Consider the following 57671-nt stretch of genomic DNA (forward strand, 5'->3'; position numbering starts at 1 on the left):
GATCTGATATAATCGCAAGCAGGTCTTCCTTTGTCAATTACTTCATGATGACAGCCTCCTCCGCATAAATAACGAGCCCAGCATTGCGAACATGGTTCTTGTTTGTTAACATGTCTGTTAGCCAACCAGTTGTTTTGCAGATCAGATTGTACACCATCAGTTAAATTACCCATTTTACCTGCTTCTTCGTTTACAAAACGATGACAGGCAAATAGTTCTTCATCTGCAGATACTCCCATATATCCGGCACCGGCACCACAAGGATAAGGTCTGTGAGTTCCTTTTGAAATTTCTTTTAATGCATTTACCATATTCAAAAAAGGATAACGTTTTCCTTCTAATACATTTTTTTCAAAATTAAGTCCACAGGCAATCATATTTTCCAACATGACAGACAGCTGTTCTTTATTCATTTCATTTTGTCCATTACTGGATTTCAACAAAGGAGAAAAGCCTACACCATGAAATCCCATACGAACAAACTCATCTAAAATCTCTGGAAGGTTCGTAATTTCAGGTGTTACGGTCACTCTTGCCGAAACCTGCATTTTTTTCTGCATAGCCAATAATGGCTGAATATTTTTTATGATTCTGTCGTAGCTCCCGTTTCCACCTTTCATTGGTCGGTTCAGATCATGATCTTTGCCAATTCCGTCTAAACTTATCGTGACTGAGAAGCCATATTCTTCAAAAAATACGGCATCACTTTCTGTTACTAAAGTACCATTTGTTGTAATCGAATAGCTAACCTGAATGTTTTTCTTCTTTGCAGCCGTTTCGGCATAAAGAGTCGCTTCTCTAATTGCTTTTCTGTTAATCAGAGGTTCACCGCCTAAAAAGGTAAGTTGAGCTTTTCCTCCTTGGGGACAATCTTTTAACAATAGATCTATGGCCTTAAAAGCAGTTTCTAAAGACATACTCTTTGTAGGGCCTCCAAAATCACCCTGATCGGCATAACAATAGGTGCATCCCATATTACATTTCTGAGCTATTGCTAATGATAAAGCATGCAAAGGCGGACTTTGCAAAGGTTCATCTGTAATATATTCCGGAGCATCAATGCCTAAAAGTGCCAGCTCGTTTTGCAGGGCATTTTCATCCTTTTCATTCATTAAAAAAGCAATTTTTTGTTCTATTTCGGGAGAAATAGTATAAAGCCTGCTTCCATTTGGAATAAAGATCTGAGTCGTCTGTCCGCCTTTTACCAAATGTGCTTTGGCCGAGCGCGGTCTGGACTGCGGAACAATAACCTGTGCCAGCTTGGTGGCAATCAGGTTATTTCGTTTCTCCTGAGAAAATCTTTCAATAGCGCCTATCATTTCTTGTCTCCTGGTTTAGGTTTTACTATACTGCTTTCTATCGCATCTTTACCTTCAATAATGAAATTAAGTTCTCCCTGCCAGTTTTCAAAAAGATCCTGATACGAGATTAATCTTGTATTTTTCCAGTCATCCGGAATATAAGATCCTGTTCGCTTTTTTGACATCCATAAATCACCTGTACTTAAACCGTTTTCGTCCGGAACAATATTTACAAAATCAGGTCTGCTGGCTGCCCAGTAGTAACAAGAACATTCGCGATAATCATTTTGCCAGGGAGCACAAAGGCCTTGTGTTAATTCTCCGGGTTTTAAAACAGTATCTGAAAATGCTGCGCTGTTACCATCAAATATTTTATTTACAACCAGTTTTATCTTAATATATTTTTTAGGATCATTCAATTGGCTTAAATCTACCACCACTTCTTCTAATGACGGTTCTGCTGTAAAATGACAAATAACTTCCTGTCCTTGTTTTTGTAAAACCTCAACCATAGAATTTGACCATTCCATAAACGAAACCCCGTTAGGATTGGCGTTTGTTTTTAAAGGAACATTGTCGCCATCAGGAAATACAGGTCCAAAAGTTTGCACCATTGTAGCTTTTCCTTCTATGGCTACCAGTCTGTGCCCAATTAAATTTGAATCTGTTGCTTCGAGTACATAGTTATTATTTTCCATAAGAACGATGCCGCTAAAAGCTCTTCTCCAAAGGTTTCTGAAATCAAATTCAAGTCCCGGATAGCAATTTGAGATGGCTGTTCTTGGCAAAACTGCAATAGGATTCCCGACTCCTCTGTAGTGCAATTGTGCAGTTAAATTTGAAGCTTTAAGCGGCGAACCATATGATACCGGCAAAGTATCAGGATTACTGTCGTTAAACATAGATTTAGTTGCAGCTTTTATAATTGTATTGATTTGTCGGTACGTAAAAGTTAGTGATCGGCCATCTGCACCACGCATCAGAGCAGGCATTTTTCGAAGTGCTGTGCTTGATAAATCACCAATTTCTGTAGGTCTTCGTAATACATCTCCAAACCATGGAGAGGCTCCGGAGCTTAATCCGTTGAATACTCTTTCATGTAATAGCTGCAAAGCAAGATTATCAACAAGTGAAGTAGCCATAATAGGTTCAAAAAGACGTCCGAAATCACTTGTATTCTGGCGCACCATTGTACTGGCAACATTTTGTTTCCCTTCGTAACTATTACCATTCATAATCGTTGTATTCATCAGACGAATGGTTTCAAAAGCCCTGCGAATAATTTCTTCGGCTTCTTCTATACTTACTTCTCCCTCTATATCGGTTCCTTCGATAATTTGTTCAAGCTCATCTGAAACTACACGAATTGGTAAAGTATCCGGCGCAAAAGAAGGAGGTCCGGCACTAATATGGGCCTTGGCAGTTAAGGTCTTATCATCTGAAACTTTTAGTTTAACCGTAACAAAACCATCACATTCATCATCAATATATCCCCAGCTTACCTGCCAGCTTTCGTTTTTATCATCTGTATAAGGATATCCCGCAAAAATTTGAGCCGGAACGGTATAGAATATATTTGGATTACTGCCTTCTTTATAACCACGCCAGGTTCCTTTTCCTTTACTGATATCGTACAATATTCTATCTTTATCACCTTCTCCATTTTCCTTTTTAAAAGTAGGATCTATTTCTGTATCGTCAACACCAGACGCTGTATTTCTATATAAACTGGAACCATAAACTTTTCCTCCGGCTGGTGTATAACGCAGTCTTAACTCTGGAAAATCTTTTGTTGGTTTTACATACTGAACAGAGCCTAATGGCAGTTTTTTGTTTGGGAGAAAGTTGTTGCAGTCCGCTAATAATGGTTTAAGTTCGTGTGAACTAATATTACTTAATTTGGCCGTCATCTTATCGTTTACATCACCCGTTCTTCTGAATATTTTTATGTTTGCCACATCAACATCCCAGGAAATGTCTTTCAGGCTTAATCCTGACTGCTTAAGTAATTCCTCTGTAAGAGGTACTAACTCGTCTGGTTTTTGATCTGTTATAGCAAAAACCTCCAGAAAAGGAGAAACCGGATGAATCTTTCCTTTTCTGTCTTCCAGATCCAGAACTTCTTTAAATTTTATCTTTAAGGGTTTATGAGCAGTAATTTCTCCTGTATCCGGATCAACTGATAATGTTGTTTTTGGAATAATTTCTCTATAATCAAGCGGTTTTTCTTTTGATAATTGAAGATCGTATGCATCCATTGGTTTCTTTGATTCTCCAAGTCTGCCAATTGCAATTGGTGGAAGAATTCTTAATTCAATAATTTTCATATCGTGGTATTTTTAATAATTAATGGGAGTAAAAATGATCTGAAGCTATACCAGATTCTCTTCGGTTAAACTTGCAATTGTCTGAAGCAATTTTTGATCTGCCTCTTGCAGTCCGTTCAAATATTGAATGTGCGGCTGGGTTTTGAAGTTTTTTAACTGCACAATAATGTTATTTGAGGCTTCCAGAAGATCTCTGTGCAATCTCCATCGATTGTGTTCTCCAAAAGGTAAATCAAATGTATAAGGCAATGTAAATGGAGGTCCCGCTACTTTGGTACTATTTTTTGAGATGGGGGTCTGAACCAGAATAGTAGCCAGGCTTCTTAAATTATACATTTCTCCAAATGCCGAATTGATAATCATACCGCGAGGAGAAGAATTTCCTGAATTATTAAAACCGTTATCTAATAAAAAACTGTGATTTAAAAAGTTAAGCAATAATCGATAACGAATATCACACAAGTTGGCCCAAAGTATCGCTTCCGGACTTGTAATTTCATCACTTTCTTTTTCCTCTGCCGAACTAGCTGCATCTGATTCTTCTTTTAAATTAGATGCTGAACCTACATAAGGATTTGTAGCCACATTTCTGGAAGGATCAAACTTGTTATTAGTTTCTTCTAATATTGCCTTGTACTCTTTGTAGATATGCAAAAAACGTTCAAAATGAGATGGCAGACTTTCATCTGTTTCTAAACCCTCACCTTGTTCTGCTATCTCGGACAATGCATTGTAGGCATCGTCACGGGATAACAACGGAGCTACCAATACATCAGGACTTTTGGCATAAATATTTTGTCCGTCACTTCCTCTGCTTCCTCCCACATATCCACGTCCCCATTCATCAATCTTTGCCTGATAATTGTAAGTTGCAGCCTGAAAAGTCTCATCTGATATTACTTTAGGATCCTTAATTAATTGTAGTAATACCACAAATAATGCTCCAACAGTATGAGGATCTGATATCGTCGAATCTACAGAAGTTCTAATTTCTATTGCCAGTTCATCATCACCTGCAAGCCAGTCGCAAGGCGCCTCAGCATATACATATTTAGCAAGTGATTTAAGAGAGAATTTTTCCAGCGTAAAAGGAAAAGGATAAAAAGGGCTGTCCCACGGGTAACTTTCTCTTCCAAAATTTAAAGGTGCTCCAATTACTTTTAACACATTCTGAACCGAAATAAAATGCCCCATTTCTTCCTTGGCTATACCCAGAATAATATTTTGCCAGGTATGTACTTTTTCCTGATATTTTTCCGGAACATTTGCTCCTCCCATACTATAGGCTGAGTACAGGTATTGTAACATAAGTCCCTGCTCAATTTCGGCATCGATTTGTAACAGCATCGTAATATAATCTTTGCCGTTAAACTGGGAGGGTACCTTAAAAGGTTCTCCGTCTTTTAAACGATCACAATTGCTTTTGGCATCACCAATAGCCATAACCAGGCCTTTGGCAACATTTTGCTGTGGGGCGCTGGCTTTTGCCCATTCTAAAATTGGAGAGATAAAATGATCTCTTTTCTCGTTGTAATTCATGGTATCTTTAGTTAGTTAATCTTTGTTTTTTAATGAAAAGAATCACAGTATTTCAATAGAAAAATACTGTGATTCCGGTATAATTTTAAGATTTATGATAAGGACATTCTGATGCTGATGCTGAAGAAGTAATGATACTTGAACTTGGAAATTGTTTTTCGATTAAACTTCTTTGCTCAGGCGAAACATCGTCTATCTTGCGAAGTGTATTAACTTGTATATGCGGCCAGCTTGTTGTGCCCCCGTTATCTCCAAAATCAAATTCGAAAAAGATAATCTGTTCGTATTGCAGCTGCAGAATTTCTACTCCGTTTTCTTCGACTGTTTCAATCCACATTCTCATGTTCATTTCGACAGTCGGAACAAAACGATTTACAAACGGCACATTTAATATCCCACCTTGCGCTCCTGTTTTATTTTTGGATGACAAATCAATACGTACGTGATTTTTAATCACTTTTCCTTTGTTATTATCACGCAAACGTAAATCTGGTCGTACAGAGTAAGGATATAGATGATGAGCAAGTATACGCTGTGTATAAATTCTGTTTTCTTGCGGGTCATTTTTGTGATCCAACTTTTCAAATACCCAGGCTGGTGGCGGTGCATCAAGATTTATAGGGTCAGTCTCACTTGCTCCTGCGCCTCCCATGGTTTGGGATATAGAAAGATGATCATACTTCCAGGCTGCATCTCCGCTTGGAAATGCCGGAGCACCCTGTATTAAAAAACTACTTCCCTTTGGTTTTAAATCACCTAATAAAGTTACCGTACTTCCATGAGGAATAACGCCACTTCTGGATATAGAGTAATCCGGAATAAAATAAGTTCCTGTCTGACCCGCTCCCGGTTTAAGTTCTTTGGCTGCTATAATATTGTAATACTCACGTCCGTTTAGATTTTCCAGCGTTACATATTCTTTTACTCCTTTATCGTTTATAACCAAAAAAAGAGTTTCGTCCTGATAACCACTCTTATACAAATGTCTATTCGGATCATCTGGTGCTACTGCATGAATACCACGGTCTTCTTCAATTGTTTTTTTGGTAGCGGCATAATTAAATATTTGACTCAGCCATAAATACATTCCGTTTTCTTCGTGAATTGGAGTATATTCCAAATTAGACTTACCCGGAATTCTATTTACACTTTTTATACTTTGATCATATTTTACAGCTCCGCAAAATTGCTCGTTTGCTCCTCCACGATTACGAACTCCTCCGGGAACCAGATTAAAAGTTAGTTTTTCTATATACTCTTCGCATTCAAAACTATATTTTCCCGGAATTGTTCCTGCATTTGTTCCCGGAGACGGCATAATAGTAGTATGTATACCGCTTCCTACCAAATTACCCTGGTTATCATTATAACTAACCCAGGTGCCTTCCAGCATACTTAAAACTCCATAATCTACGTTTTTAACAATTTCCTGTAGATTCTCTTCGCGAAAAGGATTAATAGGAGTTTCAATCAGAAGTTGTTTATATTCTGACATCAATTTTTCTAATCTACCCTGATCACCAGGAGTAGCTTTCAATAAGGATTCATTTCCCTGGTCAACTAAATTTGCGGCAAATTGAGATTCGTTTAAATCATCCGCAAGGTTTTTACGTTGTAACATAATATCGTTTTTTAAGGTTAATAATTTATGGATTTAATACTGTAACCAACATTCGGTTGATAAACTAAATTGGTACTTCATCAACAATCATGTATTCTTACAATAGATTCGGGGTTATACTTGATTTTTTAATTCTCTTACATTCTTTTATGTTTAGTTTTAGTGTTTTAAAACAATCATCCTTATTATAGAAGCTTTTAACCAACAAAACCATAACCATCTAAAAATAAAACAATAACACAAATAAAACATTACTAAAACAACAACAATTAATTAAAAAAAAGAGACAACTTCTTTTTTGTTACCTCAATTTCACATAACAGAACATCTAGATTCTTTCAAAATTTATTCCTACAATATTAAAGCAAAATTTCAGAAGCGAACTAAGTGTTTTTACCTGTTTTTTCTTACGTCAAAAACAAATAGGAGATAATCAATTAGTAAATCGTTTCATTTATATGCAAAAAAAAAAGTTTACACTTTTTGAGTGTAAACTTTTTTATTTTGGCTCAGTCTCAAAAGCCTGTTCGTTCTGTGTTTGATTTAGTTTACCAGAACTTTTAACTGAATGTATTTTTGCAGATCCTTAAAATCATGCCCTTTTCCTTTCATCGATTTAATAAAAGAAGGCGTAGTGCCCGTAGCTTTAGCTCCAACAATATCTTCAATATCCAGATTGGTAAAACCAAGGTCTCTATATTGCTGAATTAAATCTGATGTTATATTTTGTGATTTTAAAGCAAACAGATCTTCTGCTCTGATATCTTTAAATCCCGATTTTTTAAAACTGTTTACATATTCCGGTGTAATATTTAATGACTTTAAAGCCATTAAATCACTATTAGAAAGATCATTATACCCTAGTTTTTTAAAGGAATCAATAAATGCCTGATCAATATTTAATGATTTAAAGGCAATAATATCATCGTTAGAATCTTTTTCATCATTGTTATCCTCAGTACTCTTAACTTTATTCTTTTTGCCTTCGTTAGTAGCATTATGGAAATCAGCTATATATTTCCCATCAATGCCCTGAGATTTTAAGGCAATAATTTTATCAGGACTAACATCCTTATAGCCTGCTTTGCGAATTTCATCAATATAAGCTTTATCAATTCCCAATGCTTTAAAAGGAATCAGATTATCTAAACTAATATCTGTCATGGCCTGTTTAATCGATGTGATATAAGCCTCATTAATATCTAGTGCTGCAAGAGGAATAAGTTGATCTTTATCCAGATTAGTATACCCTTGCTTTTTAAGCATTTGTACATAAGATTGTTTAATATTTATCATATAAAAAACAACAAGGTCGCTTTTTTCTGAAAGGACAATGCCTTCTTTTTGCATCGCAGCGCTGTACTCTTTATTACCAGTAAACTTGTAGGTTCCCATGCCCTTGTCTCCTTCAAATTTACCTGTAAAAGACATTGTTCCTGCCTCACGTGTTGCAGTAAATTCACCTTGCTTTTCTCTTGGAAGACTGGAAAATTCGCTTAACTGAAAAGTATTTGAAGAAGTACTGTTCTCATCGCTTTTGAATTGGATGTTTACAGCAGTACCTTTAATAGTAGCAAACCAATTGCCTTCTGTTTTCATTTCGCTGTGAATTTCAGCGTGCTGTTCCGGTTTTTCTTTAGAACTAAGCGTTTGACTTTGTGCTGCCGGTTGATTAAAAAGGCACACAAATAACACCATAATCGGTAACAGGAAAAAATATTTCCAGGTGGTGTTTACATTTGATTTTTTTGAGTTCATCATGATGATTCGTTTTTTTAAAAGTGATTGATTATAATTGGTAGTGAGACTCAAAGGAAATTGGGGTGCTGCTACTTTAAGCAGGCTAAACTGGTAACTTTCTCTTTCAACAGTATGTTGCTGCAGCATTTTGTCATCTGTCAAAAATTCCAGATTAATTTCCAAGGCTTTTCTCCATTGCCATGCAAAAGGATTAAACCACTGAAAGATAAGAACTAACTCGGCAAGCAAAAGATCAACCGTATGTTTTTGCTCAATATGAATTTTCTCATGCTGCAAAATCTGGTCGTAGGTTTCCCATTCGTATTTTTCAGGATTAATGAAAATATTATTAGCAAAAGAACATGGTGCTTTGTCTCCCGTTATCTCAACAATACGGAATTTTCCATCCTGAATAACAGAACCTGAATATGCTCTGTAAACCAAGATTACAATTTGCATTAAAAAGTTGAGCCCAAAAATTAGCACACCAAACCAATACAAATAAACCAAGAACTGACTAACTGTTTCAATATTGACAATCTGTTTGGTCTCTTCGGTAAATACAGGCTCAACGGTCTGTTCCTTCGATTGTATTGCTGTAGTTTTTTCAATTGGTGTTTTAGAAATTTCAATGTGCTTTTTCTCAGAAACTTCTCTTAATGAAAATTGCTGAGGAACCGGAACCAAAGGCAAAATAAAAGCCAGCACCATACAGAAAAGCAATACAAATCTGTTTAGGTGAAAAAAAGTTTCTTTTTGCAACAACAGCTTGTAAAACACAAGACAGGCAGAAAGAACCAAAGCTGTATACAAAATATAAGGTATCATATTTTCTCTTTTTTAATAATATTTACTATTTCGTCCAGTTCTTTCTCAGACAGCTTTTGCTCTTTTGCAAAAAAAGCAAGCATTCTCGGATACGAATTATCAAAATACTGGCTCACAACATCTTTCAATGCAAACTGCTGGTATTCTTCTTTACTGACTACAGGAAAATAACAATTCATATTTCCGGCAGTTTCATGATTCAGAAAACCTTTCTCTTCTAATATCTTTACGATTGTCGCCACACTATTATAATGCGGTTTAGGATCTGGCAATAATGGAATAATATCTCTAATAAAAGCTTTGTTTAAATCCCAGAACACCTGCATAATTTGTTCTTCTCTTTTTGCTAACTTAATCATAGTTTGAAAATTTTAGTGCAAGATACTACTAATTAATTAGTAGACAAACTAATTTGTTAGTAATTTAACTAACGTATTAGTTTGTCTGTAAAGTTTTAATACCATTATTTTCACCATCAAAAAACACAAACAACTAAAAACCAACACATTAAACACAAATCTTAATCATCAAGCAAAGTCAAAATTTATACCTTTTAAAACCTAACATTTATCATGTTTTTTGTTCCTGCAAATGCATTTCTTTGGTGCGAAATTTAAAATATGCTCTTTTTCATAACAGAAAACAGCTCAATTTTAATCCAAAAACAAATCTTTTTAATGTATTAGTTGTTTACAAAAATGCATATTGATACTGATTTACTTTATACCTGGGGTGCAGTTGCAAAAAAACTCCCTAAAAACACGATCATCTTTTACGAGAATGATTCGCCTCTCTATTTCTATCAAATTCTGGAAGGTTCGGTAAAGATGATTTACACCAATGAAGACGGTAAAGATTTAACACTTGGAATTTTTTCAGCAGGAAACAGTTTTGGTGAACCTCCGCTTTTTATTGGTCAGCCCTACCCTGCCTCAGCAATAGCTCAGACAGATTGCGTGATATTAAAACTCTCTAAATCTAATTTTTTTTCCTGCCTGGCAGAAAATCCGGAAATACAAACAAGTGTGCTAAAGCTGTTTGCCTGGAAAATTTACAATAAAATTATTTTTTCTAAAAATATCATAAACCATAAACCCGAATATCGCATTCAGTCTTTTCTCGATAACCTAAAAAAACAACACAATATAAATGCTACTGCAAAAATGAAAATTCCGTACACAAGACAGGAGATTGCAGATTTTACAGGTTTACGTGTCGAAACCGTTATTCGAACACTTTCTCTTATGTGCAAGAATAAAAAAATTGAAATTATTGATCATAAATTATTCTACTAATCTGCAAACATTATGATTTTGGTCATACTTTATAAAATACTTTTACGTTTACCTTTGACAAGGTTAAAAAGTAAATTATTAATTCAGTTCTAATAGTTTTAAATTAAAAACGGGAACCATTTGAGTTCCCGTTTTATTTAACTGATTACTTTGTTCATCATTAGTTTTGAAATGTTGGTTGCCCTCACCTTTACTTCGTTTGCTTTCTCTCCTTCAAACAAATCATCAACCGTTTTTTTCCACAATTTTGTCCAGTGCTTAAAATGCGTTTCTGTCAAAGTACTTTTCTGATTTAAGATTCTGTGTTTCATCATAGGATTTCCATCAAAATTTCCGGCATGAAAAAGAATATTATCCCAGAAATCATACATTATCGGTAAATGTTTTTCCCAGTTTACACTCGCTGTTTCTGTAAATAAATACCCAATAATGGGATCAGCCTTAACTTTTAAATAAAAAGCATCAACCAATAGTGCTATGTCCTTTTTATTTTTGATATCTGTTTTCATAATAAACTACATTATTAACAAAGCAGCAAGATGTTTTTTATCGTATTTCTAACCAGAATGATAATTCAAATCACAATCTGCCAAAGTCAATAAACTAGCGTATCTTTGCTAAACAACAGAACAAAATTCCAGAAGTTATATTTCTTAAAGTATGATCAAAATCATATAGTAAAATAAAAATTCAAGGTATCTTCGTACCCTCAAAATACAGGTAATGAAATTTTGTGTTCACATATTCCTTTTCTCTTTGGTATTCAGACCAGCGTTTCCGTTTTTGGATTACGTTCTGAATTATCAATATATCGCAACGGAATTATGTGAAAACAAAACTAAGCCGCAACTTGGCTGTAACGGTAAATGTCACTTAAAGAAAGAATTGATTAAAGCGTATAAAAATGAAACGCCTTCTTCTAATGATAAAAAAAGTGAAACAACAGAAACCGTGGTGCTTTTTATGGTAAAAATTCCCGTTTTTACTTTTGAAAAAAATCCGGAATCAATTCTGCAGATCAATTCTGTATACCAAAATCTATACTCCCATTTAGATACCGCATCTGTATTTCGTCCGCCTATTTTCAGCTGTTAATTTTTCTATTTTTTTAATTCTCTGTTATCCGAAAATATTCGGCAGAGACTCTATTACCATTATTTAAATTAAAACTTCATGAAAATTTTAAAATATACAGCACTGCTATTGGCAGCAATTACATTCTATTCTTGTTCTTCTGATAACGACTCATCATCTGAAATTCCGGCAGATGAAACCATCGGGCTTCAAAAAATTCAGGAAATCGCAAACGACACTCATACTATCGAATTGTATTCTGCAACTGGCGCTTTGGTTCAGGGCTATAACCACATCTCATTAAGAATAAAAGACAAAAAAAACAATACTTATGTTACAGATGCTAAAGTAGACTGGACACCCCTGATGCATATGACTATGATGCAGCATTCTTGTCCAAAAACAGCAGTAAATAAAGCATCTAATAAAAAAACGATATACGAAGGTGATATCATTTTTCAGATGGCACAGAATGAAAAAGAGTATTGGGATCTCACTTTTACTTATACCATCAATAACGTTTCTTACACAGCAGTAGATAAAATAGTAGTTCCGGCTTTTGCAAAACGTACTGTAAGTTCATTTAGCGATACAGCAGGCAACCGCTATGTAATTGCTTACATTGCCCCTGCTACGCCAAAAGTGGCTATAAATGATATGACTGTTGCAATTTATAAAATGCAGGATATGATGACATTTAATGTCGTTAATAATTTTAAAGTAAAAATTGATCCAAGAATGCCAAGTATGGGAAATCACGGTTCCCCAAATAATACCGATTTACTACAATCTGAAGCTGGCGGACTATATAAGGGAAAACTTTCTTTGACCATGACCGGATATTGGAAAATAAATCTTCAGGTTCTAAATGCAACTAATGAAGTTCTTAAAGGAGAAGCTGTAACTACAGAAAACACAGCCAGCAGTCTTTATTTTGAGATTGAATTTTAAGTACTAAAATAGTAATGAGAAAGAGACGGCTTCCACTGCTACCGTGTGGACATAAATATTATAAATCAAATTTGAACACGAATTTCACAAATTTTAATAGCTTAACCTTGTTTGTGAAATTAATTTCACAAACAAATTAGTGACAATTAATGTTATTAGTGTTATTTTTTATACTTATGCCCACACTGTAGCTTCGCTGTCTCTTTCTTCTAATTTATCTGATGATGAAAAATATAACAACAGTTTTTTTGGCTGTGTTTTCAGTAATTTGCTGGGCACAGGAGAAAGAAACCGATAGTCTTGGCTCTGTAAAACTGGATGAGATAATAGTAATCGGGAAAAAAACTTCTTTACATCAAAAACAAGTTAAATCATTGACTACAGTAGAGGATTATTTATCTCAGTCTTCAAAAGTAAATATGATCAAAAGGGGTGCTTATGCCTGGGAACCGGTGCTCAATAATATGGCAACAGAGCGCACCGTAATTACTATAGATGGCATGCGCATTTTTGGTGCCTGTACAGACAAAATGGACCCAATTACCTCTTATGTCGAAGTTTCAAATTTAGCCGAAGCCACCGTTGCATCCGGTCAGCAGGCAAGTTGCCACGGATCGACCATTGGTGGTTCTGTCGATTTAAAACGAAACAAATTTGATCAGAATAAAACAGGCTGGAATGGCAGTTTAAACTCAGGATTTGAAAGTAATAATCTGCAGAAAATTATTGGCGGATCATTGGGTTATAACGATACTCGTTTTTATGCGCATATTGATTTTATGCATCGTGATGCGGAAAACTACAAAGCCGGAGGCGACAAAGAAATAGCCTTTTCTCAATTTACAAAGTATAATATTTCTGCCAATGCGGGCTATTTTATCAATAAGAAAAACTTACTTGAAGCATCGGCAATTTACGATAAAGCCAATAATGTAGGTTATCCGGCACTCCCAATGGATGTTTCTTTGGCAGAAGCCCAAATCATGTCTTTGAGTTATAAATATTTACCCGATTCTGGTGTTATTTCAAACTGGGAAACAAAAGTATACTTTAATACCATTACCCATAAAATGGATGATACCAAAAGACCCAACGTACCTATTCATATGGATATGCCCGGCTGGTCTGATACCTATGGCTTTTACTCTAAAATTAAAGGGAGATTTGAAAATCATAACTTCCTGGCTGATTTGAATTCTTTCTACAATAAATCAATTGCAGAGATGACCATGTATCCTAAGGATCCAAACGAGAATCTGATGTTTATGTACACCTGGCCGGATGTTCGCACCTTTTATAACGGATTAGCCTTAGAGGACAACATTGCAATTTCTGAAACAGATCAGTTAAGAATCAGTACCAATTTGGGTTTTCATTCTAATACGGTTGCAAATGATTTTGGCTTACAGAGTTTACAGATTTTTTATCCCGATATGAAAGCTACAAAGAATAGGTTTTTAAAAAGTTTTTCCGGAAATTATACTAAAAACATTTCACCATTTGAGTTTGGTTTTGGATTGGCTTATGCCGAAAGAGCTCCATCTGTTTCAGAAGGTTACGGCTTTTATTTGTACAACAGTAATGATTTTTACGATTATATAGGAAATCCTGATTTAAAGAATGAAAAAGCACTTGAAGGGAACTTTTCTGTTGGTTTCAAAAAAAACAAACTGACTTCTAAAATTACTGGTTCATATTTCTATTTTTCGGACTATATTATCGGGAAAATCGATCCCAATGCGCTGCCAATGACCATTGGTGCATCGGGCGTAAAAATTTATGAAGCGATAGACCACGCCGTGATTTTTAATACCGATTTTAATCTGGAATATGCCTTTTTAGAACACTGGCAATTAAAATCTCAGCTAACCTATAGTCTTGGTAAGGATAATGACGGAAATAATCTTCCTTTTATAAGTCCCTTTAAATATAGTGCGGGTATCAATTTTCAGAAAGAAAAATTTAATGCCGGAATTTCTGCTTTAGGAAATCTGGCTCAAAATGAATTTGCCTCCACATACGGACAAACAAGAACACCTGATTATTTAATTTTTAATATCAATGCAGGATACGCATTCAACTGGGATAAAAATATACTAAAAGTACAATCCGGAGTCGAAAATATTTTCGACAAATATTACACTACATACGCTGACTGGAATAAAATTCCGCGTATGGGAAGAAATGTTTTTGTAAATCTTGCCTTTAGTTTTAACTAATTATTGATCGTTTATGGGTAACCTGTAAAAATAAATTTAATACGGTATGATTATAATCATAGTTTAAAAAATATGATGATAATATATTTACCCTATTAATATTATATACTTAACAGTAGCCAAATAAACGATCAATAAGACTAGAATTTTTTCTCTGCTTTATCATTTTTATGGAGCAGAGAAAATTTAAGACTAAAACCATGGATAAAAACGTATTAGTACAGGAAATAATCCGCTTAAAAAAAGAAAAAAATGCCATTATCCTGGCTCATTATTATCAAAATGAAGACATTCAGGAAATTGCAGATTTTATTGGAGACAGTCTCGAATTATCCAAAAAAGCACAAACTACAAGTGCTGATATTATTGTATTTGCCGGAGTTCACTTCATGGCAGAAACAGCCAAAATTTTAAACCCGAACAAAAAAGTTCTGGTTCCGGATTGGGAAGCGGGCTGCTCACTGGCAGATGGCTGCGATCCCAAAGATTTTAAAATCTTCAAAAATCAATATCCCGATCATGTCATAGTCACCTATATTAATTGCTCTGCCGAAATTAAAGCAATGAGCGATTTGGTCTGCACATCGGCAAATGCAAAAAAAATAATCGGATCAATACCTTTAGATCAGAAAATTATTTTTGCTCCCGATCAAAATTTAGGCAATTATCTTCAAAAAGAAACCAATCGCGAATTTGTTTTGTGGAAAGGTTCCTGTGTTGTACATGAAGCTTTTTCGCTGGATAAGCTCATTGACCTTTATAAAAAAAATCCAACGGCAAAAATTGCCGCACATCCCGAGTCTGAAAGCCATATATTAAAAATTGCCCATTATATTGGTTCGACTTCCGGGATCATTAACTTTATCAAAACGGATCCTACTGCCGTTTTTATTGTGGCTACAGAAGCCGGTATCCTGCATGAGCTTGCAAAAGCTGTACCTGACAAAATCCTGATCCCGGCTCCTACCACAGAAGACAATACCTGCGCCTGCAGTGAATGTGCCTTTATGAAAATGAACACGCTGGAAAAATTGTATTGGTGTCTTAAAAACGAAAGTCCGGAAATCCTGATACAGGAACAACTTAGAATTGATGCCCTGAAACCTATAGAGAAGATGCTCCAGTTATCTTAAAACCATCATAACCAAAAATCAAAATAACATGCTTAAAACAGATATACTTATTATTGGTTCTGGTATTTCGGGATTATTTTTTGCCATGAAAATTGCTAAAAAACGTCCTGATTTATCTCTTGTTATCATGACTAAAGAAACGGCTAAAAATACCAATACACGATTTGCTCAGGGTGGAATTGCGGTGGTAACCGAAAATCTTACGGATAGTTTTGCCCAACATATTAATGATACACTGCAAGCCGGAGACGGTCATTGTGATGAGAATATTGTAAAAATGGTAATCGAACAAGCTCCCGCAAGACTCAGAGAACTTCTTGAAATTGGAACTTTATTTGATAAAAATGAAAAAGGACAATGGGATTTAGGTCTGGAAGGAGGACATTCTCAGCATCGTATTCTACATCATAAAGACAGTTCCGGATTAGAAATTGAGGAAAAACTGCTAAAAATCATCAAAAAAACACCCAATGTTGAAATCTGGGAAAATCATCAGGTTATAGATCTGAATACCGAAACAAAAAAAGACAAAACGACTTGTACCGGTGCTTTCTTTTATGATAAAAAACACAATCGGATAAAATATATCAGAACCCGAACTGTCATTTTAAGTACAGGAGGCTGCGGTCAGCTTTTTGAAAATACAACAAACCCTAAAATTGCAACCGGAGACGGAATTGCAATGGCGGCACATGCCGGTGTTGCCATCGAAGACATGCAATATATTCAGTTTCATCCAACCGCTTTATATGCGGGAAAAGAAAATCCGCTGTTTCTAATATCTGAAGCTGTGAGAGGCTTTGGAGCTCATATTGTAAACGAAGATCAAAAAAGGTTTCTTTTTAAATATGATTTGCGAGGTGAACTGGCCACGCGTGATATTATTTCAAGGGCAATTAGCAAAGAAATACAAAACAGCTCAAAAAACCATGTTTATTTAGATTGCCGACATCTTGATGCTGATTCTTTTCATGCTCATTTTCCTGTAATTACATCACATTGTAAGAGCGTTGGAATAGATCCCGAAAAAGATTTAATTCCCATTGTACCGGCAGCTCATTATCAGTGCGGAGGTATAAAAGTCGATCAAAACGGATCGACCACAATTCCTAATCTTTATGCTATTGGCGAATGTGCCAGAACAGGTTTACATGGAAAAAATCGTCTGGCTTCAAATTCATTGCTCGAAGCATTGGTTTTTGCACATCAGGCGGCTGCGAATGTAGACAAAACGATTTCAAAATTTATTTTTTCTACCAAAATACTGATTCCAAAGTTTCCGAAAGTACAGCAAACAAATGATTATTATGCCTTTGCAATTCTTAAACAGGAACTACAAAATGTAATTACTGCTTTTTACACCAGCAATGACCGAGACGCTGATTTGGCATTCGAAAAAATTAAAATGCTAAACAACACTGCCATTTCTCAAATTGAAGCGCATGAAATTACCATCCCTTTTATAGAGTTTTCAAATATGCTTGCCACAGCCTTAATCATTATAAAACAATGCAAAGAGGAAAATAACAATCGTACCAGATCCAGAGCTAACATTTAATTCAATATAACCTACCAACATGAAACTAACTAATAAAACAACCATTGGCGAAATTGTAGCAGATGATTTTAGAACTGCCGTAATATTTACAAAATACCACATTGATTTTTGCTGTAAAGGACACCGGACTATCGAAGAAGTCTGTAAAAAACGAGATATCGATGAGGCTATTCTTATTAAGCATATTGAAACTGCAAAAAATGGAGCCGAAAATCAATCGTTTGATTATAAATCGTGGCCCGTAGATTTACTGACCGATTATATTATAAAAACACATCATCGATATATTAAAGAAAAAGTGCCTGTTCTCGAAGAATATCTGAATAAATTATGTGCCGCTCATGGTGATAATCACACCGAACTCTATGAGATAAAAGCATTATTTCTGGATGCAGTATCCGATTTAGAAATTCATATGGATAAAGAAGAGCGCACCTTGTTTCCTTTTATCATACAAATAAAAAGGGCACACAGCAAAGGATTATTTCTTGAAACGCCTCCTTTTGGATCCCTCGAAAATCAAATCATCCTGATGAAAGAAGAACACAATACAGAAGGACAACGTTTTAAACGAATTGCCGCATTATCCAATAATTATACACCTCCTACTGATGCTTGTGCTACTTATAAAGTAACATTTGGAATGCTGGATGAATTTGAAAAAAATCTTCATAAGCACATCCATATGGAGAACAATATTCTGTTCCCTAAAGCACTCAGTCTTGAAAAAAACGTTGAGCAAGTCTCATAAAAAATAAAAACATGGAAAAATATGTTATCAAACGTAATGGAGATTATAAACCTTTTGAGGCTTATAAAATTCAGGATGCCATTCAAAAAGCTTTTCAAAGTGTAAATCTGCCTTTTGACAAAAGAATTTTTAAAACAGTGCTCTCCGGACTTGACGCAAAATATTCCTGGCCTGTAGAAGAAATTCAGGATATTATTGAAAGAGTGCTTTTTGAAAATGGTTATTTTAAAACCATGCGCTCTTTTATTATCTACCGTCATACCAGAAAATTACAAAGAGAACATGTTAATGGCCTGAATGATGACACTACTTATGTAGACAGTACACAAACTGTTGACGAATATATTAACCAATCAGATTGGCGAATCAATGCCAACGCAAATATCTCTTATTCTAATGCTGGATTGGTAAGCAATACTGCAGGTAAGATAATCGCCAATTATTGGTTGGATAAAATTTATAATAAAGAAGAAGGTTCTGCGCATCGTAATGGAGACATACACATTCACGATCTCGACTGCCTGACGGGATACTGCGCCGGATGGAGTTTGCGTGTACTGTTAAATGACGGATTTAACGGCGTGCGCGGACGCGTCGAGAGCAGACCTCCTTCTCATTTTAGAGAAGCTCTGGGACAAATGGCTAATTTTCTGGGAATTCTTCAGAGCGAATGGGCCGGCGCTCAGGCTTTCAGTTCTTTTGATACTTATTTGGCTCCTTATGTTTTTAAGGATCAGCTTTCTTACGAAGAAGTTTTAAAAGGAATCAGAAGTTTTGTATATAATCTGAATGTTCCTGCCCGCTGGGGTCAATCGCCCTTTACCAATATCACTTTGGACTGGAATGTTCCTGAGGATTTAAGAGAACAAATCCCGACCCGAAAAAACGAACATTTATTTTTGCATACAGAAAATCAGGAGCTGCTTAGAGAAGCACAAAAAAGAGGTGTTGATAATCTGACGAACTTAAAATATACCCATTTTCAAAAGGAAATGAATCTTATTAATAAAGCCTATTATACGATCATGACAGAAGGCGATGCAAATGGCCAGCCTTTTACTTTTCCGATTCCAACAGTCAATATCACAGAAGATTTTGACTGGCAAGGTGAAAATGTCGACTTGTTATTTGAAAATACAGCTAAAATAGGTTCTTCTTATTTTCAGAATTTTATTGGCAGCCAGTATATTCTGGATGATAAAGGAAACAGGGTCGAGAATCCTGATGCCTACAAACCCAATGCAGTACGAAGTATGTGCTGCAGATTGCAATTGGATTTAAGGGAATTGCTTAAACGCGGAAATGGTCTTTTTGGCAGCGCCGAAATGACGGGAAGCATTGGTGTTGTAACCATCAATATGGCACGTTTAGGTTATCTGCATCATGGAAACATCATTAACTTGTTTATGCATCTGGATGAACTGCTTAAAATAGCCAAATCGACATTGGAGAAAAAAAGAATCTTTATTCAAAAAATGTACGATCAGGGACTTTATCCTTATACACAGCGCTATTTAAAACATTTCAGAAATCATTTCTCTACGATTGGCGTAAACGGAATGAACGAAATGGTCATTAATTTTTCAAAAGGGAAACACAATATTACAGACAACTCGGGAATTAGTTTTGCTACAGAAATTCTGGATCACATTCGATTAAGAATGAAGGAATTCCAGGAAGAAACCGGAAACTTATATAATCTTGAAGCCACTCCGGCCGAAGGAACAACGTATAGATTTGCAAAGGAAGATAAAAAACGTTTTCCTAAAATTTTTCAGGCCGGATTAAACGAAAATATCTATTATACCAATAGTTCACAAATTCCGGTTGATCACACAGATGATCCTTTTGAGGCTTTATTGCTTCAGGATGAACTGCAATGCAAATATACCGGCGGTACCGTTTTGCATTTGTATATGAGAGAAAAAATCAGCAGTCCTGAAGCCTGCAAAAACTTTGTAAAAAAGGTTTTAACCAACTTTAAACTGCCTTACATTACTGTAACACCCATTTTTAGCATTTGTCCGGTTCATGGGTATCTTAACGGAGAACATGAATATTGCCCAAAATGCGATGATCTTATATTAACAGAAAACAATCAAAAAAATCTCGCTTATGAAAACAAAAACGCTTAAAGTTTTAGCCCAAAACCAAACCAAAAGAAGCAAATGTTTGGTGTACACAAGAGTAATGGGATATCACAGACCTGTAGAAAGTTTTAATATTGGAAAAAAAGGCGAACACCAGCAACGAACTCATTTTGAAGAAGCCGTTAACTGCTAAAGCAATTTACAGCATTACTCCTTTTACATTACTGGATTATCCAGGTAAAACAGCCTGCATTATTTGGTTTGCAGGCTGTAATATGAAATGCCTATATTGCTATAATCCTGATATTGTTTTGGGAAAAGGAAAAATAGATTTCGAAAATGTTCTTTCTTTTCTCAAGTCACGAAAAGGGTTGTTAGACGGTGTTGTTCTAAGTGGTGGCGAATGTACTATGCATAAAAATATCATTCCTTTTATAGAAAAAATCAAAGCATTGGGCTTTATGGTCAAGATTGATACAAACGGTTCAAAGCCTTTAGTATTAAAAGAATTGATTCAGAAGAAGCTCATCGATTATGCAGCACTGGATTTTAAAAGTCTTCCTGAAACCTTTGAGCATATAACTCAATCAGATTGGTTTTCGGAGTTTGAACAAAGTTTTTCTTTACTGATGGATTCAGTAATTCCTTTTGAAATTCGGACAACTTATCATTCCTCATTAATCAGTGAATCAGAGTTTATAAAAATGATTGCTTATCTGGAAACCAGAAATTATGAAGGAAATTATTATGTACAGCACTTTATGAATAATGTACCAACACTCTCTAAATTAGAAAATTCAGATAAAAAAATAAGACTTAAAGACTTCTCAACCACTAAAATAAAAGTCATTTTTAGAGAATGATTGATACGGAATTTTAATCCTTTTTACGAATTAGTAAAATTAAAAAACAATGGTATTATGACACTTCATCATTTTGTACTAGTAATTCATCTTCTCGCTGCAACAGTTTGGGTTGGAGGTCATTTACTGCTTAGTATTTGCTATTTGCCATTAGCATTAAAGAAAAAAGATCCCCAGATTATTTTAAATTTTGAAAGAAGATTTGAAGCTCTCGGAATGTCTTCCCTCATTTTACTGATTATTACCGGAATCTGGATGGCCTACGATTTTGGAGTAACATCTGAAACCTGGTTTAGTTTCTCCGGCGGGTTTGAAAAAGTGATCTCGATAAAACTTTTATTACTACTCCTCACATTTATATGTGCAATTTGTGCACAATTTTTTGTGTTGCCCAATCTTAACCAAAACAATATCAAAAAAATGGCTGTTATCATTCTTTCCGTTACAACAATTGCGGTGACCATGCTTATTCTGGGATCAACACTACGATACGGCGGAATTTAATAAACGTGTGTAATTGTTTTAAACACCTAGTCCCGATAGCTATCGGGACTAGGTGTTTAAAATTAAATTCCGCTCAATAAATATTTAAACAAAAAGATCGCTTAATCAGGATTGGCAAGGATTTTATACAATTCGGCATTTGAAATGTAAAACTGATTCTCGATACTAATTTGAGATAGCTTTGCGCTTACCAGATTATTTTCTCTTGAATTGAGCAGGAAAATAGAGCTTTCGCCAAAAGAGAACAACTTCTCCTCAGAGTTGAGCATCGTGGTATAATCTTTAACCAAATTATCAATAACGCTTTTTTGTTTTTTTAAAGATGCAATTTCGGTTTGCTGCGCTTTAATCTTATTTTTAAGTTCCAGTCTTTGCTGTTCGATATCAAACTGCAAATCCTGAATTTTAAGTTTGGCTATTTTAAGGCTTCCTCGCTCCTTTCTCAGGAAAATCGGAATACTGAAATCAACATTAAACTTATAATCATCAGCATTAAAAGAGCTAAAATACGAAGGCTCCGAAATATAATTATAGCCCACATTTAACTTAGGAAGCAATGAATTTGCTTTTAGTTTTCTGCCAATTTCCAGCATATCCATTTTGGTTTCCAGTGCCTGAATTTTAGGATGCGATTCCAGCGTTTCTACATTTACCATCATGGCATCTGTTTTAAGCGTTTCTTCAACCGTCTGTACCAGTTTTTCTTCCGGTCTCACAAGATCATCCAATTCAACCGGAACGTTTTCAATCCAAAGATAATTGGACAAATAGAGTTTTGCTTTTGCTAATTTCAAATTTCCGTTTTCAACATTCAGTTCTCTGTTTCTTACTGTAATTCCAGCTTCTACACTATCAATTGCAGGAGAATCTCCAAGTGCGATTAGTTTTTTTACACCCTCAAAGCGTGTGCTGGCAAAACCTAAATATTTCTTATAAAGTTCAGCTTCATTATAGCTTTTTCTCCATTCAAAATAAGCTTCACTCGCTTTATACAAAACTTCTATTGCTCTTAGTTTTCGCTGAGCATCACTTAACTTTACCTGCAATTTACCTTCACGAACATCGGCCATTCTTTGGTTTATAAACATTCCCTGTCCCAATGCCACACTAACACCAAGAGAGGTTAATCCGGCCTCAGGAGTACGATTCTGCGGATTATAATATTGTCCGTCTGTTTCATCAAATCCGGCTTTAATTTCCACACCATACCAGGTCGGGATTTTAAAACTGCTGTTTAAAAGCGAATAATACTCTGTTCCTTTAAATTCTTTTTTACTGTAATCTACTTCTATTTTAGGATCAAAACCTCCACGCGCCTGCATAAGAGCAGCCTGAGCCTGACTTACTTCAAGATTAGCCTGCTTTACCAGTGGATGGTATTTTTTTACGTATCCTAAAAACTCGCTGTAACTAAGTTCTTCTTTATTAAAATTCTGACTGTATGAGGTCGAAAAACAGCATAAAAATAAAAGAGAAAGCAATCTTACAGCATTATTCAGTTTATTTTTTATCCTTACCATCTTTACTATCCTTTTCGTCTGACTTATAATAATTTGGCGGAAAACCATTTAGGTTTCGCCATACTTCATACCCCACAGAAACCGTTTCCAACAAAGCAATACTTTGTGCTCCGGCTCCAATGCTTAGTTCTTTTGGCCATTTATTATCGTGACCATCCGGAGAGATAAGTACTCTGTACTTTCCGTTGGCGCTTATAAAATTTTCTATAGCCACCACTTTTCCTCCATAAGTTCCATAAGACAATCCCGGCCATCCCGAAAATACGATTCTTGGCCATCCGTCAAACCAGACACGCACTTTTGCGCCACGATGTACCAACGGAAGATCGATAGGATCAACATAAGTTTCTACTGCAATATCATAGCTTGCAGGCATAATGCTCACAATTGGAGTTCCCTCCTTAATAGTTTCACCAAGCCCCGTAAGCAATGCACGATTTACATAACCACTCTGAGGTGCTGTGATATAATACAAACCATTTCTAAGTCTGTAATTTTCGTATTGATTCTCTAGTTTATTCACCTGAGCTTTTGTGTCATATTGTGTACTCAGAGCCGTAAACTTATCACTTCTTGATTTCGAAATTTTTTCAGCATACTCAGCCGTAATTCTGCTTATTTCTACTCTGGCATTAATCAGTTCATTTTTACTGCTTAAAAGCTTGTTTTGCTGCGTAATAATATAAGCTTCAGATTCCTGAAGTTTTAATCTTTTTTGCTCCACATCTGTAAGCGGCTTTAAACCTTCTTTATTAAGTGCTGTCGAACGATCAAATTGTGTTTTAGCGATTCTTAACTGGGTTTTAATCGCCACAAGATCCATGCTGTCACTTTTGATTTTTAATTGTGCCTGCTTGATTTTATTCTGCGCCTGCTGCAATTTTAATTCTCGTTCCGTATTTAACGATTTTGCCTGAACATCCAGAGAGCTTACTTTATCGCCATACGATTCTACAGCCATTTTTTTAGCCTCAACCTGTTCTTTGGTATTGCCAACAAGATTAGGATCCAGATAGTCTTCTTTTATTTCAGAAATAAAAACAATCGTATCTCCTTTTTTTACAAAATCACCCTCTTGTACATACCATTTCTCGATTCTTCCGGCTATGGTATTATGAACCGTTTGTGGTCTCTGATCTGGTTTTAATGTGGTGACAGAACCTGTTCCCGAAATATTTTGTGTCCACGGAAGCAATAAACAAGCCAGGCAAAACAATAAAAATCCAACGATAACTCTGTTCAGAATTTTATAATGCGGTCTGCGGGCAACACTGGTAATAGACTTGTATTTACCCTCTGTTATAAGTATATTTTCTTTAGATATATTGAGCATGGTTAAAGCTTTATGTCGTTACTAATTTTCCCGTCATCGATCGTGATCATGCGCTCGCATTTATTCTTCCAAATATCATTTTTAGAAGTTACGACCACTGTCCAGTTGTTTTCTTCGGTAAGTAAAAAATCAACAATTTTAGCTGAAGTTACTTCATCCATTTTATCAACAGGATCTTCCAGAAATAATATATTAGGTTTATGAACAATGCTTCGTGCTAAAAGAATCTTTTGAACATCTGAAGCCGAAAGTTCCAGTCCGCCCGGATGAATCTGGTGATCGAGTCCGTTTGGAAATGTTTTAATATACGGTGTAAGACAAACATTATCCAGAGCCCACTTTAAATCATCATTAGTAATGGTTTCGTTTCCAAAAAGTATATTTTCTTTAATAGTACCTGCAAAAAGTGTATCGCCTTGCAAAAATGTACCGGATTGCGCTCTGTAACTCTCTTCGTCCAGACGGTTCATAAAATTATCGGTTACATACATAGTACCACTTTCGGGCTCCAAAAAGCCGGAAAGCAATCGCAGTAAAGTACTTTTACCAGCGCCATTTACTCCTCTTAATAGTATTTTTTCGCCCTGATTTATTTTCAGATTAATATTTTTAAGTGACTTTTTATTGTGCTGTGGATAATTGTACGCAATACTTTCGGTTTCAATTGTAATTCCTGTTTCACTAACAGATGAGGTTTTCGGAATAGATGAAATCTCCATATCGGTAAACTGTCCGATCTTTTCTACAGAAGTCAGTACATCATAAAATGATTCCAAGCCAAAGATTATTTTCTCTACAGAATTAATTAAAAGTACAATTACAATTTCGGCTGCTACAAACTGCCCGATGTTCATTTGATGATGAATTACCAGAAAACCACCAATAGACAATAAGGCAGCAGTAACAATGATTTTAAATATTACAAGCTGAATGTATTGTTTTTGCATTACCTGAAAGTGCTTTTCGCGGTAATTTACATATTCTGTTACGTAACCATCATTTCTTTCAAGAGCATAATCAAACCCTCCTTTTTGGCGAAAACTCTGGCGATTGCGCGCAATTTCCTGAATCCATGCCGCTACTTTATATTTGAATTTTGATTCGTAAAGACTCGTTTCAAGACCATCTTTGTATGAAAACTTAAAAATAATGTACAAAATGGCAATAAATAAAAGTCCGATTACCATAAAGAAGGAATGGTATAAAACCAATAATATAATCCCAAAACTAACCTGAACAAAGGCTGTACAAAAATCCAGTAACAGTTTGGCTGTTCCTTTTTGTACTGTCAGCGTATCAAAAAAGCGGTTGGCCTTTTCCGGCGCATATTCTGAATACATTTCTTTAAACTTAATTAAAGGCATTCTGTAGGCAAATTCAAAAGAAGAACGAACAAAAATTCGCTGTTGCAGGTTTTCTACAATTCGCAGCTGCAAAATATTCAGAACCCCGCCAAACCCAACTCCAATGGTAACCAGAATGACCAGAACAATCCAGGAAACGCTAAGTTGTCCGCTTTGAATAAAATTAATAATAGCCTGAATTCCTAAAGGCAAAGAAAGGTTTACCAAACCGGCAAAAGCAGCGTAAAATATAATTTGATATACATCGCGCTTATCCAGCTTAAGTAAATTTATAAAACGTTTGAAAGGTGTCATAAATTTATATATAAATACAAGATTAATAGATAGATATTAATATACGGTAAATACCGTATTAAGGATGTAAGAGTTTATCCCAATACAAACAAAATTAAGCATTTATACCATAAGTTGCGGAGGTCGCAAATGAATTTTACCATGAAACCCAAATAAGAAGACTGGGTTATCAATATAATTTTTACCCTTAGATCCTATTTTAAAATACAATCCGGGAACTGAAGCGCCTAATGGCACCAGATATTCTAATAGCAAAATTCCTTTTGCCAGTTTAGTAGTTTTAGTTTCCTTGGTTTCGTAATCATCACGTTCTTCAGTGATACCATCACACTTGAAGATTTTTTTCAAGAAATTACACGTGATCCCTTTAACAGAGTCCTGCTCGGTATTATGATTTATAATTTGGGAAAAAGTGCCGGACAGGTTGATACTGCTCATTAAAAAATAGCCGATTAGTAATGCGTGCAGGCATTTACATAAGATACTATTTTTAATTCTGTTCAGCATTTTTTGTCTTTAAAGGGCGCAAATTTAGAACGAAATTATCGGTGCTACATTAAAATAACATTAGAATTGAATTTGGTTCTGTTATATTTTTCTTAAAGAAATAAATTAAAACAACAGACTCTGCATACTATTAATCAAGGGATCGTAAATTTTTAGCGTCTTAAGAATATAATAAATGACCTTATCTGCAAACCTTAAATTACTGTTACTTTTAATAATTCAGTAAGAAAAATAGATTTAAAGTTTTTACATTTGAGTATAATTTAAATATCTAAAAAAAAATGGCCTTAATAGAAGCACTAAAGTGGCGTTATGCTACAAAAAAAATGAACGGACAAATTGTGCCGCAGGAAAAACTGGATTATATTCTTGAAGCGGCAAAACTGGCTCCTTCTTCATCTGGATTACAGCCTTACAAAGTTTTTGTAATTACAAACAAGGAAGTAAAAGAAAAATTAAGAGCAGTAAGTTTTGATCAAAGTCAGGTTACAGATGCTTCTCACGTTTTAGTTTGGGCAGCCTGGGACGGTTATACTTTGGATAAAATTTCTGCTGTATTTGACAAAACAATTGCAGAAAGAGGTATTCCTGCTAATGCAATGGACGATTATAAAAAAAATCTTTGGGGAATGTATGAGCCGCTAGGTCAGGAATGGCACGCTAATCACTCTGCAAAACAAGCTTATATTTCGTTTGGCTTAGCAATCGCTGCTGCTGCAGAACAAAAGGTTGACACAACACCTATGGAAGGTTTTATTCCTGCCGAAGTAGATAAATTATTAGGTTTAAGCGAACTTGGTCTGAAAAGTGTTTTATTATTACCTCTTGGTTATAGAGATGAAGCAAACGACTGGCTGGTAAACATGAAGAAAGTAAGAACTTCAAAAGATGAATTTATTATTGAAATTAAGTAAATCATACAAGCAATAATTTGCAAATATTTGTTTTAAGAGGGGCTTTTAGTCCCTCTTTTTGTTGCTCTAAAATTTTGGTATAAATTGAAAATCGTCATTTGTTTTGCGTTTTTTAAATTATATTTGTTTGGAATAATACCAAAATCAAGAACGCTTTGTAATGAATAATCATAAGTTTTTTGAATCTAATTATAAGAAACTGGGCTTTTTTGTTCTAAGTCCAAATTCTATTGATGAAATTAATGGTGATTATTACAAACCGTATATTAAAGTTCTTTATTTACCTGAAAATTATTCGGTAACAATCGATTTCAAGCATTACACCACCCAAAGTCCTTCTTTGTTTTTTATCAATAGCAATCAATACCTGCAAATTGAAAATGGAGGAAAAGACGCAGGGTATTTTATGTATTACAATCGTGATTTTTATTGTGTACAGATTCACGATGCCGAAGTTGCCTGCGATGGTTTATTGTTTAATAATATTTTCGAAATGCCTATGACAACTTTACCAAATAAAGAAGTTGTATTTATTGAAGGCATTTACAACCAAATCCGGGAAGAATTTGATTCTCCTGATTCTTCGCAGGAGGAAATGATTCGAACATATTTGAAACAACTTATTATAAAAGCAACCCGGATCTGGAAAATTCAGCAATTGGGCGTTCTTAATGATGAACCTTCTAAAGAAATGGACTTCTTTAGAGATTTTAGCCGTTTGGTCGAAATTCATTTCAGAACCAAACATACCGTAGCCGATTATGCTGACATTTTGGGTGTGGCTCCAAAGACGCTTTCAAACAAATTCAACCGATTAGAGCTTTCACAGCCTAACGATATTATTAAAGACCGAATTATTCTGGAAGCAAAAAGGCTTTTGGGATATTCATCCTTAAGTGTAAAAGAGATTGCATATCAACTTGGATATGAAGATCCTGCTTATTTTAACCGTCTTTTTACCAACAAGGTTGGTGACACTCCTTCAAATTTCAAGAAAAAATACCTTCAAGGGAAAAATGTACAATTAGAATAGACTTTTATCTATTTTTAGAGCTTTACTACCGCCATATCTTTGTCCTATCAAATTAACTGATAAACATTTAAAGATATGAAACGTAAAGCACAAACCGTTTGGAGCGGTACCACTCAAAAGAAAAACGGGGTTCTTTCTGTAAAAACTTCCACATTAAAAAAACACGCAAAATTCTAATTACTCTGTCAGGGCTTTTCTATCGAAATTCTCCTTAAAAAAATCATTACCACTTAATTATCAATATTTTAAACTAAAAATATAACATCATGAAAACTATAAAATCAATACAAAAAAGTATATTTATAATCGCATTATTAACTTTAAATACATTAGCCATGGCACAAGAAAGACCTTTTAAAGGACAAAATGACCCGCAAATCTTTACAGAAGTTCGTAATTTTTTAAATGCATTAAACTCTGGTGACGGAAAACCATTAGAACAATTAAGTGTTTCAGATGCACGTGGTGTATTAGTTGGAGCTCAAAAATCTGTAGAAGTTGACTACTCAGGTATTGAAGAATCTGAAAAAGTAATAACTCAAAATAATCTAAAAGTAAAAATTCACATTACAAAGCCTAAAGGTGTTAAAGCAAATGCTCCGGTATTTATTTTTATTCATGGTGGCGGATGGGTTTTGGGCGATTATCCTACGCATAGACGATTGGTAAGAGATTTGGTTGTAGCAAGCGGAGCTGTAGCAGTTTTTCCTGATTATACTCCTTCTCCCGAAGCCCAGTATCCGGTAGCGATTAATGAAATTTATGCCGCAACACAATGGGTAGCTGAAAACGGAAAGGAAATTGGCGTAGATGGTAAAAATCTTGCTGTAGTTGGAAATAGTGTGGGTGGAAATATGACAGCAGCAATTACTTTGATGGCTAAAGACAAAAAAGGTCCACATATTAAATTGCAGGTTCTATTATGGCCAGTAACGGATGCTAATTTTGAAACTGAATCTTATAATTTGTATGCCAATGGACGTTTCCTGACTAAAAACATGATGAAATGGTTCTGGGACAATTATTTACCTGATGCTTCTAAAAGAAATGAAAAATATGCTGCACCATTACAAGCTAGTTTAGAAGAACTTAAAGACTTACCTCCTGCTCTGGTTCAAACTGCAGAAAATGATGTTTTAAGAGATGAAGGTGAAGCTTATGCAAGAAAATTAAATGAAGCTGGAGTTTCGGTTACTTTAACAAGATACGCAGGATTGATTCACGATTATGGACTTTTAAATCCAATTGCAACTGTGCCATCAGTGCAAACTGCGATTGAGCAAGCTGCGATTGTTATTAAATCGACATTGAAATAATAATATAAAATGTATTAAACTTAAAAGAGGGAATGATTTCTACTATCATTCCCTCTTTAGCCTTTTAGTAAAGTATATTTTGAATTCACAAATCCAACAATTATATACTTTTATTCAAATTAAGAATAGTTCCGTAAACTGCCGCGGCTTTGTGAACCTGTACCAGCCAATCTTCGGCAGCATTATCATCGGCTCCGTCTGAGATATATTTTAGACATAAAAAGGGTATTTTCTCTTTCATAGCGATCATAGCCAATACGTAAGATTCCATATCAACCACATTGTATAAAACAGTCGAATGTCCCATTTCAAAACTGTCACCGGTTCCGCAAATACCCTCTTTTAAACCTTCTAATTTTAAACCATATTCCAGAACTGGAGGCAAACCCGATAAAGGTGTTTCATATTGTGCATATCCCAGCGCCTGAACATCCATGTCTCTTTGTATAAAACGGGTGCAGCAGATTACATCCCCTTTTTGAAAAAAATTACTTCCGGCAGATCCAAGATTAACAATTAAGGAAGGTTTTTTAAATCGTATAGCCTTAGAAAGTTCATAAGCGGCATTTACTTTTCCTATTCCGGTTATTAAAGTATTGCAATTTTCAAAAACATCTGCGGCTTCAGATTCTAAAGCAAAAGAGAATAATACATTTTCTAATGGAAATGAAAGTTCCTGGTTTATCTTAATCATGAGTTTATTTTAATTCTTAAGATGCAAAAATAGGATATATTAAACATAGTATACAGCCCCAAAACAATCAATTTTAAATACATTTTCAGGAAGTTTTTTAGTTTAAATTTCTGACAACACAATTGTTTCAAAATACAATTTGATGTTTCATTTTTTAAAATGAAACATCAAAAGAAAGAAACCAAAGCTTTGTTTTTATAACTTTGAGATACCCTCCCCCGCATCCAATCAACAAACCTGCAAATTAAATGTACATCGTAATTATTAATTAAAGGTGGCGATTTAATTTTTTGACCCGCCTTTCATATCCTGATTGCTTATGGTCCAAGTTTACCTTTCTTCGCCGATTCATAATTTTGCTAAAAAACTGTTCGTTCTTATTTTTATATTCTTTTTAACTACTACGAAGTTAAATGCACAGAACTGTACAGTAAATGCGGGAGTACTAAACGTTACAATTTGTGAAACGGATGCTTTAGTACTAACAGGAAATAATCCCTCCCCAATTATAGGTACGGTCTTATGGACGCAAATCTCGGGTCCGGCCGTTACAATTAACTCTCCTAATAGCTCTAGTACCACAATATCTGGTTACACAGGCGGAAATACCTATATTTTTAGATATAGTGCCACATGTGGTGATGGTATTGCATCTTATCAGGATAAAGTAGTCAATGTAAAACCAATTACTCAGGCTAATGCAGGTGGAAATATAGCCAGTTGCCCTAACAACAACGGAACTTTGACTATAACAGGAAATGCACCTCAAAATACAGGTGAAACTGCTTATTGGGAAATTGTTGGAAATAATGATGCAGGAGTTATAATTAATTTTCCAAACTTACCTACCTCAACCATAACTCTTCCTGCAATTAAATGTGGCGTCAGTACTTTACAATGGGTTATCGAAGGCCCTGAATTTGCGCCGGGACAACGTTGCAGAACAACTTCACAGATTACTGTAACTAATTATGGCGGTGTTAAACCGGTTTCTGCAGGGCCAGATCAAACATTAAGTAATTGTTATACCACAACTCAAAGTACTAATCTACAGGCGACCTACGGAGGTTGTGGCTTAAACGGACAAAATGGACAATGGACTTTTGTAAGTGGTCCTAATACACCAACAATTGGGAACCCAAATTCAAATACTACAAGTGTCTCCAATTTAGTTGAAGGTACTTATACTTTCAGATGGACCGTTACAGGGCCTTGTGCTTCAGGAAATGATTCTGTAACCATTATTGTTCCCCCTGCAACACAAGATGTTACAAGCTTACCTGGTGGTGATGAATTTATAAATTTTTGTGATAATACAATCACTCAGGTTACTCTCGTGGCGCAAACACCATTGTATGCCGGCGAGACTGTACAATGGTCGCAAATATCAGGAGATCCGACGGCTAATATTGTTTCTCCTACAAATCCGACCACTTTAGTAACTAATATTTCTGATGCCGGAGATCCTTATCGATTTCGTTATACTTTAACAAACAACAATACAGGTTGTGTATTTACCAAAGATTATGTTGTACAATATAATGGCCCAACGCGAACCATTGTAGCCAATAATGGAAATGATATCACAGGAAGTTGTAATGCAACCGTATTTACAATTCCGCTGGCCGTAACAGGAACAGGGATAAATCAGTATAGAATTGTAAGTGGGCCTGACAGCTCACCTTTGGCTCCTTTTCCTACTGCTTTACAAAATATTGGAGACTCGGTTACCTTAACACTTACAGCTCCGGGAGATTATACGGTAGAATTTATAAGAAGTCAAAACGGAAATCTTACTGTAGCCTGCGATTATGGCTATGATACGATAAATATTCTCGTTTCTGGTGAGCCTACACCATCCAACGCAGGAACAGATGTAAGTTTGCCTTGCGGAGATACGACTACTATATTATCGGGTGTTAGCACAGATGACGGTATGCATTTCTGGAGTCAGCTAAGCGGACCAAATGATGCTGTAATTGTAGATGTTTTTGCCGTAGATACACAGGTTACAGGGCTTATATCCGGAACTTATGTTTTTCAGTATATAACAAAAGGTGGTGGTGCTACCTGCGGTTTTTCAGTTTCCACAGTAACTGTATATGTTTCAAACAGTTCATTAGGCACTGTAGATGCAGGGCAAGATCAGCTTGTTTGTATAAACTCACAAGTGGCACTTAATGCCGCTACTCCAATAAGCAGTGAAATAGGAGAATGGAGTCAGGTTTCAGGCCCCAGCACTATTACTTTTTCAAATGTAAATGACCCGAAGGCAACTGCCACAGGATTTACGTCTGCTGCATCTTCTTATGAATTGCGATGGACTGTTTCTTACTTACATCCCGGACCTTCGTGCGGAGGATCTTCTTCTGATAGCGTATTTATCCTTACAAACAATATCGTTGCGCCTTCAAACTCTGATGCCGGACCAGATGCTTGTTACTCATCAGGCACAAATACCTTTAACCTAAGTGGTAATACACCTAAATTGGAAGAAAATGGCTTGTGGAGTGTTCAGCCCTCTGCCGGAGTCGTTTTTGCAGATGTAAGTGACCCAAATACTCTTGTAACTGTTCCCGGAAATGGAACCTATATTTTTACCTGGACAATTGATACAAGGATAAGATCTTGTGTGGGCAGCTCCAGTAGCGTTTCAATTACAGTAGCAGATACACCTCCAACCGCCAATGCAGGTCCTGATCAGCAAACATGTGGTAATACTATAACGATGGCAGCTACAAAAAGTGGTGGGGCAACAGGAACATGGACAAGAATATCAGGAGTTGGAAGTTACACAATAAGTGATGAACACGACCCAAACGCAGTTTTTACTTTTTCATATAGTGGTTACTACATTTTTAGATGGACAGTAGATGCAAAAATTTGTGGTCAGGCATTTGACGATATTGAATTAACCATAGGAATTCCTCCAAATCCTGCTTCGGCTGGTCCTGATCAAAATGTCTGCAATAATTCCAGTGTTACTATGGCCGGAAATTCTTATGACAGTTTTTTCGAACTTGGACAATGGTCTGTTTTGACTGGAGCTCCAAATCAGCCTACAATTGTTGATCCATTAAATCCAAACACCCAAATTACAGGATTAGTTGCCGGTACATATACGTTTAGATGGACAATGACCGCAAAAAGTATCTTTTTATGTCCGGGAAGTTTTGATGATATGGTTGTTGTGGTTGACCCTGCTGCCAATGCAGGAGCTGATCAGACTACTTGTGATGTTACCAGTGTTCAGCTTATGGCAAATGCCAATTCAACCGGAACATGGTCACTAACAAGCACTACAGGAAATACTGCTGATGTAGTCATTACACAATCACCATCCAACAGTTACATTGCAAATGCAACAGTCGTTCCCGGAAATAGCTATGTGTTTACTTTCACAACTAGTACAATAACATTTCCAGACGGCAGTTCTTGTCCCGGAACATCAGATTCTGTAAATGTTACCATTTACAAGGGTGCCAGTATCGATCCAAATGCCGGAGCAGATCAAACTTTATGTATTAGCGATGTTGCGGGAGCAACAACTATGAATGGAAATGCTAAACCAGCTGATGTCACTACCGCAGAATGGCGTTTTGTTTATCAGCCAGCTGGAAGTGTTGCTGTTATTACTACTCCATCAAACCCATTAACTTCTGTTACCGGGCTCACCGTTCCGGGTCTTTATATTTTAGAGTGGGTTTTTGAAAGTGATAATTGCAGACCCCTTTCTGATGTCGTTCGTATAGAAATGAATGCCCCTCCAAGTGGTGCAAATGCAGGTCCTGATAATACTGTAGCTTGTCAGACCAGTTATAAAACTGCCGCTGTACCTCCGACAGTAGGTATCGGAACATGGACATTTGCCTCTCAGCCTCCCGGAGGAGCCGCCGTAATTGATAATCCAAACAGTCCTGTAACCACTTTATCTAATATAAATGTTTTAGGCACATACATTTTAACTTGGACCGTTACAAATGGTCCATTTACAAGTCCTTCTTTATGCCAGCCATCTTCTGATAATGTCGAAATAACATTTAATGATACTCCGCCATCTACAGCAAATGCTGGGCCGGATCAGGAATTATGTGATGTTGATACTGTTACAATGAATGCTGTACAAGTAACTTCAGGTTTAGGAACATGGACTCAGGACTCAGGTCCAAATAATTCCATCATTGCCTCACCCAATCTTGAAAACTCTTTAATACTTGGTCTTATACCTGGTACATACATATTTCGCTGGACAGTAACAACATTAAATCTTAATGGATGTACTTCTGAAGATACTGTAACTGTAACCATATACGATCAGCCATCTACAGCAAATGCAGGTCCTAATCAGATTGTTCCGCAGTTTATGCCAGTTAATATGAATGCCGTAGTTCCAACAGTTGGTACTGGAATCTGGACACAAGTTTCCGGACCGAGTACTGTAGGATTTACTGACGAAACAAGTCCTGCTACGGCCGTAACAGGAACTATTCCCGGTATATATACTTTACAATGGACGGTAAGCAACGGAAATTGTGCCGTTTCATCAGACACTATGAATCTTACTATCCTTTCTGTTGCCGATCTTGAATTAACAAAATCTGTAACACCAATGACAGGAAGCGCGGGTGATGTGGTGACTTTTAATATTCACGTTTTTAATAATAACTCACAAGGCGGATCTGTTACTGCTACTGGCGTAGGAATACGTGATTATATCCCAGCCGGATTTGCTCTGGTTGCCGGATCTGTTACCTCAGCCGGACAGTACAATGTAGGTGATAACACTATTACATGGTCAGACTTAACAATTCCAATTGGCGCAACTTTAAATTTATCATTCAAAGCCACAATCAGACCTGTAGGGCCATATGTAAATGTTGCAGAAATTATTGCATCCAATCAATTTGATCCCGATAGTACTCCAAATAACCAAAATGCTTCCGAAGATGACCAGGACGATGCTTCTCTTGTTCTTGACGTAGCTGATTTGTCACTTCAAAAATCAGTTTCTCCATCAACAGTAAGTATCAATGATAATGTAATTTTTACCATTTCTGTTACCAACAGCGGACCAAATAATGCCACTGGTATTTCGGTTATAGATCAATTACCTCCCGGTTATACTTATGTAAGTGATAATGGTGGTGGTAAGTATAATAAAACTACAGGTTTATGGACTGTTGGAAATTTAAACAATGGTAATACTATTTCGCTTCAGATTACAGCGAAAGTTAATGTAGCTACAGCAGCAAATTATGTCAATATAGCCGAAATACAGACTGCAAATCAATTGGATCCTGACAGTACTCCTGGCAATGGACTTCCCGAAGATGATCGTGACGATGCTGTTGTAAATCTAAAATCAGCCGATTTGGAACTCACAAAAACGGTTTCTCCTACCACAGCTGCAGCAGGAGAACAAGTGCAATTTACACTTCATCTCGAAAACAAAGGCCCGGGAAATGCAACAGGAATTGGCGTTCAGGATGTTATCCCTGAAGGCTTCACCCTGATTCCCGGATCAGTATCAAATGGAGGATTTTATAATATTGCAAATGCCAATCTCACCTGGCAAAATCTGGCTTTGGCAAATGGTACCACTTTGGACCTGACATTTAGAGCTATTGTAAATCCATTAGGAGCTTATCTCAATATAGCCCAAATAACTGCCAGTGATCTTCCGGATCCTGATAGTACACCAAATAATGATGATGGTGATCAAAGTGAAGATGACGAAAGCAATGCTCCTTTTACCTTTATTGGTCCAACTGCAGATCTTTCGTTAATTAAAAGAGTGGTAACAGGAAATACCTTTCCGGTAATTGGAAGTCAAATTTCATTCGAACTTATTATTACCAACAGTGGTCCTAATAACACCGATAATGTTTTGGTGAAAGATCTTTTACCATCCGGTTATGAATTTGTAAATTACAGTTCATCAGCTGGTCTTTATGAAAATACTTTCGGTATATGGAATGTTGGTACAATTAATTCAGGAGTTTCAGAATCGCTTATTATTGATGTAAAAGTACTTCCTACAGGCGATTACCTCAATACAGCTCAGGTCACAGCAAGTAGTCTGCCGGATCCAGACAGTACGCCAAATAATGATGACGGAGATCAAAGTGAAGATGATGAAGACCGTGCTATTACGACTCCTGTTCAGCCTTCTGCGGATTTATCGCTGACTAAAAAAGTTAGTAATCCGACTCCTCTTGTTGGCTCTTTTGTAACTTTTGAAATTATTACTACAAACAGTGGCCCACAGGATGCTGCGAGTGTTACTGTAACAGATTTACTTCCTTCCGGTTATACTTTCAGCAGTTTTAATGCTACAAGTGGTACCTACGATAGCACAACCGGTTTATGGTCATTAGATATTTTAAAAAGTACTGAATCAGAGACGTTACAAATCATTGCAATTGTAAACCCAACTGGAGACTATACTAACATTGCTGAAGTTACCAATAGCGACACACCAGATCCGGACTCGACACCTAATAACGCTGTAACAACGGAAGATGATTATGGTACTGCCACAACAGTACCAATACCACAGTCATCAGATTTATCATTAACCAAAAAAGTAAATAATGCAACACCATTAGTAGGTTCTCTAGTTACTTTTGAAATTGTAGTAACAAACAATGGTCCACAAGATAATAATGGCATTCAGGTAACAGACATACTTCCATCCGGATATACTTTTACAGGATTTACTGTTTCTACAGGAACTTACGATACTGCTACAGGAATATGGACCGTTGGAAATTTGGTGACTGGCGATGCCGAAACGCTTCAAATTGTGGCAAAAGTTAATCCAGGCGGTATTTATCTTAATAAAGCCGAAATAACCGCAGCAAATCTTCCTGATCCCGATTCAACACCAAACAACGGCGCAACTACAGAAGACGATTATGCCGAAGCTACAACCGTGCCCGTGCCTGAATCAGCAGATTTATCACTTACAAAAACAGTTAGTAATGCAACTCCATTAGTTGGTTCACAAGTAACCTTTAGTATAGAGGTTAGTAATGCAGGACCTCAGGAGGCAAATTCTGTTGCTGTAACTGATTTGATCCCTTCCGGATATACCTATGTATCTTACAGTGCAACTACAGGAACTTACGATTCATCAACAGGAATCTGGACTATTGGTAATATCCCAATTACAGATTCTTATACATTACAAATAACAGCTGTAGTTAATGCTACCGGCACTTATTTAAATACAGCTGAAGTGACTGCAAGTAGTCTGCCAGATCCGGATTCAACTCCAGCTAATGGTAGCACAACAGAAGATGATTATGCAGAAGTTGCTACAACTCCTGTACCTCAATCAGCAGATTTATCACTTACAAAAATTGTCAGCAACGCTGCACCTTTAATTGGCTCACAAGTAACCTTTAGTCTTGAAGTTAGTAATACCGGACCACAAGATACAAATGGTGTAACGGTAACCGATTTATTACCTTCCGGATATACCTATGTTTCTTATAGTGCAACCGCTGGTAATTATAATCCTGCAACCGGACTTTGGACAATAGGAACTTTATTAAATGGATCTTCTCATACTTTACAACTTACAGCAACCGTAAATCCAACAGGAGATTATATTAATACCACAGAAGTAACCGCAAGTAATCTTCCTGATCCGGATTCAACTCCAAATAACGGGGTTACCACAGAAGACGATTATGCCACTGCTACCATTACACCAACAACTCAGGCATCAGATTTATCCTTAACCAAAACAGTAAACAATGCGACACCATTAGTAGGTTCTCAGGTTACTTTTGAAGTTATTGTAACAAACAATGGTCCTCAAAATAATACGGGTGTTCAGGTAACAGATTTACTTCCATCCGGATATACATTTAATGGATTTACCATTTCAACCGGAACTTATAATCCAACAACCGGAATCTGGACAGTAGGTAATTTAATTAATGGAAAATCTGAAACGTTACAAATTACAGGAACTGTTAATCTAACCGGAGATTATCTTAATATTGCAGAAGTGACAGCAGCTGATCTTCCAGATCCTGATTCAACTCCAAATAATGGAGTCACAACAGAAGATGATTATGCAACCGCAACGACAACACCAATAACTCAGGCTGCCAATTTATCTTTGACCAAAACAGTCAGTAATGCAACTCCATTAATTGGTTCTCAGGTAACATTTGAAGTCGTTATTACCAATAGTGGCCCACAAAATGTAACGGGTGCCGAAGTGACAGATTTATTGCCTTCCGGCTATACTTTTAGCAGTTATAGTGCCACTAAAGGAACCTATAATAAAACTACGGGTAAATGGAATATTGGTTCTTTAATTAATGGTGATTCACAAACCTTACAATTAACAGCAACTGTTAATTCTACTGGCAATTATACCAACATTGCAGAGGTTACAGCTAGTAGTCTTCCTGATCCAAATTCAACTCCAAATAATGGAGTTACGACCGAAGATGATTATGCAACTGCTACAACTACTCCAGTACCTCCAATGGCAGATTTGTCACTGGTTAAAGGTATTATTGGAGGCAATAACAGTCCTATATTTGGTGCAACAGTTACTTTTGAAATAATAGTAACCAATAGCGGTCCGCAAGATGCTACAGGAGTAACCGTTTTAGATATACTCCCTAGCGGTTATGAGTATGTAGTGTATAGCTCAACAACCGGGCAATATTTCAATACAAATGGAATTTGGAATATAGGAACTATCCGAACCGGGGCATCAGAGTCTTTATTAATTGGAGCAAAAGTAAAGGAAACAGGAGTTTACAGAAACATTGCTGAAGTTTATACCGCAAACGAAGCAGATCCTGATAGTACTCCTGGCAATGGCTTAGTACCTGAGGATGATGTTAGCACATTACTATTAAATCCTGTTCCGGCAGTGGCTGATCTTTCTTTAGAGAAAAAAGTTGTTGGCAACAACCTTACTCCTGCCGTTGGATCACAAATATCTTTCACAGTAACCGTAACCAATGACGGTCCAAGCAATTCGACTGGTGCAACAATCAAAGATATTCTTCCATCTGGTTATCAGTATGTATTTTTTAATTCAACTTCAGGAAGTTACGATCCTAATACAGGAATATGGACACCTGGAATTATTCTACCAGGAAACAGCCATACTTTATTGATAAATGCAATTGTAAAAAGACCAACTGGCACACCTGATGAATATTTGAATACAGCCGAAATAATGACTTCAGACCAATTTGATCCTGACAGTACTCCAGGAAACGGCATCATTACAGAAGATGATTATGACAGTATTTTTGTAACGCCAGTAATAGTTATGGCCGATTTATCTATCGAGAAAACTGCTTTAAATGCTGATGCCACTTACGATGTTGGCTCTACCGTTATTTTCACTGTTACAGTTAAAAATGATGGTCCGGCAAATGCAAGTGGTGTAATGGTAAAAGATTTATTACCGCCAGGATTTAAATACTCGACCAGTGCCCCTACCAGTGGTCTCTACAATTATATAACTGGTGTTTGGAATGTAGGTATTGTTACAGCAGGTAATGATGAATCACTGGATATATATACAACGGTAAATTCGCCAACCGGAGTCACGGGCGAGTATACAAATACGACCGAGATTATTGCCAGCAATCTGCCGGATCCTGACTCAACTCCAAATAACGGAGTTGTCACCGAAGATGATTATGACAGTCTTCAAATTAACGTAGCTGTTGCCGATCTAAGTCTTGACAAATCTGTTAGTAACAAAAATGCAAATGTAAATGAAGTCATAACATTTACACTTCAGTTAAACAACGAAGGACCAAGCTCTGCAAATGGAGTCGCTGTCGAAGATATAATTCCTATAGGATATTATAATATTTCGAATATCAGCAACGGAGGTATATTTAGTAATAACAAAATAAAATGGACCAATCTAAATGTTCCAATTGGCGGTGTTACTTTAACGTATCAGGTTACAGTTGCAAATCCATTAGGACTTGATAGTTATGATTATCTAAACATTGCGCAAGTAACTGCAAGTAATCAATTTGATCCTGACAGTAAGCCAAACAATGACAAAGGTGACCAGAGTGAAGATGATGAAGATTCTGAATTTATAAACATCCCGTCAACCGATATTGCCATAAACAAAGAAGTAGATCAGACAGATGTTCCAATGGGTTCTCAAGTAGTCTTTACTATAACAGCAGAAAACCTGGGAAGCCTCACCGCTACAAATGTCGAGGTACAAGATCTGTTGCCAAAAGGATATGCATTAGACAGTTATACCGTTACATCAGGAGTTTACAACGGAACTACGGGGCTCTGGACAATTCCAATTATCAACGGAAAAACTGCTCAAACCTTAGTCATTAACGCCAAAGTACTTGATTTTAATGATTATCTCAATACGGCACATCTTGCAAAACTGGATCAGATAGACACCAATTCATCAAACAATCAGGACAGCGCTACCGTCGCTCCAAATTGTCTGAAAATTTATAATGAGTTTTCTCCAAACGATGATGGCCAAAATGATACTTTCTACATTGACTGTATTACACAATACCCTGACAACCAACTATCAATATTCAATCGTTGGGGTAATATAGTGTATTATAAAAAAGGTTATGACAACACCTGGGATGGTAAAGCAGAAGGATCTGCAAAAACACTGCCTGAGGGTACATATTACTATATTCTTGATCTCGGCGATGGTTCTAAAAAAACCTCTGGATGGGTTTACTTGAAATAAAAAAAAGGAATAACCAAAATAAGAATTGGCTATGATTAAAAATATAAAAAAGATTTTCGCAATCATTTCGATGCTTTCTGTATATGGAGCATTCGCACAGCAAGATCCGCAGTACACGCAATATATGTATAATACACTTACTGTTAACTCTGCGTATGCCGGCTCGTTAGGACATTTAACAATTACCGGATTATACAGAACACAGTGGGTTGGCCTAGACGGAGCACCAACTACTCAGTCCTTTTCACTAGATACTCCGGTAGGAAAAAATCTAGGTCTGGGTTTATCCGTAGTCAGCGAAGAAATCGGACCATCTGAAGAACAATATATCGATGGTAACTTCTCTTACACTATTCCATCAGGACAAACACATAAACTTTCTTTTGGTATAAAAGGAGGAGGAAGAGTACTTAACATAGACTGGTCAAAAGGAAGTCACAAAGATCCCGATGTACAGTTTCGCGAAAACATCACCAACAAATTCCTTCCTGTTGTGGGAGCAGGTTTGTACTGGCACGGCGAAAGAGATTACATTGGATTATCTATTCCTAATTTCATAACCAAAGAGCGTTACAATTATGATGATATTGCAGACGATCTGGTTAACGAACGCATGCACCTTTATCTAATTGGAGGCATTGTATTTGATCTTTCAGCTCATACAAAATTTAAACCGGCTATGATGCTCAAATATGTGGCAGGAGCACCTTTAATTGCTGATTTTTCAGCCAATTTCATGTTCAACAATTGTTTTACTCTTGGTGCATCCTACCGTACATCAGATTCTGTAAGTGCATTGGCTTCATTACAAATTTCACCACAATTTTTGGTGGGATATGCATATGATTATACCACAACAGAATTACAGAACTATAACAGTGGTACACACGAAATCGTACTTCGCTTTGAATTAGTATCGCGCAAAAAAGGCCTAAAATCACCAAGATTCTTTTAATACTGTCATTTATGAAAAGAAGAATTACTATACTCATACTGCTGACTATACAACTGGTATATTCTCAGACAAAAAACAAAGCTGCAGACGCTTTGTTTGATAAAATGTACTACATCGATGCGGCAAAATCCTATGAGATGTCGATAAAAAATGGTGATACCTCCAAAGAAGTTTTGCAGCGTATTGGCGATGCTTATTACTTTAATACACAAATGGAAAATGCCAGTAAATGGTACAGCAAACTGGTTGCAGAATATCCCGATCAGGTTTCCTCAGAATATTATTTCCGATATGCACAGTCCTTACAGGGAATTCAAAACTATGAACTGGCAAAAAAATGGATGGTTAACTTTTCCGCGAAAAAAAAATCTACTGATTCCCGTGCTCAGAATTTTTCTTTAAAAACAGTAACACTGGAAGATATCGAAAGGATTAAACCGCAATTTATACTGGAAAACCTGGAAATAAACTCGGCTTATTCTGATTTTGGACCAATGTTTTACAAGGGCAATCTGGTATACTCTACTACATCTGATTCTTCTTATGTAAAAACAGCAAAGTATGGATGGAACGATCAGCCGTATCTAAATTTGCAACTCGGACAAATAAGTCCAACGCAAACCAATGTTTCTTTTAAAGAGCGTTTTGCTAAAGAAATCACCACACAATATCACGAAGCCTGTGTCGCATTTTCACCAGACGAAAAAACGATTTATTTTACCCGAAATAATTACAACGGGAAACTAAAAAGAGATACGAAAGGCGTTAATAACTTAAAAATCTATTCGGCTAAAGCAACAGAAAACAGTAACGGAACTGTAAAATGGGAAAATGTAAAAGAACTTCCCTTCAACAGCGATAATTATTCTGTCGGACAACCTTCTATAAGTAAAGACGGGAAAAAGTTATACTTTGTTTCAGATATGCCAGGAACTATTGGTTCTACAGATCTTTTTGTCGTAGATATTCTGGGTGAAGACCAATACTCAAATCCTAAAAATCTGGGCGAAAAAGTAAATACCAGCGGGCGCGAAATGTTTCCTTTTATCACAGATCAGGCTTTGTATTTTGCTTCTGACGGATTTCTTGGCCTTGGCGGACTTGATGTTTTTGAAAGTCGGTTAAATGATGGTGCTTTTGATGTTCCTTCTAATCTTGGCGCTCCATTAAACAGTAATATGGATGATTTTGGTTATATCGTAAACGAAGAAACCAATAAAGGCTTTGTCTGTTCAAACAGAAAAACCGGAAAAGGCGACGATGATATTTATTCTTTTGAAAGAACCTGTGTTCAGTCAATTGACGGGTATATATTTGATGCTGTTTCAAACAACAAAATTCCAGGTGCCATTGTAACGCTTAAAAACAATTCGAATCAAAAAATAGAAGAAACCGTTTCTAAAATTGATGGAAAATTTGAATTTAGTGAGCCTATAAATTGTAATACCTCCTATACCATTGAAGCAGTTAAAGATAATTTCCATACGGTTTCAAAAGCAGTTACAACTGCGTCATTTTCCGGAATAACCCAAGTTCCTATCGGACTTGACCCTGCCCTAATTGAGCGTAAAGATGGGCTCTTAAAAATTAAAATCGGAATCATATTATTTGATCTCAACAAATCAGATATTCGTTATGATGCTGCTATAGAACTAAATAAAATAGTTTTATTAATGACACAATACAGCACCATCACCATTAAAATCGAATCACATACCGATTCAAGAGCAAATGATCAGTATAATCTCGAATTATCTGATCGAAGAGCCAAAGCAACCAGAGATTATATCATTTCTCAGGGAATTGCTCCTGAACGAATTGAAAGCGCAATAGGTTATGGAGAAACTCAACTGCTTAACAACTGCTCAAATGGTGTACCTTGTACGGAGGCACAACACCAAATGAACCGACGAAGCGAATTTATCATTACCAAGATGCAGTAAGATTAAGCCGCTGCTTAAAACTATGTGTCACAAACTTAAACCTAACTCCATCAGTATTGATGGAGTTTTTTATGCTTTAAAACTTTTTAATAAAAATGATCTTTTTTTTCACTAACTTGTTGTATCAATAATAATTAGCATTATTTACTGTTTAAAATAAGATCTACTTATACATTATCAACAAACGATATAGCGCGGCTTCTCTAAAAATAATTTTATTCAATGCGCTTATTTTTATAATTAAAAGCTAAAATTATGCGAGTATCCGTAATCCGAAAAAATATAAAACTTACCCCAGATTCCAGAAGAGTTGTTGCCAGATACTTTATGAATGGCGATGAACGAACCCAACAAATGGTAGGTCGTATTATGTTACTGGATGAAAAACAGGTATTAGAAACTTTAGAACAAACCCTTCGCGAATTTGCCAGACGCCATCGCAATATTTCTTCTGTTTTTCTTAAGCATTGCGAAAAAATAAAACCATTAATTGTTGCTATGCAAATTGATTATGATGCGATGTCTCTTAATCGAAAATTACTCATAGGTTCTTATTGCACAATGGAGTATGCTATAGAATCCGCAGCTATTTTTAATCCTTCAATAGTAGAAGACTTTGATCAGTCGGGACTTGGAGCCGGAGAAAAAAGAGTCATATTGTCTTTTCGGGCCACAGGAGAAGGTCATATTTCATCCATCGTTTTTAGAAGAGGAATACTAGACAAGAATAATGATTTGCAAATAATGAAAATTGGAAATCAGATTGATAAAGCCGAAGTTGAACACAAAACCTTATTCAATAAAGAACGTTTTTTGACGAAGTTGTGCGAAATGCATACAGCAGACAAATATATCGACCAGATTATGCAGAATCTCCCGGATGAATTTGAATTTGTTGCCCTAAAAAATATTGTAAATACAGCGCTCACAGATCCTTCGATGCGTCAGGAAAGAAGAACTGCACTCGAAGAAATAATCTGGCTGGCCAACTCCTTTTATGACCTACAATTTAATCATGATTCTGATATAACAGAACGCGTTATATTTCCAATATCCGATTCTGAAAGCCGTGGTATAGAAGATGCCCGTTTCGTTCGTTTTACTGATGATGATAATTCTACCCGCGTAATGGCTACTTATACGGCTTACAACGGTCATGCCATATTACCAAAACTTATTTCTACCGAAGATTTTTATACCTTCAGAGTAATGCCTTTACATGGTACGGGCGCACAAAATAAGAATCTCGCATTATTTCCAAGAAAAATAAAAGGCAAATATGCCATGTTATCCCGAATTGACGGTGTAAACAATTACATTATGTACTCTGACCGTGTCACACAATGGAATACTCCAATTTTGCTGCAGGAACCTAAATATCCATGGGAATTCACACAATTAGGAAACTGTGGATCGCCACTCTGGACAGAAGAAGGCTGGCTTGTAATTACCCACGGTGTAGGCACAATGAGACGTTATTGCATTGGAGCATCATTATTTGATCTCGATGATCCGTCAAAAGAAATTGGAAGACTTGATGAGCCCTTGCTTTCCCCATTAGAAGATGAACGCGAAGGTTATGTACCAAATGTAGTTTATTCCTGTGGTGCCATTATTCATAACAACAGTCTCGTCCTGCCATATGCCGTATCTGACTACTCCTCTACTTATGCCGTAGTCGATATGACCGAACTTCTGGAAGCACTCAAAAAAAGCAAATAATACTCCATAAAAAAAGGCCTCATAAGGCCTTTTTTTTTATTATTCAATCCAGTATATTACCAGCCTTTTACAGCTCCGCCTTTAAATTCGCGTTCTGCAGCCTGCTCTACTTCAGCAGATTGAAAAGCCTGCAGAAACTGCTTTACTTTCTCTTCATTTTTATTGTCTTCACGGCTTACGACCAAATTTACATAAGGCGAATCTTTATCTTCTACAAACAAAGCATCACGCGAAGGAACCAATCCGGCCTGAGAAGCAAACGTATTATTGATAATCGCAATTGAAACATTAGCATCATCAAGCGCACGAGGCAATTGAGGTGCTTCTAATTCTAATATTTTTAGATTCTTAGGATTACTTACAATATCTGTTACTTTAGGCAATAAACCTACTCCGGCTTTCAATTTCAATAAACCATTTTTCTCTAAAAGCAATAACGAGCGTCCGCCATTTGTTGGATCATTTGGAATAATAATCGTGCTTTCATTTTTCAATTCAGAAAGACTTTTTATCTTTTTCGAATAACCCGCGATTGGATAAACAAACGTTTTACCTATAATTGCCAACTTATAACCACGTTGTTTAGATTGTTCATCCATGTATGGTTTATGCTGAAAAGCATTCGCATCAATATCGCCCTGACTCAATGCTTCATTCGGAATTACATAATCATTGAAAGAAACCAATTCAACTTCCAATCCAAATTTTTCCTTTGCTACTTTTTTTGCCGCCTCTGCAACTTTTAATTCCGGCCCAGCCGCAACCCCTACTTTTATATGGTGCGGATCATTAGTTTTACCCTTTCCACAATTAACGACAATAAGCGATAAAGCTATAATTCCCGCTACTTTAAAAACATTTCGTTTCATATCTGTTCTTTTATATAATTTCTAATTTCTTCTAAAATCTTGCTTCTTAAATCTTGCTTCTTAAATCTTTCCTCTAAAGTCTTTCCTCTAAAATCTTGCCTCTAAAATCTTGCTTCTAAAACAACTACCTATGATCAAAGTATTTCGACAAAGCATCTCCCGCAAACTGAATCAGGAATACCAAAACAACCAGCAAACCTAAAACAGAATTCATTGTTACGGCATCATAACCAATATATCCGTATTGATATCCCACTTGTCCTAAACCTCCGGCTCCAACAGCTCCACCCATAGCAGAATAACCTACAAGCGTGATTAACGTAATTGAAGCAGCATTAATTAGCGATGGTAAAGCCTCCGGAAGCAATACTTTGTATACAATTTGAAAAGGCGTTGCACCCAAAGCTCTTGCGGCTTCAATCAATCCTGAAGGCAGACCTAACAAACTGTTTTCTACCAAACGGGCAATAAACGGCGCAGCTCCAATACTTAATGGAACTAAAGCTGCACTAACACCAATTGAAGTTCCAACGATGGCACGTGTAAAAGGAATCATCCAAACGATTAAAATAATGAATGGAATCGAACGAAAAACATTTACCAATACAGATAAAGTTCTGTTTAAAACTGCTTGCTCTAGTATTTGATTCTTTCTGGTAAGGAAAAGTAAGATTCCTGTTGGAAGACCAATTAAAAAACCAAAAAAGCCCGATACAAAAGTCATAACAATGGTTTCCCATGTTCCTTTTAACAATAAATCTATAATCGAATCAGACATAACCTATAATTTCTGTTTTAATATGTTTTGAATTAAAATATTGAATCGCAGCGGCATAATTTTCACGCTTACCTGATAACTCAATCAGCATTACACCAAAATTAACTTCGCCAGCCTGATCCATTTGCGCACTCACAATTTTGAAATCTGTATCAAAAAGTCTTGAAACTTCCGAAATTACAGGCTCATTCACCGATTTTCCTGTCATTTCCAGTTTCAATAACGGGTTCAGATTTCCATTATCTTCCTTTTGCAATCTTTCCAGATAAACTGTTGGTACATCAATATGCAAAGAAGAAGAAATAAACTCTTTGGTTAATTCATGTTTTGGATCGGCAAAAATTTCACCAACACTTCCCTGCTCTATTAATTTTCCATGACTAATTACTGCAACTTCATCACAAATTGATTTTACCACCTCCATCTGATGGGTAATTAATAAAACGGTGATATTAAGACGTTTATTAATATCTTTCAATAAATTCAATATAGATCGTGTAGTAGCCGGATCCAGTGCACTTGTAGCTTCATCACATAATAGTACTTTTGGATTATTGGCCAAAGTCCTGGCAATTGCCACTCTTTGTTTCTGACCACCCGAAAGACTTGCCGGATAGTCATTGGCTTTTTCGGCCAAACCTACCAATTGCAATAATTCTAAAACTCTGCTCTTGATCTCTGCTTTTGGAGTTCCGGCTAATTCTAGCGGAAAAGCAACATTCTGGAAAACTGTTCGGGAAGAAAGCAGATTAAAATGCTGAAAAATCATTCCGATTTGTCTTCTTTCAATTGCCAGTTCTGCATTTGATAATTGCATTAACGCCTTACCATCTACAATAATTTCTCCCGAAGTGGGTCTTTCCAACAAATTGACACAACGGATTAAAGTACTTTTTCCCGCACCCGAAGTTCCGATAACACCAAAAATTTTTCCCGGAGGAACTCTAAGCGAGACATCAGATAAAGCAGCAACAATTCTGTCTTTCTGATGAAAAGTTTTAGTAACATTCTTTAATTCAATCATTTTCTTAATCAAGTTTAAAAACAAAAAAGCCTCTCAAACATTCATGAAAGGCCTTTTGAAATAAATAGTACCATTTTATATACAAGCCAGATCAATGAATCTCATAATAGTATTACAACACATCATATTGCTGCTATAATAATTCATCAATTTCTGGTTACTTTTCTTCATTGCGGTTGCAAATTTAAACAGTTAATTTCAATTTTAAAGCATAAATCCTTAAAACTTTTATTAACCTATCAAAATAATAGACTTCTATATTAAATATCACGCCCAGAATAGCAATTTTTACCCATAAACGCGCATTTATTCTAAAAAAGACAATAAATACAGTTATTTGATTGTTATATAAAGACAGATGCTCATGAGAAAATCAAAATAACAACGTATTAAAATCCACTATGAAAAAAATAGCTTTTATAATTCTACTTAGCGCTTCCTTTCATGCATACGCGCAGAACGAACTTGATCCGAAGTTTAAACCAATTCCGGCAAAAAACACTCCGATTAAAGAAAAAATTCCGCCTAAAGAAGAAGCACCTGTAGTAAACCCGCCTGCCCCTGTTGCACCGGATCCTTTACAAATTAACCCGGAAGAACTGTTTAGCAATCCTAATTTATATAAAAAAGATGCTAATGTTCCCGGTATATTTTACAGACGAAATCAGTATTTAGGAGGTTTTAAAACAAAAACCATTACCTCTACAGTTCGTTTTCGTGATGCTGCTTTTGTAGATGGAGATAAAATAAAAATGTATCTCAACGATCAGTTAATCGAACCTGAAGTTACATTAGACGGAGAGTTTAAAGAATTCAAAGTGAAATTAATTGAAGGCAAAAACAAAATTGATTTTGAAGCTATAAATGAAGGTTTTGCATCACCAAATACAGCGCAATTTGAAGTTTATGATGATAAAGGAACTGTAATCACATCAAGCCAATGGAATGTTGGTACCGGCTACAAAGCCACTATAATACTGTTTAAAGAATAATCAGGAAAAGTAATTCCTTTATTTTCTTTACTCTCAAAGATAACTTAAAACTCAAATCCCATTTCATTGCGAAATGGGATTTTTTATTATATCTGAAACCCATTGCGTGCAATTAATTTAAACACAATAGTCCCGATAGCTATCAGGACTATGTAAAAGAAACGTGTTTCTTTTTGTATTCTTTTCAAGCCATATAACCTATGTTTCTATGTGTTTAAATAAAATAGTAAGCAATTACAAATGTGCTATCTAAAATATATTTTAAGGTTTTAAAATATACTTCTAATAAAATATTTTTTTTTCTCATTAAACCAAATAGGATAAAATCAGTCTATAACATACTTAAATCAAAAATTGGCGGAAGAATTCAACCTTCACAAAAAATTCCAAAACCAGATTTGAATTTTATACATACGTATCGAAGATTTTACTTTTAATGAAATTATGTCGACTTGTGAGACCGTAAGACATACTCGTTTTTTTGTATCATCATTTTAGTTCTAAATAATCATTAAAAAAATTCCAAAGTGGATAAATTAAAAATTCAAAGATTAAAAAGCACATTAGCTTATCTAAAAAGCAAACAACGAGAACTAACACGGGTAGAAACAGCTAATACCCGAATTCTTGAATCGATGATAAAATACTTAAAAAAGGATATGCTAGACCAATTTAAACTAGCCGAATACGATATTTACATCAAGAATGAAATAAAAGACACAGACACCTTCATTAAAAGCGTACAAAACATCATTGATGAACATTGTATCGTTTCCTGATTAAATTTTTAAATAGATTGTATTACTGTATTGCAAACTAACAATAGAAATAATAACTTTCGGTTCTAATAATTTATAAGCACAAGATTATGAACTTCAGAAATGCAACAATAAGTGATTTAGCGGTAATTAATGAAATTGAAAATCTCTGTTTTTCACCAAATGAAGCAGCTTCCTTAGAAACTCTGGCAAAACGATTACAGGTTTTTCCGCAACATTTTTGGCTAATTGAAGATCATAACAATACCATTGGTTTTATAAACGGAATGGTTACAGACAATCGCACCATTGTTGATGAAATGTTTAAAGATCCGGATTTACATCATGAAAACGAAAAATGGCAGTCCGTCTTTGGACTAGCCATTTCTCCTGATTTTCAAAAACAGGGTTATGCCGGCGAGCTGATAAAGCATTTGATTGCAAAATCTAAAATGCAGAACCGTCAGGGCATCACACTTACCTGCAAAGGATATTTAGTTGCGTATTACGAAAAATTTGGTTTTACCAATCTAGGCATTTCAGCTTCAGTTCATGGCGGAGAAGTATGGCATGACATGGTAATTGAGTTCTAGATTCTCGTTTACAGGACTTTATTTTTTATCAATTTTATAAAGTCGGCCCCCATCTGTAACGGCATACAGAGCTCCGTCAATTCCCTGAGTAATATCTCTGAATCTTTGATTTTCTGATGCAAGCAGTCTTTCTTCGCCAATCACTTTGTTATTCGAGATCGCCAGACGTACAATATGCATTCCGCTCAAAGCGCCAATAAACAAGTTGTTTTCCCACTCCGGAACGCGGTTACCCGTATAAAAAGTCATTCCGCTTGGTGAAACTACAGGATCCCAGTAATACACTGGCTGCTCCATACCGCTTTGTTGCTGAATTCCTGCCCCTACTTTCTCCCCACTATATTCAATTCCGTACGTAATCGTTGGCCAACCGTAATTTAATCCGGCTTGCAAACGATTGATTTCATCACCTCCGCGAGGTCCGTGTTCGCTTTCCCAGATTTCACCCGAAGCAGAAAGTGCCAATCCTTGTGGATTTCTGTGCCCGATACTATACAACTCCGGCAAAGCTCCTGCCTGAGTAAATACGGGATTTCCCGCAGCAGCCTGCCCTTCTTTGGTAATTCTGATTACTTTACCAAGCCCTGCTGAAACTGATTGTGCCAATGGTCTTGTTTCTAATACAGATCGCTCTCCGGTACTTACAATAAGATTTCCGGTTTTATCAAAAAGAATACGTCCACCATAATGCAATTCGCTCGGATTAGCCGGTTTTGCACGATAGATTACTGTCGCCCCTTCAATTGTTTTTTCATCGTTTGAAAGCCTTCCTTTCGCAACAGCGGTATTATTTCCGCCAGTAGAGGCTTCTGCAAAAACCCAGTAAATCATTCTGTTGGAAACAAAATCAGGATCAAGGCATAAACCCAATAATCCGCCCTGACCACCAGGATTTACAGCAGGAATTCCCGTAATAGGACTGCTCACAACACCCGCAGTAGTAACAATACGCATTTGTCCGGCTTTTTCGGTTATCAAAAGCCTTCCATCAGGCAGACTTTTTACTCCCCAGGGATTTGATAAACTGCTTGTCACTATAACAGACTGATATTCTGTATTGGTTTTAACACCATTTATACGGGTTTGTCCTGTAAATGCTGGCTTGTAAGCCGAATTTGGCGCATTGGTTTCTACGGGATCTGTGCTTGTTCCCGGATCTGCCGGCACATTATTTTTATCATTTGAACAACTATTAAATGCAAATAAAGTTGTAGTAATTACTGTAAGGCAGGTTAAATTTTTCATTTTCAAATATTTATATTAAAAAAGTTACTAATTTGGATGTTATAAATATCCGAAATTCTGTCTGTAAAATATTATATAATTCCCATGTTTAAATATGTAATCAACAAACGATCAAATAATTATATAAAAAAAACAGCCTGAGAGCTGTTTTTTGAAATAGTAGTTATGAGGTGCTTCCTAGCTAGCTAATTTTTGGTTGTATAATTTAAAAGGTAAATGATATTTGGTTTTTAAAAATCTTGGGGAATTTCGAGATCCTAAACCTGTCACAGCAATCAATTCAGAGAAGCTCATCTGTGAAATTCTTTTAATCCCATTGATTGGTTTTTGCATTAAAACCATAATAAAATCAAGGGTTTTCAGGTAATTGTAACTATGTTGCGCTAACTCCATTTCAAGAATATTTTTCAAAATACTTTTCTTTACCAAATTCCCCACAATCCCCTTCTGCGGAACAGCTTTATATTCCTGCAGCTTCTCAGAAATTCTTGAATTCTCTCTTCCCACATAAATATAATTTCCCGAATCATTCGTGAATCTCTTTTTAACTTCTGATGTTAACTGCATATTTTTACTTTGCCCCATTTGGGTTGTTGGCATTCCCAATAAAGTAAACTGAATCCGTTTATGACTTTCGAAGTATAAAACACTATTGATAACAGATGAATTACTTAAAATGGCTGTCTGGCTTTTTTTAAGACTCTTTTTTTCTCCGTTTGCACCAAAAGTGTGGGTGATATTTCCGCTTTCACAATAGACAAAAAACACAGGCGCCGACTGAAACGACTCTATACTTAAACTCACATCCTGATGAAAAACAAGATCAAAATGCATAAAAATGATTTTATCATCAAAACGGGTTCCTTTAATAGAACCTTTTGTCCATCGGGATTTAATATCTAGGTTATAATCATTATGTTCTGCCGTAAGTTTTCCGCTAAAACTATCTTTCAGATCGTTAAAAACGGCATCAATTCCTCCTGTATTTATGTAAAGTTTTTTCATTTTGATGTGATTTAGAAAACTTATTTATACTTAGTTAGTTTACAATAATGCGTTTTAGTTTTCAACTCATTTTGTATATTTCAAATTTCGTATTTATTGTAAATCAAATCTTTATACAATTTCAATTAGAACTTTCATAATTATTATTAAGGTGCAAAGGATCAAAGGGATAGAGGTTCAAAGGTTCTTCCGGCTGACACTCATAAATCCCTAAATACTGTAATAAAAAAACTTAGCATCTCAGAACCTTAGAGCCTTAGCGCCTTAGAATCTTAGAACCTAAGCAAAAAAAACAGCCGCCACAGACTAAATCTGAAACGACTGCTCCTCAGCAAAATAAAAATACCTATCTATTTTATTTTAAGTAAGTTCATTGATGTCTGCATTTTTTGAATAATTTTTCTTCGGAATGTCTTTAAAAAACTCCGCTTCGTCTAAATCTGCCGTTGGGCCGTAGCCAATTAAATGTGTTCCCTTTTTCTGATCTTTGGTTTCAATAACATATAAAATAGACATATCATCAGGGTCACTCATTCCTTCATATCTATGGTGGGCTACAATAAAGATTTCGTCTGGTTTATAAGCATATTTAGTATCTGAATCAATTAGACAGCCATCTTCAAACAAATAATTGGCTGAATAGCCCTCATTTTGATATTTCTCAATATAATCGGTTTCGTGTTTTTGTTCCTTTTTCATGACTTAAAATTTGAATTAAGAATTGATTCCATCTTGTTTTATCAAATTTCATCATAGTAAACAAATAACATTAACTCAATTAATTTTAAAATTGCCTCATTCAAAAAAGTCTTATCCAGCTCCTAAAATGCACACAAAATCTCATAAAGCATATCACTAATCTTTATCTAATCTCTATTGCGATTTATTAGTCCTCGAAATAACAAGCAACACCTTGATTTAACAATAATCCCTTTCATCTTCAAAGCATTCACAACTTCAAACCAAATTCTGATGTTTTAAAACAAAAAAAATACTGGTTTTAAATACATTACAATTGTTACTTAAAGCAATTCTTTAGATTATTAACTAGAGTAAAAAGCTCCAGAATCCCATATAAACGAATGCAAATAATTGAAAAATCCTTAAAATGGACTGTAGTAATTTTGAATAATTCACACTGCAAAACGCAATATTGCTTTACTGAATTACAAAATTTATAAAAGCCTGAAAGCAATTTTTCGCAATCTGTAAACTTGTTACTATTTGCCATTTCTTTGGGTGTTTTTACCGAAAAAATAAAACTATCAGGTGTTTTATGGCATCACTTTCCGACTATTCTGACAGTCGAAAAGCTGTAAAAGCTCCCGTTGAACTAAAACAACTTAAAATACTGGTAATAAAACACAAACATACATCAACCTGACAAACTGTCTGGGTAAAAATTCCCTTTCCAAAGGCGATTATTGCAACCCGGGCAACCTATAAAGATTTGATTTTTCATGTCTAAAGTTCTTAGCCGTTAATACAGAAAAAACCTCAGCGATTTTTTTTCCCTGTGTGTTTTCTGATGCAAAGTAAATTGCATCTCAAAACATTCTTTTTGGGTATATGCGAGCCAATATTTCTTTAGCTCAAATTTTTTCCACCAATGCAAAAATTCAAAACTGTAAATCGAATATTCAGCAATAAGCCCGTCTATTTTTTCTGATGAAGTTTTCCGGTCAAAGATTCAGAATGAATAAAACAACGATAGAAAACTTCATTTTTTATACTATTCCCTCTCCTGAAAATATATTCTGATTTAAAATGACATCACAAATCATTTCGTCAGGAATTTTATCAATACTTTGTTTTGCTTTTTTCGGATTCCAGTTCTCATTCAAAACATCATCACTCCAGTCATAATACTGATTGACCTCAGCTTTCAGAATATTAACTGAGCAGGTGTAAATGTTGATTTCTCCGTTTGAAAAGTCTAAATGCAACATTGATGCGTTTTATGTTTTTTTCATTAATTCAGTAGACTCCGAACATCAGTAATTGTTTTTTTTTAAATTAATAGAATATAAAATCCCCCCTCAGCTTTAAATCAGTTATAGATTTTTCTAATTAAATTCCATTCTAAACATCTGTTAATTATACAATTGCAAAAAACAATTCTATAAAGAAAACCAGCACTGTCAGCACTAGATTTGTATTATAGAAACTATAAAAATTCAACATCATGAATACTACAGATAAAAGAAACAGCATTTACAATAGTGATCAGCGCCATCAGAATACTTCAGACAGAAATACGGTCATGAATGAAGAGCTTTATGATTTAGACGACATTAAAACAACAGACAACGATAATGCAGAAATTGCAAATCGAGGCTATACCATTCGGAACGGACATAATCCGGATAAACCAAATCCTGATGAGGAAGAAGATTTAAATGATGATTTTCATAATCAGCGGGACCTCGAAGATCATAATGATAATTATGAAATCGAGCTGGAAGACAATCCTGATAAAAATGAGAATGACGAATTTGACAATCCCGACGACAGTTTCGAAAATGATTTTAACGAAACCGAAGATGAGCTTGACGATATTGACGACGAGGACGATGAGGACGATGATGCAGACGAATACATCGAAGATGACGTACAGGAAGAAGATCCGAGGAAATTTTAATTTATAACATTATAAAAATCAAAAAACCGTTAAGTAATGCACTTAACGGCTTTTTTTAGGAGAATAATCACTAGTCTCCAATTTTTTCAAGAGTTGGTATGTCATCCATTCTTTGCAAACGTTCTATCAATCCTGTTCTGGCTTCGCTTAATTCCATTTCGGCTTTGCCCAGCTCTTTATACCATTCTTCTTTTCCGGTTTTCGAATTTTCGATTTTGCGCATGATTTCATAGATCTCACCTTCGGCTTCCATTACTTTTAGACGTTTGTAGTACGTGAGACTTTCCGTCATATGCGCCAAAGCAATCATAGCGGTCAGGAACGGATGATTGTTGGTTACATTTACATCTTTTATTCTTCCGTGTTCGAGTTCTACCTTTAGAGCAAATGCAAATTCTTCAGTATTAAACTTTTCATGCTTGCTCTTAGGATTTAAATAGGCTTTAATAGCTTCAACATTGTCCATTGTAGACAAATTAACATCGGTTTGTTTACTGCCCATTAAATCTTTATAAACCACATTAGCAATAGCCCTGGCCTCTTCGTTTGTTGGATCGTTTTCAGGTTTTTCGAAATCACGCGTTCCCCAATCCCAGTTTTTAGGATGCACAGGCTTTATGTATTTTTCGCAAAAATCTGTCACATCGTTTTTCAAGCTTACCATTTCGTCCTCTCTTTTGATGTAAACATCCTGATAAGCACCACTTTTTGTTCCCATGATAAATATTTTTAAAAGATAAACGACACATGTATCGAAATAAATGTGCCGTTTTAATCGGTTATTTTACTGAATTCCTCGTTATACACTTCGTCTGCCACTGATAAGCGAAATGATAAATAACACTAAGAATATAAAAAATAGAATTTTTGCTATACTAGCGGCTCCGGCAGCAATTCCGCCAAAACCAAATATTCCCGCAACTATTGCCAGAATAATAAATATGACTGTCCAACGTAACATAATAATTGATTTTTAGTTAATAATGACTTTGTTTGTTTCTCAAATTTCATACTTTTTAAAGAGAAGTATTAACTCTAAATGTTTTATTTATAACCCTATAAATTGTGATTTACAATAAGTTGACCTGATAATTCTCGATCAACTCTGCAAAAGCAGTTTCTGATCTTGAAAAATACTTTTTGGTGCTTCGGTTTTTTTTTGCTTTATCAAAATACTGCTTAATCGAACCATCTTCGTAAGTTGAAACCAGTAAAGGATGAACGTAATAATTTTTGCAGACATTTCTTGTATTCCCCAGTGCCTCAGCAGTTGCATCATATGCAGTTAGAATATTCTTTTTAATTTCTTTTTCGTCAGTAGTTATTCCCATTTCCATTAGGTTTTCAAAAAATACAATCGAAGCCGCCCAGGTTCTAAAATCTTTGGCACTGAAGTATTCTCCGGAAATGTTATGCAAATATTCATTGACCATATGACTGTCTAGTACTTTCTTTTCGCCATTGGAATCATAATACTTAAAAACTTCCCAACCCGGAATTTCTTCACAACGGCTTACCAGTTTTATTAATTGCCTGTTTCGGGTCGTAATCGTATGCTGTTTTCCTTTTTTACCAATAAACTCAAACCTTAGCGAGTTTTTATTAATGTTAATATGCCGCTTGCGCAAAGTCG

At 35.8% G+C, this 57671-nt stretch carries 43 protein-coding genes (2 of these 43 running past the window's edge); 21 read left to right on the top strand and 22 right to left on the bottom strand.

Annotation, left to right across the window (positions count from 1 at the left end; all coding sequences use genetic code 11):
• The 6 genes from OLM51_RS13560 to OLM51_RS13585 form a co-directional block, all read right to left on the bottom strand.
• Positions 1-1319, bottom strand: the 5' portion of a protein-coding gene (locus OLM51_RS13560; RefSeq protein ID WP_264551137.1) for a radical SAM/SPASM domain-containing protein. 67 nt of this gene lie to the left of the window's left edge; 1319 of the gene's 1386 nt are visible here — the first part of the coding sequence; its start codon is at positions 1317-1319; its stop codon lies beyond the left edge, outside the window.
• On the bottom strand, positions 1316-3628 hold the full coding sequence (locus tag OLM51_RS13565; RefSeq protein WP_264551138.1) for a hypothetical protein: 2313 nt from the start codon (positions 3626-3628) through the stop codon (positions 1316-1318). Before OLM51_RS13565 ends, OLM51_RS13560 begins: the two co-directional genes overlap by 4 nt.
• A gap of 45 nt (positions 3629-3673) precedes the next feature.
• Complete coding sequence (locus tag OLM51_RS13570; RefSeq protein WP_264551139.1) at positions 3674-5167, bottom strand: ferritin-like domain-containing protein; 1494 nt, start codon at positions 5165-5167, stop codon at positions 3674-3676.
• Positions 5168-5252: 85 nt separating this feature from the next.
• The gene (locus OLM51_RS13575) at positions 5253-6788 is read right to left on the bottom strand and encodes a peroxidase, FMP-type (protein ID WP_264551140.1); all 1536 of its coding nucleotides are present in this window, start codon (positions 6786-6788) and stop codon (positions 5253-5255) included.
• A 543-nt stretch (positions 6789-7331) separates the two neighbouring features.
• On the bottom strand, positions 7332-9356 hold the full coding sequence (locus tag OLM51_RS13580) for a M56 family metallopeptidase (RefSeq protein WP_264551141.1): 2025 nt from the start codon (positions 9354-9356) through the stop codon (positions 7332-7334).
• The gene (locus OLM51_RS13585; RefSeq protein ID WP_264551142.1) at positions 9353-9715 is read right to left on the bottom strand and encodes a BlaI/MecI/CopY family transcriptional regulator; all 363 of its coding nucleotides are present in this window, start codon (positions 9713-9715) and stop codon (positions 9353-9355) included. The genes OLM51_RS13580 and OLM51_RS13585 overlap by 4 nt, the downstream gene beginning before the upstream one ends.
• 339 nt (positions 9716-10054) lie before the next feature.
• Here OLM51_RS13585 and OLM51_RS13590 point away from each other — a divergent pair, with 339 nt between their 5' ends.
• Entirely contained in the window at positions 10055-10651 is a 597-nt protein-coding gene (locus OLM51_RS13590) for a Crp/Fnr family transcriptional regulator (protein ID WP_264551143.1), read from the top strand.
• Positions 10652-10788: 137 nt separating this feature from the next.
• On the opposite strand, the gene OLM51_RS13595 is transcribed toward OLM51_RS13590, so the two are convergent.
• Entirely contained in the window at positions 10789-11160 is a 372-nt protein-coding gene (locus OLM51_RS13595; RefSeq protein ID WP_264551144.1) for a group III truncated hemoglobin, read from the bottom strand.
• Between the two features lie 214 nt (positions 11161-11374).
• Between OLM51_RS13595 and OLM51_RS13600 the strand changes: the two genes are divergently transcribed.
• From OLM51_RS13600 to OLM51_RS13645, 10 genes are all read left to right on the top strand, one after another.
• The gene (locus tag OLM51_RS13600; protein ID WP_264551145.1) at positions 11375-11746 is read left to right on the top strand and encodes a hypothetical protein; all 372 of its coding nucleotides are present in this window, start codon (positions 11375-11377) and stop codon (positions 11744-11746) included.
• Positions 11747-11824: 78 nt separating this feature from the next.
• Entirely contained in the window at positions 11825-12676 is an 852-nt protein-coding gene (locus tag OLM51_RS13605) for a hypothetical protein (protein ID WP_264551146.1), read from the top strand.
• 224 nt (positions 12677-12900) lie between these two features.
• A complete protein-coding gene (locus tag OLM51_RS13610) occupies positions 12901-14895 on the top strand; it encodes a TonB-dependent receptor (RefSeq protein ID WP_264551147.1) in 1995 nt (664 codons plus the stop codon).
• A gap of 200 nt (positions 14896-15095) precedes the next feature.
• Complete coding sequence (gene nadA, locus OLM51_RS13615) at positions 15096-16028, top strand: quinolinate synthase NadA (RefSeq protein ID WP_264551148.1); 933 nt, start codon at positions 15096-15098, stop codon at positions 16026-16028.
• Between the two features lie 28 nt (positions 16029-16056).
• A complete protein-coding gene (nadB, locus tag OLM51_RS13620) occupies positions 16057-17586 on the top strand; it encodes an L-aspartate oxidase (RefSeq protein WP_264551149.1) in 1530 nt (509 codons plus the stop codon).
• Between the two features lie 19 nt (positions 17587-17605).
• Positions 17606-18337, top strand: a complete 732-nt coding sequence (ric, locus tag OLM51_RS13625; RefSeq protein ID WP_264551150.1) for an iron-sulfur cluster repair di-iron protein — start codon at positions 17606-17608, stop codon at positions 18335-18337.
• Between the two features lie 11 nt (positions 18338-18348).
• Entirely contained in the window at positions 18349-20472 is a 2124-nt protein-coding gene (locus tag OLM51_RS13630) for a ribonucleoside triphosphate reductase (RefSeq protein WP_264551151.1), read from the top strand.
• On the top strand, positions 20453-20620 hold the full coding sequence (nrdD, locus tag OLM51_RS13635) for an anaerobic ribonucleoside-triphosphate reductase (RefSeq protein WP_264551152.1): 168 nt from the start codon (positions 20453-20455) through the stop codon (positions 20618-20620). The genes OLM51_RS13630 and nrdD overlap by 20 nt, the downstream gene beginning before the upstream one ends.
• Positions 20598-21290: an anaerobic ribonucleoside-triphosphate reductase activating protein gene (locus OLM51_RS13640; RefSeq protein WP_264551153.1), complete on the top strand. Its 693-nt coding sequence runs from the start codon at positions 20598-20600 to the stop codon at positions 21288-21290. The genes nrdD and OLM51_RS13640 overlap by 23 nt, the downstream gene beginning before the upstream one ends.
• A 57-nt stretch (positions 21291-21347) precedes the next feature.
• Entirely contained in the window at positions 21348-21794 is a 447-nt protein-coding gene (locus tag OLM51_RS13645) for a copper resistance protein CopD (RefSeq protein ID WP_264551154.1), read from the top strand.
• Between the two features lie 101 nt (positions 21795-21895).
• On the opposite strand, the gene OLM51_RS13650 is transcribed toward OLM51_RS13645, so the two are convergent.
• From OLM51_RS13650 to OLM51_RS13665, 4 genes are all read right to left on the bottom strand, one after another.
• Positions 21896-23314: a TolC family protein gene (locus OLM51_RS13650; RefSeq protein WP_264551155.1), complete on the bottom strand. Its 1419-nt coding sequence runs from the start codon at positions 23312-23314 to the stop codon at positions 21896-21898.
• Entirely contained in the window at positions 23295-24647 is a 1353-nt protein-coding gene (locus OLM51_RS13655) for an HlyD family secretion protein (RefSeq protein WP_264551156.1), read from the bottom strand. Before OLM51_RS13655 ends, OLM51_RS13650 begins: the two co-directional genes overlap by 20 nt.
• Positions 24648-24649: 2 nt before the next feature.
• Positions 24650-26305, bottom strand: coding sequence for a peptidase domain-containing ABC transporter (locus tag OLM51_RS13660; protein ID WP_264551157.1), 1656 nt, complete (start codon positions 26303-26305; stop codon positions 24650-24652).
• Between the two features lie 102 nt (positions 26306-26407).
• Positions 26408-26743 carry a hypothetical protein gene (locus OLM51_RS13665; RefSeq protein ID WP_264551158.1) on the bottom strand — a complete coding sequence of 112 codons (336 nt, stop codon included), beginning with the start codon at positions 26741-26743 and terminating at the stop codon, positions 26408-26410.
• A gap of 350 nt (positions 26744-27093) precedes the next feature.
• Here OLM51_RS13665 and OLM51_RS13670 point away from each other — a divergent pair, with 350 nt between their 5' ends.
• The 3 genes from OLM51_RS13670 to OLM51_RS13680 all read left to right on the top strand — a co-directional run bounded on the left by OLM51_RS13670 (position 27094) and on the right by OLM51_RS13680 (position 30075).
• Positions 27094-27726: an NAD(P)H-dependent oxidoreductase gene (locus OLM51_RS13670; RefSeq protein WP_264551159.1), complete on the top strand. Its 633-nt coding sequence runs from the start codon at positions 27094-27096 to the stop codon at positions 27724-27726.
• Positions 27727-27886: 160 nt separating this feature from the next.
• Entirely contained in the window at positions 27887-28759 is an 873-nt protein-coding gene (locus OLM51_RS13675; RefSeq protein ID WP_264551160.1) for a helix-turn-helix domain-containing protein, read from the top strand.
• Positions 28760-29025: 266 nt separating this feature from the next.
• A complete protein-coding gene (locus OLM51_RS13680) occupies positions 29026-30075 on the top strand; it encodes an alpha/beta hydrolase (RefSeq protein WP_264551161.1) in 1050 nt (349 codons plus the stop codon).
• A 100-nt stretch (positions 30076-30175) separates the two neighbouring features.
• Here OLM51_RS13680 and OLM51_RS13685 read toward each other — a convergent pair whose 3' ends face one another.
• The gene (locus tag OLM51_RS13685) at positions 30176-30769 is read right to left on the bottom strand and encodes a nucleosidase (RefSeq protein WP_264551162.1); all 594 of its coding nucleotides are present in this window, start codon (positions 30767-30769) and stop codon (positions 30176-30178) included.
• A 319-nt stretch (positions 30770-31088) separates the two neighbouring features.
• Here OLM51_RS13685 and OLM51_RS13690 point away from each other — a divergent pair, with 319 nt between their 5' ends.
• The 4 genes from OLM51_RS13690 (at position 31089) to OLM51_RS13705 (ending at position 46133) form a co-directional block, all read left to right on the top strand.
• A complete protein-coding gene (locus OLM51_RS13690) occupies positions 31089-41513 on the top strand; it encodes a PKD domain-containing protein (RefSeq protein ID WP_264551163.1) in 10425 nt (3474 codons plus the stop codon).
• Between the two features lie 31 nt (positions 41514-41544).
• Positions 41545-42468 carry a type IX secretion system membrane protein PorP/SprF gene (locus OLM51_RS13695; RefSeq protein WP_264551164.1) on the top strand — a complete coding sequence of 308 codons (924 nt, stop codon included), beginning with the start codon at positions 41545-41547 and terminating at the stop codon, positions 42466-42468.
• A gap of 11 nt (positions 42469-42479) precedes the next feature.
• Positions 42480-44411, top strand: a complete 1932-nt coding sequence (locus OLM51_RS13700; RefSeq protein WP_264551165.1) for an OmpA family protein — start codon at positions 42480-42482, stop codon at positions 44409-44411.
• A 255-nt stretch (positions 44412-44666) separates the two neighbouring features.
• Positions 44667-46133 (top strand): glycoside hydrolase family 130 protein, encoded by a 1467-nt coding sequence (locus tag OLM51_RS13705; protein WP_264551166.1) that lies wholly within the window; start codon positions 44667-44669, stop codon positions 46131-46133.
• A 56-nt stretch (positions 46134-46189) separates the two neighbouring features.
• Here OLM51_RS13705 and metQ read toward each other — a convergent pair whose 3' ends face one another.
• The 3 genes from metQ to metN form a co-directional block, all read right to left on the bottom strand.
• Positions 46190-47002: a methionine ABC transporter substrate-binding lipoprotein MetQ gene (gene metQ / locus OLM51_RS13710; RefSeq protein WP_264551167.1), complete on the bottom strand. Its 813-nt coding sequence runs from the start codon at positions 47000-47002 to the stop codon at positions 46190-46192.
• Positions 47003-47126: 124 nt separating this feature from the next.
• Positions 47127-47780 carry a methionine ABC transporter permease MetI gene (gene metI, locus OLM51_RS13715; RefSeq protein WP_264551168.1) on the bottom strand — a complete coding sequence of 218 codons (654 nt, stop codon included), beginning with the start codon at positions 47778-47780 and terminating at the stop codon, positions 47127-47129.
• A complete protein-coding gene (metN, locus tag OLM51_RS13720) occupies positions 47773-48804 on the bottom strand; it encodes a methionine ABC transporter ATP-binding protein MetN (protein ID WP_264551169.1) in 1032 nt (343 codons plus the stop codon). The genes metI and metN overlap by 8 nt, the downstream gene beginning before the upstream one ends.
• 401 nt (positions 48805-49205) lie before the next feature.
• On the opposite strand from metN, the gene OLM51_RS13725 reads away from it, so the two are divergent.
• Complete coding sequence (locus OLM51_RS13725) at positions 49206-49796, top strand: hypothetical protein (protein WP_264551170.1); 591 nt, start codon at positions 49206-49208, stop codon at positions 49794-49796.
• Positions 49797-50664: 868 nt separating this feature from the next.
• Positions 50665-51147 carry a GNAT family N-acetyltransferase gene (locus OLM51_RS13730; protein WP_264551171.1) on the top strand — a complete coding sequence of 161 codons (483 nt, stop codon included), beginning with the start codon at positions 50665-50667 and terminating at the stop codon, positions 51145-51147.
• An 18-nt stretch (positions 51148-51165) separates the two neighbouring features.
• Here OLM51_RS13730 and OLM51_RS13735 read toward each other — a convergent pair whose 3' ends face one another.
• The 4 genes from OLM51_RS13735 to OLM51_RS13750 form a co-directional block, all read right to left on the bottom strand.
• A complete protein-coding gene (locus tag OLM51_RS13735) occupies positions 51166-52392 on the bottom strand; it encodes a PQQ-dependent sugar dehydrogenase (RefSeq protein WP_264551172.1) in 1227 nt (408 codons plus the stop codon).
• Positions 52393-52569: 177 nt separating this feature from the next.
• Positions 52570-53397, bottom strand: a complete 828-nt coding sequence (locus tag OLM51_RS13740; RefSeq protein ID WP_264551173.1) for a hypothetical protein — start codon at positions 53395-53397, stop codon at positions 52570-52572.
• A 360-nt stretch (positions 53398-53757) separates the two neighbouring features.
• A complete protein-coding gene (locus OLM51_RS13745) occupies positions 53758-54096 on the bottom strand; it encodes a hypothetical protein (RefSeq protein ID WP_264551174.1) in 339 nt (112 codons plus the stop codon).
• Positions 54097-55124: 1028 nt separating this feature from the next.
• On the bottom strand, positions 55125-55346 hold the full coding sequence (locus OLM51_RS13750; protein ID WP_264551175.1) for a hypothetical protein: 222 nt from the start codon (positions 55344-55346) through the stop codon (positions 55125-55127).
• A 236-nt stretch (positions 55347-55582) separates the two neighbouring features.
• On the opposite strand from OLM51_RS13750, the gene OLM51_RS13755 reads away from it, so the two are divergent.
• A complete protein-coding gene (locus tag OLM51_RS13755) occupies positions 55583-56038 on the top strand; it encodes a hypothetical protein (protein ID WP_264551176.1) in 456 nt (151 codons plus the stop codon).
• A 70-nt stretch (positions 56039-56108) separates the two neighbouring features.
• Here the strand turns inward: OLM51_RS13755 and OLM51_RS13760 are convergent, their stop codons facing one another.
• From OLM51_RS13760 to OLM51_RS13770, 3 genes are all read right to left on the bottom strand, one after another.
• A complete protein-coding gene (locus OLM51_RS13760) occupies positions 56109-56756 on the bottom strand; it encodes a DUF5661 family protein (RefSeq protein WP_264551177.1) in 648 nt (215 codons plus the stop codon).
• Between the two features lie 81 nt (positions 56757-56837).
• Positions 56838-56999, bottom strand: coding sequence for a DUF1328 domain-containing protein (locus OLM51_RS13765; RefSeq protein WP_073481941.1), 162 nt, complete (start codon positions 56997-56999; stop codon positions 56838-56840).
• 109 nt (positions 57000-57108) lie between these two features.
• Positions 57109-57671 carry the 3' portion of a DNA topoisomerase IB gene (locus tag OLM51_RS13770; RefSeq protein ID WP_264551178.1) on the bottom strand. It continues 523 nt past the right edge of the window, so 563 of the gene's 1086 nt are visible here — the last part of the coding sequence; its start codon lies beyond the right edge, outside the window; it ends in the stop codon at positions 57109-57111.

Source organism: Flavobacterium sp. N2038, assembly GCF_025947185.1.
GTDB lineage: Bacteria > Bacteroidota > Bacteroidia > Flavobacteriales > Flavobacteriaceae > Flavobacterium.

What these genes read in the sequence shown, in the direction of transcription:
- OLM51_RS13765 (WP_073481941.1), bottom strand. Translation starts at nt 56,999, where the DNA reads ATGTTACGTTGGACAGTCATATTTATTATTCTGGCAATAGTTGCGGGA.
- OLM51_RS13745 (WP_264551174.1), bottom strand. Translation starts at nt 54,096, where the DNA reads ATGAAAAAGGAACAAAAACACGAAACCGATTATATTGAGAAATATCAA.
- OLM51_RS13735 (WP_264551172.1), bottom strand. Translation starts at nt 52,392, where the DNA reads ATGAAAAATTTAACCTGCCTTACAGTAATTACTACAACTTTATTTGCA.
- OLM51_RS13575 (WP_264551140.1), bottom strand. Translation starts at nt 6,788, where the DNA reads ATGTTACAACGTAAAAACCTTGCGGATGATTTAAACGAATCTCAATTT.
- OLM51_RS13675 (WP_264551160.1), top strand. Translation starts at nt 27,887, where the DNA reads ATGAATAATCATAAGTTTTTTGAATCTAATTATAAGAAACTGGGCTTT.
- OLM51_RS13760 (WP_264551177.1), bottom strand. Translation starts at nt 56,756, where the DNA reads ATGGGAACAAAAAGTGGTGCTTATCAGGATGTTTACATCAAAAGAGAG.
- OLM51_RS13725 (WP_264551170.1), top strand. Translation starts at nt 49,206, where the DNA reads ATGAAAAAAATAGCTTTTATAATTCTACTTAGCGCTTCCTTTCATGCA.
- OLM51_RS13700 (WP_264551165.1), top strand. Translation starts at nt 42,480, where the DNA reads ATGAAAAGAAGAATTACTATACTCATACTGCTGACTATACAACTGGTA.
- OLM51_RS13630 (WP_264551151.1), top strand. Translation starts at nt 18,349, where the DNA reads ATGGAAAAATATGTTATCAAACGTAATGGAGATTATAAACCTTTTGAG.
- metQ (WP_264551167.1), bottom strand. Translation starts at nt 47,002, where the DNA reads ATGAAACGAAATGTTTTTAAAGTAGCGGGAATTATAGCTTTATCGCTT.
- OLM51_RS13695 (WP_264551164.1), top strand. Translation starts at nt 41,545, where the DNA reads ATGATTAAAAATATAAAAAAGATTTTCGCAATCATTTCGATGCTTTCT.
- nrdD (WP_264551152.1), top strand. Translation starts at nt 20,453, where the DNA reads ATGAAAACAAAAACGCTTAAAGTTTTAGCCCAAAACCAAACCAAAAGA.
- OLM51_RS13600 (WP_264551145.1), top strand. Translation starts at nt 11,375, where the DNA reads ATGAAATTTTGTGTTCACATATTCCTTTTCTCTTTGGTATTCAGACCA.
- OLM51_RS13730 (WP_264551171.1), top strand. Translation starts at nt 50,665, where the DNA reads ATGAACTTCAGAAATGCAACAATAAGTGATTTAGCGGTAATTAATGAA.
- OLM51_RS13605 (WP_264551146.1), top strand. Translation starts at nt 11,825, where the DNA reads ATGAAAATTTTAAAATATACAGCACTGCTATTGGCAGCAATTACATTC.
- OLM51_RS13565 (WP_264551138.1), bottom strand. Translation starts at nt 3,628, where the DNA reads ATGAAAATTATTGAATTAAGAATTCTTCCACCAATTGCAATTGGCAGA.
- OLM51_RS13580 (WP_264551141.1), bottom strand. Translation starts at nt 9,356, where the DNA reads ATGATACCTTATATTTTGTATACAGCTTTGGTTCTTTCTGCCTGTCTT.
- OLM51_RS13690 (WP_264551163.1), top strand. Translation starts at nt 31,089, where the DNA reads ATGGTCCAAGTTTACCTTTCTTCGCCGATTCATAATTTTGCTAAAAAA.
- nadA (WP_264551148.1), top strand. Translation starts at nt 15,096, where the DNA reads ATGGATAAAAACGTATTAGTACAGGAAATAATCCGCTTAAAAAAAGAA.
- OLM51_RS13740 (WP_264551173.1), bottom strand. Translation starts at nt 53,397, where the DNA reads ATGAAAAAACTTTACATAAATACAGGAGGAATTGATGCCGTTTTTAAC.
- OLM51_RS13590 (WP_264551143.1), top strand. Translation starts at nt 10,055, where the DNA reads ATGCATATTGATACTGATTTACTTTATACCTGGGGTGCAGTTGCAAAA.
- OLM51_RS13595 (WP_264551144.1), bottom strand. Translation starts at nt 11,160, where the DNA reads ATGAAAACAGATATCAAAAATAAAAAGGACATAGCACTATTGGTTGAT.
- OLM51_RS13670 (WP_264551159.1), top strand. Translation starts at nt 27,094, where the DNA reads ATGGCCTTAATAGAAGCACTAAAGTGGCGTTATGCTACAAAAAAAATG.
- OLM51_RS13750 (WP_264551175.1), bottom strand. Translation starts at nt 55,346, where the DNA reads ATGTTGCATTTAGACTTTTCAAACGGAGAAATCAACATTTACACCTGC.
- OLM51_RS13755 (WP_264551176.1), top strand. Translation starts at nt 55,583, where the DNA reads ATGAATACTACAGATAAAAGAAACAGCATTTACAATAGTGATCAGCGC.
- OLM51_RS13660 (WP_264551157.1), bottom strand. Translation starts at nt 26,305, where the DNA reads ATGACACCTTTCAAACGTTTTATAAATTTACTTAAGCTGGATAAGCGC.
- OLM51_RS13570 (WP_264551139.1), bottom strand. Translation starts at nt 5,167, where the DNA reads ATGAATTACAACGAGAAAAGAGATCATTTTATCTCTCCAATTTTAGAA.
- OLM51_RS13705 (WP_264551166.1), top strand. Translation starts at nt 44,667, where the DNA reads ATGCGAGTATCCGTAATCCGAAAAAATATAAAACTTACCCCAGATTCC.
- OLM51_RS13685 (WP_264551162.1), bottom strand. Translation starts at nt 30,769, where the DNA reads ATGATTAAGATAAACCAGGAACTTTCATTTCCATTAGAAAATGTATTA.
- OLM51_RS13655 (WP_264551156.1), bottom strand. Translation starts at nt 24,647, where the DNA reads ATGCTCAATATATCTAAAGAAAATATACTTATAACAGAGGGTAAATAC.
- nadB (WP_264551149.1), top strand. Translation starts at nt 16,057, where the DNA reads ATGCTTAAAACAGATATACTTATTATTGGTTCTGGTATTTCGGGATTA.
- ric (WP_264551150.1), top strand. Translation starts at nt 17,606, where the DNA reads ATGAAACTAACTAATAAAACAACCATTGGCGAAATTGTAGCAGATGAT.
- OLM51_RS13665 (WP_264551158.1), bottom strand. Translation starts at nt 26,743, where the DNA reads ATGAGCAGTATCAACCTGTCCGGCACTTTTTCCCAAATTATAAATCAT.
- metI (WP_264551168.1), bottom strand. Translation starts at nt 47,780, where the DNA reads ATGTCTGATTCGATTATAGATTTATTGTTAAAAGGAACATGGGAAACC.
- OLM51_RS13650 (WP_264551155.1), bottom strand. Translation starts at nt 23,314, where the DNA reads ATGGTAAGGATAAAAAATAAACTGAATAATGCTGTAAGATTGCTTTCT.
- metN (WP_264551169.1), bottom strand. Translation starts at nt 48,804, where the DNA reads ATGATTGAATTAAAGAATGTTACTAAAACTTTTCATCAGAAAGACAGA.
- OLM51_RS13680 (WP_264551161.1), top strand. Translation starts at nt 29,026, where the DNA reads ATGAAAACTATAAAATCAATACAAAAAAGTATATTTATAATCGCATTA.
- OLM51_RS13610 (WP_264551147.1), top strand. Translation starts at nt 12,901, where the DNA reads ATGAAAAATATAACAACAGTTTTTTTGGCTGTGTTTTCAGTAATTTGC.
- OLM51_RS13585 (WP_264551142.1), bottom strand. Translation starts at nt 9,715, where the DNA reads ATGATTAAGTTAGCAAAAAGAGAAGAACAAATTATGCAGGTGTTCTGG.
- OLM51_RS13645 (WP_264551154.1), top strand. Translation starts at nt 21,348, where the DNA reads ATGACACTTCATCATTTTGTACTAGTAATTCATCTTCTCGCTGCAACA.